General features: G+C 35.3%; 60 protein-coding genes, 1 pseudogene, 1 riboswitch and 1 other annotated feature (1 of these 63 cut by a window edge). Of the genes and pseudogenes, 50 read left to right on the top strand and 11 right to left on the bottom strand.

What is annotated here, in order from left to right; translation table 11 throughout:
* The 5 genes from MKY60_RS19645 to MKY60_RS19625 all read left to right on the top strand — a co-directional run.
* Nucleotides 1–433 carry the 3' end of a TnsD family Tn7-like transposition protein gene (locus tag MKY60_RS19645; protein WP_340930963.1) on the top strand. 1,406 nt of this gene lie to the left of the window's left edge, so only the last 433 of its 1,839 coding nucleotides appear in the window; the start codon falls outside the window, past its left edge; it ends in the stop codon at nt 431–433.
* 33 nt (nt 434–466) lie between these two features.
* On the top strand, nt 467–1,303 hold the full coding sequence (locus tag MKY60_RS19640) for a TnsA endonuclease N-terminal domain-containing protein (protein WP_340930961.1): 837 nt from the start codon (nt 467–469) through the stop codon (nt 1,301–1,303).
* Complete coding sequence (locus MKY60_RS19635; RefSeq protein ID WP_340930960.1) at nt 1,284–3,332, top strand: Mu transposase C-terminal domain-containing protein; 2,049 nt, start codon at nt 1,284–1,286, stop codon at nt 3,330–3,332. Before MKY60_RS19640 ends, MKY60_RS19635 begins: the two co-directional genes overlap by 20 nt.
* A gap of 87 nt (nt 3,333–3,419) precedes the next feature.
* A complete protein-coding gene (locus MKY60_RS19630; RefSeq protein ID WP_340930959.1) occupies nt 3,420–5,060 on the top strand; it encodes an ATP-binding protein in 1,641 nt (546 codons plus the stop codon).
* Nucleotides 5,061–5,063: 3 nt separating this feature from the next.
* Nucleotides 5,064–6,896 (top strand): TnsD family transposase, encoded by a 1,833-nt coding sequence (locus tag MKY60_RS19625; protein WP_340930958.1) that lies wholly within the window; start codon nt 5,064–5,066, stop codon nt 6,894–6,896.
* Between the two features lie 410 nt (nt 6,897–7,306).
* On the opposite strand, the gene MKY60_RS19620 is transcribed toward MKY60_RS19625, so the two are convergent.
* The gene (locus MKY60_RS19620) at nt 7,307–8,137 is read right to left on the bottom strand and encodes a cupin domain-containing protein (protein WP_340930957.1); all 831 of its coding nucleotides are present in this window, start codon (nt 8,135–8,137) and stop codon (nt 7,307–7,309) included.
* 661 nt (nt 8,138–8,798) lie between these two features.
* Here MKY60_RS19620 and MKY60_RS19615 point away from each other — a divergent pair.
* The 18 genes and pseudogenes from MKY60_RS19615 (at nt 8,799) to MKY60_RS19530 (ending at nt 21,127) form a co-directional block, all read left to right on the top strand.
* Nucleotides 8,799–9,059: a metal-sensitive transcriptional regulator gene (locus MKY60_RS19615; RefSeq protein ID WP_340930956.1), complete on the top strand. Its 261-nt coding sequence runs from the start codon at nt 8,799–8,801 to the stop codon at nt 9,057–9,059.
* Nucleotides 9,060–9,205: 146 nt separating this feature from the next.
* On the top strand, nt 9,206–9,685 hold the full coding sequence (locus MKY60_RS19610) for a DsrE/DsrF/DrsH-like family protein (RefSeq protein ID WP_340930955.1): 480 nt from the start codon (nt 9,206–9,208) through the stop codon (nt 9,683–9,685).
* A gap of 46 nt (nt 9,686–9,731) precedes the next feature.
* On the top strand, nt 9,732–10,094 hold the full coding sequence (locus MKY60_RS19605; RefSeq protein WP_340931121.1) for a rhodanese-like domain-containing protein: 363 nt from the start codon (nt 9,732–9,734) through the stop codon (nt 10,092–10,094).
* A 20-nt stretch (nt 10,095–10,114) separates the two neighbouring features.
* On the top strand, nt 10,115–10,411 hold the full coding sequence (locus MKY60_RS19600) for a rhodanese-like domain-containing protein (protein WP_340930954.1): 297 nt from the start codon (nt 10,115–10,117) through the stop codon (nt 10,409–10,411).
* Between the two features lie 57 nt (nt 10,412–10,468).
* Nucleotides 10,469–11,038 (top strand): sulfurtransferase TusA family protein, encoded by a 570-nt coding sequence (locus tag MKY60_RS19595; RefSeq protein WP_340930953.1) that lies wholly within the window; start codon nt 10,469–10,471, stop codon nt 11,036–11,038.
* Nucleotides 11,039–11,069: 31 nt separating this feature from the next.
* A complete protein-coding gene (locus MKY60_RS19590; RefSeq protein WP_340930952.1) occupies nt 11,070–11,468 on the top strand; it encodes a DsrE/DsrF/DrsH-like family protein in 399 nt (132 codons plus the stop codon).
* 32 nt (nt 11,469–11,500) lie between these two features.
* Nucleotides 11,501–12,628, top strand: a complete 1,128-nt coding sequence (locus tag MKY60_RS19585; protein ID WP_340930951.1) for an MBL fold metallo-hydrolase — start codon at nt 11,501–11,503, stop codon at nt 12,626–12,628.
* A gap of 45 nt (nt 12,629–12,673) precedes the next feature.
* A complete protein-coding gene (locus MKY60_RS19580) occupies nt 12,674–12,901 on the top strand; it encodes a sulfurtransferase TusA family protein (protein WP_340930950.1) in 228 nt (75 codons plus the stop codon).
* A gap of 52 nt (nt 12,902–12,953) precedes the next feature.
* A complete protein-coding gene (locus MKY60_RS19575; protein ID WP_340930948.1) occupies nt 12,954–13,733 on the top strand; it encodes a sulfite exporter TauE/SafE family protein in 780 nt (259 codons plus the stop codon).
* Between the two features lie 170 nt (nt 13,734–13,903).
* Entirely contained in the window at nt 13,904–14,617 is a 714-nt protein-coding gene (locus tag MKY60_RS19570; RefSeq protein WP_340930947.1) for a cytochrome c biogenesis CcdA family protein, read from the top strand.
* Between the two features lie 14 nt (nt 14,618–14,631).
* Nucleotides 14,632–15,330, top strand: a complete 699-nt coding sequence (locus MKY60_RS19565) for a response regulator transcription factor (RefSeq protein ID WP_340930946.1) — start codon at nt 14,632–14,634, stop codon at nt 15,328–15,330.
* Entirely contained in the window at nt 15,317–16,384 is a 1,068-nt protein-coding gene (locus MKY60_RS19560) for a sensor histidine kinase (protein ID WP_340930945.1), read from the top strand. Before MKY60_RS19565 ends, MKY60_RS19560 begins: the two co-directional genes overlap by 14 nt.
* A 75-nt stretch (nt 16,385–16,459) precedes the next feature.
* The gene (locus MKY60_RS19555) at nt 16,460–16,864 is read left to right on the top strand and encodes an OsmC family protein (RefSeq protein WP_340930944.1); all 405 of its coding nucleotides are present in this window, start codon (nt 16,460–16,462) and stop codon (nt 16,862–16,864) included.
* A complete protein-coding gene (locus MKY60_RS19550; protein ID WP_340930942.1) occupies nt 16,861–17,472 on the top strand; it encodes a hypothetical protein in 612 nt (203 codons plus the stop codon). Before MKY60_RS19555 ends, MKY60_RS19550 begins: the two co-directional genes overlap by 4 nt.
* Nucleotides 17,473–17,475: 3 nt before the next feature.
* Nucleotides 17,476–18,051, top strand: a complete 576-nt coding sequence (locus MKY60_RS19545) for a redoxin domain-containing protein (RefSeq protein ID WP_340930941.1) — start codon at nt 17,476–17,478, stop codon at nt 18,049–18,051.
* Between the two features lie 177 nt (nt 18,052–18,228).
* Nucleotides 18,229–19,212: pseudogene (locus MKY60_RS21220) on the top strand (IS3-like element ISBsp3 family transposase).
* 668 nt (nt 19,213–19,880) lie between these two features.
* Nucleotides 19,881–20,315, top strand: coding sequence for a hypothetical protein (locus MKY60_RS19535; RefSeq protein ID WP_340930939.1), 435 nt, complete (start codon nt 19,881–19,883; stop codon nt 20,313–20,315).
* Entirely contained in the window at nt 20,315–21,127 is an 813-nt protein-coding gene (locus tag MKY60_RS19530) for a hypothetical protein (protein ID WP_340930938.1), read from the top strand. Before MKY60_RS19535 ends, MKY60_RS19530 begins: the two co-directional genes overlap by 1 nt.
* 655 nt (nt 21,128–21,782) lie before the next feature.
* On the opposite strand, the gene MKY60_RS19525 is transcribed toward MKY60_RS19530, so the two are convergent.
* Entirely contained in the window at nt 21,783–23,249 is a 1,467-nt protein-coding gene (locus MKY60_RS19525) for a flavin monoamine oxidase family protein (RefSeq protein WP_420877795.1), read from the bottom strand.
* Between the two features lie 233 nt (nt 23,250–23,482).
* Between MKY60_RS19525 and MKY60_RS19520 the strand changes: the two genes are divergently transcribed.
* The 5 genes from MKY60_RS19520 to MKY60_RS19500 all read left to right on the top strand — a co-directional run bounded on the left by MKY60_RS19520 (nt 23,483) and on the right by MKY60_RS19500 (nt 26,237).
* Nucleotides 23,483–24,430, top strand: coding sequence for a cation diffusion facilitator family transporter (locus MKY60_RS19520; protein ID WP_340880673.1), 948 nt, complete (start codon nt 23,483–23,485; stop codon nt 24,428–24,430).
* Nucleotides 24,431–24,466: 36 nt separating this feature from the next.
* Nucleotides 24,467–24,781, top strand: coding sequence for an ArsR/SmtB family transcription factor (locus tag MKY60_RS19515; protein ID WP_090565780.1), 315 nt, complete (start codon nt 24,467–24,469; stop codon nt 24,779–24,781).
* Nucleotides 24,782–24,941: 160 nt separating this feature from the next.
* Nucleotides 24,942–25,268, top strand: coding sequence for a metal-sensing transcriptional repressor (locus tag MKY60_RS19510; RefSeq protein WP_093496233.1), 327 nt, complete (start codon nt 24,942–24,944; stop codon nt 25,266–25,268).
* A gap of 15 nt (nt 25,269–25,283) precedes the next feature.
* Nucleotides 25,284–25,493 (top strand): copper chaperone CopZ, encoded by a 210-nt coding sequence (gene copZ, locus MKY60_RS19505; protein ID WP_090565784.1) that lies wholly within the window; start codon nt 25,284–25,286, stop codon nt 25,491–25,493.
* A gap of 186 nt (nt 25,494–25,679) precedes the next feature.
* Nucleotides 25,680–26,237 (top strand): DUF1541 domain-containing protein, encoded by a 558-nt coding sequence (locus MKY60_RS19500; protein ID WP_093496234.1) that lies wholly within the window; start codon nt 25,680–25,682, stop codon nt 26,235–26,237.
* Nucleotides 26,238–26,298: 61 nt separating this feature from the next.
* Here MKY60_RS19500 and MKY60_RS19495 read toward each other — a convergent pair whose 3' ends face one another.
* Both MKY60_RS19495 and MKY60_RS19490 read right to left on the bottom strand, forming a co-directional pair.
* Nucleotides 26,299–27,660, bottom strand: a complete 1,362-nt coding sequence (locus MKY60_RS19495) for a sodium-dependent transporter (protein WP_093496235.1) — start codon at nt 27,658–27,660, stop codon at nt 26,299–26,301.
* An 80-nt stretch (nt 27,661–27,740) separates the two neighbouring features.
* Nucleotides 27,741–27,968, bottom strand: a binding site (T-box leader).
* Nucleotides 27,969–28,196: 228 nt separating this feature from the next.
* Nucleotides 28,197–29,150, bottom strand: a complete 954-nt coding sequence (locus MKY60_RS19490; protein ID WP_093496236.1) for a D-alanyl-D-alanine carboxypeptidase family protein — start codon at nt 29,148–29,150, stop codon at nt 28,197–28,199.
* Between the two features lie 178 nt (nt 29,151–29,328).
* Between MKY60_RS19490 and MKY60_RS19485 the strand changes: the two genes are divergently transcribed.
* Together MKY60_RS19485 and MKY60_RS19480 are read left to right on the top strand one after the other, a co-directional pair.
* Nucleotides 29,329–30,018, top strand: a complete 690-nt coding sequence (locus MKY60_RS19485) for a response regulator transcription factor (protein ID WP_093496237.1) — start codon at nt 29,329–29,331, stop codon at nt 30,016–30,018.
* Complete coding sequence (locus MKY60_RS19480; protein ID WP_139219703.1) at nt 30,008–31,177, top strand: sensor histidine kinase; 1,170 nt, start codon at nt 30,008–30,010, stop codon at nt 31,175–31,177. Before MKY60_RS19485 ends, MKY60_RS19480 begins: the two co-directional genes overlap by 11 nt.
* 183 nt (nt 31,178–31,360) lie before the next feature.
* Here MKY60_RS19480 and MKY60_RS19475 read toward each other — a convergent pair whose 3' ends face one another.
* Nucleotides 31,361–32,401: a DUF418 domain-containing protein gene (locus MKY60_RS19475; RefSeq protein ID WP_241598138.1), complete on the bottom strand. Its 1,041-nt coding sequence runs from the start codon at nt 32,399–32,401 to the stop codon at nt 31,361–31,363.
* A gap of 933 nt (nt 32,402–33,334) precedes the next feature.
* Here MKY60_RS19475 and MKY60_RS19470 point away from each other — a divergent pair.
* Genes MKY60_RS19470 through MKY60_RS19460 form a run of 3 tightly spaced genes read left to right on the top strand, consistent with a single transcriptional unit; the run spans nt 33,335 to nt 36,367 of the window.
* Nucleotides 33,335–34,102 (top strand): ABC transporter ATP-binding protein, encoded by a 768-nt coding sequence (locus MKY60_RS19470; RefSeq protein ID WP_093496240.1) that lies wholly within the window; start codon nt 33,335–33,337, stop codon nt 34,100–34,102.
* Nucleotides 34,089–36,002: an FtsX-like permease family protein gene (locus MKY60_RS19465; RefSeq protein ID WP_093496241.1), complete on the top strand. Its 1,914-nt coding sequence runs from the start codon at nt 34,089–34,091 to the stop codon at nt 36,000–36,002. The genes MKY60_RS19470 and MKY60_RS19465 overlap by 14 nt, the downstream gene beginning before the upstream one ends.
* Before the next feature lie 5 nt (nt 36,003–36,007).
* Nucleotides 36,008–36,367: a YxeA family protein gene (locus MKY60_RS19460; protein WP_093496242.1), complete on the top strand. Its 360-nt coding sequence runs from the start codon at nt 36,008–36,010 to the stop codon at nt 36,365–36,367.
* Between the two features lie 46 nt (nt 36,368–36,413).
* Here the strand turns inward: MKY60_RS19460 and MKY60_RS19455 are convergent, their stop codons facing one another.
* Nucleotides 36,414–37,853 carry a sensor histidine kinase gene (locus MKY60_RS19455; RefSeq protein WP_093496243.1) on the bottom strand — a complete coding sequence of 480 codons (1,440 nt, stop codon included), beginning with the start codon at nt 37,851–37,853 and terminating at the stop codon, nt 36,414–36,416.
* 6 nt (nt 37,854–37,859) lie between these two features.
* Entirely contained in the window at nt 37,860–38,561 is a 702-nt protein-coding gene (locus MKY60_RS19450; protein WP_093496244.1) for a response regulator transcription factor, read from the bottom strand.
* A 271-nt stretch (nt 38,562–38,832) separates the two neighbouring features.
* Here MKY60_RS19450 and MKY60_RS19445 point away from each other — a divergent pair, with 271 nt between their 5' ends.
* Together MKY60_RS19445 and MKY60_RS19440 are read left to right on the top strand one after the other, a co-directional pair.
* Nucleotides 38,833–39,441, top strand: coding sequence for a LysE/ArgO family amino acid transporter (locus MKY60_RS19445; protein WP_093496245.1), 609 nt, complete (start codon nt 38,833–38,835; stop codon nt 39,439–39,441).
* A 270-nt stretch (nt 39,442–39,711) separates the two neighbouring features.
* Nucleotides 39,712–39,858: riboswitch (cyclic di-AMP (ydaO/yuaA leader) on the top strand.
* Between the two features lie 148 nt (nt 39,859–40,006).
* Nucleotides 40,007–41,335, top strand: coding sequence for a TrkH family potassium uptake protein (locus MKY60_RS19440; RefSeq protein WP_093496246.1), 1,329 nt, complete (start codon nt 40,007–40,009; stop codon nt 41,333–41,335).
* 57 nt (nt 41,336–41,392) lie between these two features.
* Here the strand turns inward: MKY60_RS19440 and MKY60_RS19435 are convergent, their stop codons facing one another.
* A complete protein-coding gene (locus MKY60_RS19435) occupies nt 41,393–42,577 on the bottom strand; it encodes an MFS transporter (RefSeq protein ID WP_093496247.1) in 1,185 nt (394 codons plus the stop codon).
* 116 nt (nt 42,578–42,693) lie between these two features.
* Here MKY60_RS19435 and MKY60_RS19430 point away from each other — a divergent pair, with 116 nt between their 5' ends.
* From MKY60_RS19430 to MKY60_RS19385, 10 genes are all read left to right on the top strand, one after another.
* Nucleotides 42,694–43,392, top strand: coding sequence for a response regulator transcription factor (locus MKY60_RS19430; RefSeq protein WP_276517590.1), 699 nt, complete (start codon nt 42,694–42,696; stop codon nt 43,390–43,392).
* Nucleotides 43,393–44,328 (top strand): sensor histidine kinase, encoded by a 936-nt coding sequence (locus tag MKY60_RS19425; protein WP_340930937.1) that lies wholly within the window; start codon nt 43,393–43,395, stop codon nt 44,326–44,328.
* 148 nt (nt 44,329–44,476) lie between these two features.
* Nucleotides 44,477–45,400 (top strand): ABC transporter ATP-binding protein, encoded by a 924-nt coding sequence (locus MKY60_RS19420; protein ID WP_093496249.1) that lies wholly within the window; start codon nt 44,477–44,479, stop codon nt 45,398–45,400.
* Nucleotides 45,393–46,070, top strand: coding sequence for an ABC transporter permease (locus MKY60_RS19415; protein ID WP_093496250.1), 678 nt, complete (start codon nt 45,393–45,395; stop codon nt 46,068–46,070). The genes MKY60_RS19420 and MKY60_RS19415 overlap by 8 nt, the downstream gene beginning before the upstream one ends.
* A 310-nt stretch (nt 46,071–46,380) precedes the next feature.
* Nucleotides 46,381–46,965, top strand: coding sequence for a lipoprotein BA_5634 family protein (locus MKY60_RS19410; protein ID WP_340930936.1), 585 nt, complete (start codon nt 46,381–46,383; stop codon nt 46,963–46,965).
* Between the two features lie 368 nt (nt 46,966–47,333).
* Nucleotides 47,334–47,489: a hypothetical protein gene (locus MKY60_RS19405; protein ID WP_269915826.1), complete on the top strand. Its 156-nt coding sequence runs from the start codon at nt 47,334–47,336 to the stop codon at nt 47,487–47,489.
* A gap of 41 nt (nt 47,490–47,530) precedes the next feature.
* On the top strand, nt 47,531–47,986 hold the full coding sequence (locus tag MKY60_RS19400) for a GNAT family N-acetyltransferase (RefSeq protein ID WP_093496252.1): 456 nt from the start codon (nt 47,531–47,533) through the stop codon (nt 47,984–47,986).
* 32 nt (nt 47,987–48,018) lie between these two features.
* On the top strand, nt 48,019–48,687 hold the full coding sequence (locus MKY60_RS19395) for a hypothetical protein (RefSeq protein WP_093496253.1): 669 nt from the start codon (nt 48,019–48,021) through the stop codon (nt 48,685–48,687).
* Entirely contained in the window at nt 48,680–48,874 is a 195-nt protein-coding gene (locus tag MKY60_RS19390; RefSeq protein ID WP_093496254.1) for a hypothetical protein, read from the top strand. The genes MKY60_RS19395 and MKY60_RS19390 overlap by 8 nt, the downstream gene beginning before the upstream one ends.
* A 27-nt stretch (nt 48,875–48,901) precedes the next feature.
* Complete coding sequence (locus MKY60_RS19385; RefSeq protein WP_093496255.1) at nt 48,902–49,345, top strand: GNAT family N-acetyltransferase; 444 nt, start codon at nt 48,902–48,904, stop codon at nt 49,343–49,345.
* Between the two features lie 165 nt (nt 49,346–49,510).
* On the opposite strand, the gene MKY60_RS19380 is transcribed toward MKY60_RS19385, so the two are convergent.
* Nucleotides 49,511–49,849 carry a winged helix-turn-helix transcriptional regulator gene (locus MKY60_RS19380; RefSeq protein ID WP_090566533.1) on the bottom strand — a complete coding sequence of 113 codons (339 nt, stop codon included), beginning with the start codon at nt 49,847–49,849 and terminating at the stop codon, nt 49,511–49,513.
* 149 nt (nt 49,850–49,998) lie between these two features.
* On the opposite strand from MKY60_RS19380, the gene MKY60_RS19375 reads away from it, so the two are divergent.
* Both MKY60_RS19375 and MKY60_RS19370 read left to right on the top strand, forming a co-directional pair.
* A complete protein-coding gene (locus MKY60_RS19375; RefSeq protein WP_093496256.1) occupies nt 49,999–51,054 on the top strand; it encodes an LLM class flavin-dependent oxidoreductase in 1,056 nt (351 codons plus the stop codon).
* 331 nt (nt 51,055–51,385) lie between these two features.
* Nucleotides 51,386–52,636: an MFS transporter gene (locus MKY60_RS19370; protein WP_093496257.1), complete on the top strand. Its 1,251-nt coding sequence runs from the start codon at nt 51,386–51,388 to the stop codon at nt 52,634–52,636.
* 59 nt (nt 52,637–52,695) lie between these two features.
* Here the strand turns inward: MKY60_RS19370 and yeiL are convergent, their stop codons facing one another.
* The gene (gene yeiL / locus MKY60_RS19365) at nt 52,696–53,361 is read right to left on the bottom strand and encodes a transcriptional regulator YeiL (RefSeq protein ID WP_093496258.1); all 666 of its coding nucleotides are present in this window, start codon (nt 53,359–53,361) and stop codon (nt 52,696–52,698) included.
* Nucleotides 53,362–53,462: 101 nt separating this feature from the next.
* Here yeiL and MKY60_RS19360 point away from each other — a divergent pair, with 101 nt between their 5' ends.
* The 3 genes from MKY60_RS19360 to MKY60_RS19350 all read left to right on the top strand — a co-directional run bounded on the left by MKY60_RS19360 (nt 53,463) and on the right by MKY60_RS19350 (nt 57,136).
* A complete protein-coding gene (locus MKY60_RS19360) occupies nt 53,463–54,614 on the top strand; it encodes an MFS transporter (RefSeq protein ID WP_093496306.1) in 1,152 nt (383 codons plus the stop codon).
* A 129-nt stretch (nt 54,615–54,743) separates the two neighbouring features.
* Nucleotides 54,744–55,376 carry an FMN-dependent NADH-azoreductase gene (locus MKY60_RS19355; RefSeq protein ID WP_093496259.1) on the top strand — a complete coding sequence of 211 codons (633 nt, stop codon included), beginning with the start codon at nt 54,744–54,746 and terminating at the stop codon, nt 55,374–55,376.
* 152 nt (nt 55,377–55,528) lie between these two features.
* Nucleotides 55,529–57,136: a thiamine pyrophosphate-binding protein gene (locus MKY60_RS19350; protein WP_093496260.1), complete on the top strand. Its 1,608-nt coding sequence runs from the start codon at nt 55,529–55,531 to the stop codon at nt 57,134–57,136.
* A 247-nt stretch (nt 57,137–57,383) separates the two neighbouring features.
* Here the strand turns inward: MKY60_RS19350 and MKY60_RS19345 are convergent, their stop codons facing one another.
* Nucleotides 57,384–57,533 (bottom strand): hypothetical protein, encoded by a 150-nt coding sequence (locus tag MKY60_RS19345; RefSeq protein WP_241598121.1) that lies wholly within the window; start codon nt 57,531–57,533, stop codon nt 57,384–57,386.
* Nucleotides 57,534–57,671: the final 138 nt, after the last annotated feature.

The following is a 57,671-nucleotide window of genomic DNA, read 5'->3' as shown; positions in this document are numbered from 1 at the left end:
AAGAGATAAAGAGTGGTTAGAAAAGAACACCCCAGTTTCCAAAAGGGGAAGATCAAAATATAGCGACGAAATTTACCAAAAAGAAGATTTACTGAAACTTGAAGAAGCTAGACATATATTCAATAATTGGTCTACTTATGAACAACAAGCGGGAAATATAATAAAAATTACCAGAAACACTTTCTATAAAAGATTAAGAACGGATTTGCGTAATAAAGACAATTATCCACTGACAGATAGTTTTATTAGTTCAATTCTAGAAACTGTTTCCGATTATCAGATTCGGTTAATACATCAATGTATGGAAAGACACTATCAGAATGTAGAGGTGAAAAAATATGAATTAATAGCCCTAACAGGTATCAGAGCTAAAATTCTACCTGAAATACATACTTACATAGAAAAAATTATAAGGGAACACAACGAAATATAAAGTGTTCAATCAAAAAAAGGTGGTTTTCATTAAGTGTCAAAGCGTAAAAATAATTGGTCTGAAGAGAAAAAAGAACGCTACATAAAGGAAGGAAGGGGACAGGGAGAGTTAGGAGACTATATTCCTTGGTTGAAAATACAGAATGTTCCTTCAGATGGAAATGTTACACGATTAATAGGTTGGAAAACCAAAAGACAGCATGAATTTTTATCAAATTTAGAGAGAGACTATTTTCTTTTATTAGAATGGGCAGATGACGTAGTAGATATTAGGGAACAGTTTCCTTTGAAGGATACAGTAACTTTTAAAATTGCTGAAGAAAAAGGGATTGCTCATTCAATAGACAGGACCACAAAAGCCCCTATAGTAATGACAACCGACTTCTTGATTACTATCATAAAAAATCAACAAAAAGAATATCTAGCTCGTACAGTAAAGCCGAGTGGTCATCTTGAGGATAATAGGGTAATTGAAAAATTTGAAATAGAAAGAGAGTATTGGAAAAAAAACGAAATAGATTGGGGAATTGTAACCGAAAGAGAAATATCTAGTGAACTTACGGACAATATTTTATGGATTCATAAGTTTTACTATTTAGATGATCAGGAAGATATTGATAGCGCTAGTTTATTCTTAAGTATTTTACTCTCTAAAAAGGATAAGAATGAAAAAGTAATAGAAATATGTAATAAATTTGACGACGATTATTACTTAGGTGCGGGGGCATCACTGAACTATATTAAGCATTTTCTAGCCAGGAAGTATATCTTAGTGGATATGAACAAAAAAATAAACGTAAGAAGTTTATACATAAATGAATTAAATTTTAACATTAGTGAGGAGGATAAAGATGATTACATTAGCAGTTAATGAATTAATAAGTGATATAACTAGTGACAAAGTTTATCGTTTGCTCTGGATAGATGATGGAAACTTTATTACATATGTAATAGACATAGAGGAGGCAAAAGCTCTTCCATTTCTTTTAAGAATAAAAGATATAAGTCAAGGATTATTAGAAGGTACCTACGTTAAATTAAATAAATCAAACATTAAGTCAAATTCTTTTGATGATTTGTCTGAGGGGCATTTAAAAATTAGAGATAAATCTTGGGGAATTATAAAAGATTTGGTGCAGGATGAGCCGTCAATTTATAAGAAGAAAGAACGTAGTGAGCATATAAATAAACTTGTGAATTCGAAATTATGTACAAACAAAACTGCATACAGATACTTAAGAAAGTACTGGCAAAATGGTATGACTATAAATAGTTTGTTACCCGACTATGAGAATTCAGGAGCGAAAGGAAAGGATAAAAAAAGTGGTGCAATTAAAAAGGGGAGACCTAGAACAACTAATAGTGTCGGAATAAATATCACTGATGAAACGAGAGTAATCTTTAATAAAGCAATTAAAAAGCATTACTTCACGAGCAAAAAGAACTCCTTGTCTCATACATATAAGATGATGATTAAAGAATATTTCGCAGACAATATCCGTTACGAAAATGGGGTTAAGCATATTGTTATTCTTGATGAAAATAGCATTCCTACCTTACGTCAATTTAGTTATTGGTTTAAAAAAGAATATGATATTAAGCAAGTATTAATTAACCGTGAGGGAGAGAAGAAGTTTGAAAGAGATTATAGACCAGTTTTAGGTTCATCGACTTATGAAACGATGGGACCAGGCTCCCGTTATCAAATAGATGCAACGATAGGGAATGTATATCTTATTTCTAGCTATAATTCAGATTGGATAATTGGTAGACCAATAATTTACTTTGTTGTTGATGTATTTACACATATGATTACAGGAATGTATATCGGGCTTGAAGGACCTTCATGGGCGGGAATGATGATGGCAATTGCAAATGCCACAATGGATAAACAAGAGTTTTGTGAGAAGTATGGAGTTCCTATTTCAAATGAAATGTGGCCAGCTGCACATTTACCGGAAATCATTGTTGGGGATCGTGGGGAACTAGAGGGTTACAATGTGAATAGCTTGATTGAAGGATTAAATATTTCTATTGAAAATAATCCTTCATTTAGGCCGGATTGGAAAGGAATTGTTGAAAAACTCTTCGATACTTCACAAGAGAAGATAAAGCCGTTTTTACCAGGATACATACAACCTGATTTTGGTGAACGAGGTGCGGAAGACTACCGTTTAGAAGCTAAATTAACTCTTGAACAATATACGAAAATTATTATAAACTTCGTCTTACATTATAACAAAAATTACTATATGAAAAATTATTTAAGAGATCCCGATATGATAATAGATAATGTTAGACCAACTCCCAATGAGCTTTGGAAATGGGGGATAAAGAATAAGGCTGGCAAGCTACGTAAGGCTGAATTAGATACAGTTAAATTTTACTTAATGCCGAAGGCGAAGGCAACTGTAACTGCAGAAGGTATAAAATTTAAAGGAATGTTATACAGCTGTGAAATAGCGATAAAAGAACTTTGGTTTACTCATGCTAGAAAAGAAGGAAGATGGAAAGTAGATATTTCATACGATCCTCGAAACATGAGTACTATTTATCTTCATACAAAGGATAAGGAACTATTTGAAGATTGTTATCTTTTAGAGCACCAAGAACGATTCCAAAATAAAATATTTGAAGAAATTGAACAGTTATTAGGTACGGAGAGTAAGAATTTTAAAAATGAAAATCAATACCTGCTCCAGGAGGAAATTAATTTCTTTAGTAACATTGAGGCAGTTGTAAAGGAATCATTGGAAGATGCTAAACATACACAGACCAGTCAAATAAGTAAAACAAAAAAAATAAAAAATATTCAAGGGAATAGAAAGCTTGAAAAAGGGTTACAAAGAAAGAAAGAAGCATTTCAAATGGGGGAAGAAAAAGATATAAAAGAAGTATGATTATAGATTTCAATACTGAATTTAGTGAAGGGAGAGTCCAAACGCCTTCAATTAAAGATCTTTTTAACAAAAGGAGGGGGAGAAAAAATGATCAAACAACCTAAAACAATTAAATTAGAAAATGGAAGAGAGGTATTATTAGCAGAGTATCAGAAAGGGGAATTAACTGACTACAAGGGAAATCCGCTTATTGAGGTACTCCCCCCTATTTTGTCATTTGACGAGTCTTTTAATCAACTGTGTTATCTACCAGAATATCATCCAAATGAGAAAAATTTATCAATTCATCTGCGCTATCATGCACTATTACGTTTAACGCGTTTTTTTCAACCCGTAAATCAGACATTGAAATTAGAAGTACGTTTTTCACGATTTATTAGAGATGGGTATGTATATAGGAACCCACTACAAAAGCAACACGTTCAAACTCTTAATGAATTGCATAATAAATTAGTTAATAACGAAGAAATAGGATTACCACCTAATATAAGGAATTCAGCATCAAGCTTCACTTTAATTGGATTTTCAGGGATAGGGAAAACATCAGCTATTGAAAGAATATTATCTTTATATCCTCAAGTTATTTTACATCAACACCCCTTAAACTTTATTCAAGTTGTATGGATAAAGCTGAATTGTCCATTTGATGGTTCTTTGAAAACATTATGCATGGATTTCTTTCAAAAAATAGATTTACAAATTGGTACTAACTATTACGAGAAGTATGGTAAGCCCTCAAACTCAGTAAGTTCTATGGTCACAAGAATGGGACAAATTTCACGATTACATTGCGTGGGTGCTCTAATTATTGATGAAATTCAACACTTGTTATCCGCAAAAGGTGTCGCATCTGAAATGATGATGAACTTTTTTGTAACACTAGTGAATGAAATTGGGATACCTGTAATGTTTATAGGAACAATGAAGGCACGAGCACTGCTACAAAAGGATTTTAGACAGGCACGCAGAAGCAGTGGTCAAGGAGATATGGTCTGGCAACAAATGAAAAATGATGAGGATTGGGATGTACTAATCACTAGCATGTGGGATTATCAATGGACGAAAGAGTATAAGGAATTGAATAAAGAAATCATAGACACTTTTTATGAAGAAAGTCAGGGCATAATAGACATTGCAGTGAAATTATATTTTCTTGCACAGACTAGAGCAATAGAAACTGGCGTTGAAAAAGTAACTCCTCAACTCATTAGAAAAGTTTTTAAGGAAGATTTAAAACTTGTTCACCCAATGATAAATGCTCTTAAATCAGGTGATGCAGCAGCAATAGCCAAGTATGAGGATATTCTTCCCATGGATTTGGAAGAATATATTCTAAATAGAACGCCTATTATTGACATTAAAGCCCAAATGCAAGCAAAAAAAGAAAAAATTGCACAAGATCGATTAAAAACAGATATAACAAAATTAGAAAAGCTTATAATATCTTTAATAAATTTAGACGTCAATGAGAAGGTTGCTGAAAATGCAGCAAAATATATATTAAAAAAGTCACCTGATTTAACTATCACGCAATTAATGACGGAAGCACTAATATATATTGAAGAAAAGAAACAAAATGGACGGAATATAAAAAGTAACTCGAGTAAAAATAATTTGAAATTAATTATAGATACGGGAAGAAAGAACAAAAAGTCAGCCTATGAAGCTTTAAATGATGAAGGTTACATCAAAAGTGGTTTGTCAGAATTCATAATTAAAGGAGTATAATATTTGATAGCTTTTTTTCCTTCTATTTATAAAGATGAATTACTAAGTAACGTTTTAGCAAGATATCATAATCGTTCTGGAAATATAACTTTAAAAAGTACCACAGAAGAGTTATTTGGAAAAAACAAAGCACTTATTATTCCAGATTTCCCTACTGATTTACAAGAGTTGTATGATAACATTCGTTATTTTAGTGAAATGAATGTAGATGATTGGATTAATAAACATACTTTATACCACTATTACACAAATTTTAATACGAAGAAAACCAAACAAATTATTAGGGAAATAATGTTAATAAGCAAAGGGAAAAACTTATTGCATTATATAACTGGACAAATGGCGAGTACTGTAAAAGAACCTGTTTATTATCGCTTTTGCCCTAGGTGTTTGAGTAAAGACATGGAAGGCCATGGAGAAACTTATTGGCGTACTTATCAGCAACTACCAAGTGTATATGTCTGTTTAGAACATAACACGATTCTGGAAGATAGTTCAGTGTTATTTAGGCAAGAGAATTCATTTATAAAACGTCCACCTGTTCATAAAGATATGATTAGTAGAGATAATATCCAATATGATTTTTCTAAAATTAACAAACATTTATTATATATTTTTTCCAAGGAGAGTTATAAATTAACGATAACAGACTACAATTTTGACCAAATAAATCTTTTGGAGATATATCACTATTTATTACAAGAAAAAGGGTATATGAAATCTCCAAAAAGTATCGATCAGAAACGGTTAGTGGAAGATTTCATTGGGATGTTTGGGGTGGATTTTTTAAATTTAATGCAATCATTACCAAGTGAAAATAATAATGATTGCTGGCTAAAATCGATTACGAGGAAACATAGAAAAACATTTCATCCAGTAAGACATTTATTATTTATACATTTTTTAGATGAGTCTATTGATACAATTCATCAATATGCTAATAAGTCTTATAATCCCTTTGGTGAAAAACCGTATATATGTTTAAATCCGGCAGCACAACACTATCTAAAGCCCGTTATTACAAATCTAAAGATTACAAGCTGTTACGACACAAAGAGACCTGTAGGGACTTTCTATTGTTCCTGTGGGTTTGTGTATTCACGAAGGGGTCCTGATAAAAACCCAGAGGATAAAGAAAAAGTGGGGAGAATAAAGGAACTGGGAGGCATCTGGAATAATAAACTAATACATTTAGTACAAGTCGAGAAGTTAAGTTATAGAGCTTGTGCCAAAATATTGAAAGTAGATACAAAAACTATAATTAAATATGCTCTTAAGGCTCAACAAGAAAATGTAAAAGAGAATAAGGTAGATTATTCACAGCATGATTTTAAGGTTCTGTGGCTAGACTTAGTACTTCAAAATCCAACCTTCTCAAAAACTGAGCTAAGAAAGAAGAATCCTTCCCTTTATATGAAACTATACAGGGCTGATAAAGAGTGGTTAAATCAACATTCACCCATTTCTTTACGAAAAAAAAGCATAAATAAAAGAGTAGATTGGTCTGAAAGAGATGTTGAAACTTTAAAGGTTGTTAAGAATGCATGGAAGGAATTAAGTAGTCGAGATAAGCCTGTACGAATAACACTGACTAGTATTGCAAAGGCAATAAATCAGAAATCTCTTTTGGAACAGAAAGGAGATAAGTTACCATTAACAATAGACTTTATTAACACTGTTACGGAATCGGTTTTAGACTTCCAAAAGAAACGTATTAAATGGTCGGTAGATCAGTTAAAAGATGAGGAACTGGCTAATTGGAAAATAATGCGTAAGGCAGGAATTAGAGACTACTTTTATCAAGAATTAGTGGGAGATATAAATAGTTATTTATAGTTTAAGGATTCTTATTAATATAAAAAAACCATTTCATAAAATTCGAAATGGTTTTTTTATTTTTGGGCTATGTTAAAGGCTAGGGTTGATTTTTCGTGAGGTGGTTTTGTTTTGTTTGTGAAATGTTACACTTAAACTAACGAAGTGGTTTAGTTTAAGAAGGAATTCACATTTAGGGGATAAAACAGTGGAAAAAAATTGACGGTTCTATATATATTAGTGTCATTTTAAATTTAAATAATAATTACAAAAATATTGAACTGTGAAGGCATAACAAGTTGATTACCATTAACAAAACGTTTTTTTTTAATAATACTATCTTTAATGTCTATTGAAAGTTGTGGTTTGGCTGACGATGGTAAGATTTGAATATTTAAAATAATTTATCTACTTCTATTGTCTTTCCATTTTCACTGCTTATATTTACTTTGCTGAAGAAGTTTAGATACCCCTGTTTTTTCCCATTCTTCAACTGTCTCATAAGCTTTTTCTGGGGAATATCCTTTACCAACTAGAACCCCCATTAGAATGAATTCTTGCAGAATATGAGTAGCATTGATTCCTTTTTTAACATCTTCTAGTCCTTCATTTACCAAAAACTCCGTAAATCGTACCCATTCATCTGGAGTCTTACCAGAAACAATTTTATTTCCATTGCTATAACCTTTACCTTCTGTAGCTATTGCATCTGCCTTCGTAGGATGAACAGTACCAAATGGGTGGTTAGGTGGAGCATATATCGAGTAAAGCTTCAATGGAATATTACCTGTATTTGTTAGATTATGCCATATCCCAGCAGGTATAATGATTGCGGAATCATCACCTACATTTCTTGTGATGCTCAAATTCTCTTTACACATACCCATTTGAGTAATACCTTGCCCTTGCTCAATACGTATAAATTGATCAACATCAGGATGCATTTCTAGGCCTATATCTTCTCCGGGATTTAAGCTCATTAATGTTACCTGTAAATAATTCCCAGTCCATAAGGCAGTACGAAAAGTATTGTTTTGTTTTGAAGCTTCATTAATATTAATGACAAACGGGTTTGGACCGTAATCTTTTAACATCTTATTATTATATCCATTGAGATCGTGATGAAGTGCATATTGATTTGCATGTAAGTGCTCATAAGGATTTGCCCAGTAATTTGTATGTCCATTATTATAATAATTCATTGGCACATTGACATAATAATAAGGGGATAGATTTGGATAACCATCGGTAAAATAATACAATTTCTTCAATCCCTTCATAGATTAATCAGATTATCATATGCATCTATTTTGAAAACGTTCTTTTTCTTATCTCATAAATAAAAAGCTGGATACAAAAGTGCTTGCCGAATTGTTGGTTCATCTAACAAGGGCACATTTAAAAGTCTGTGAGTGCATAATGACTCGATGAATTCTATCTACAAGGAGGTGATTATTAAGTTGGGACTGAAGGGTTGGGAAAATTCATATGTCCCTTTTTATTTTAGATATTATAAAATAAGTTATATCAACCACTTGACTTTATACCCCAGTAGGTATAAAGTGGGGATTGTAAGCCAATTGGTTTTCATTAGTTTTTTCATTTAATTGCTTTCGTAGTCTTTGTTTTATGGGTATAAACGATATGTAAGGATTAGGAACATTCCTTGAAAACATAATTAGTCTAAATGAAACGAGATTTAAAATTTTGGATATTAGGACGTATAATATCTATGATGATATGATTAAAAATATTCCTTATTCGTATTTGGGACTTAATAATGATGAGATTCCATTGTCTAATATTCATGTGATTGTTCAGATAAGCTAGAATTGAGCCTTAGAATACGTTTCTCGTTGGGAAAAGGAATTAATATAAGAGTTACCAGATATTAAAATGATTGTAATGAATGGAGGGACAAAGATGGAGTACGATAAAAGTGTTATTAATCGCTTAAAAAGAATCGAAGGGCAGTTAAAAGGCGTTCTTGGGATGATGGAACAAGGTAAAGACTGCCGGGATATAGTCACTCAATTATCTGCCGCTCGCAATGCAATAGATCGGACAATGGGCGTTATCGTAAGTACAAATCTGGAACAATGTGTAAGAATAAATGTTGAAAAAGGTGAAAGCACTAACGATTTGGTTAAAGAAGCTGTTGAACTGTTGATTAAAAGCAGATAGGAGATGTTCTTGACCATCCAAATTTGGATGGTTGACGAACTTTACTTTTTAAGATATATTATACCTGCCGGGGTATTAGTTGGGTGGCAACATATTTTTTGGGTTTAATTATACCCCTACTGGTATAAAAAATAAGGAGTGAAAATATGACTGAAAAGAAAAAGACTACGATAATTTTATTTAGTGGAGATTACGATAAAGCGATGGCAGCTTATATCATTGCGAATGGGGCTGCAGCTTATGATCATGAAGTGACCGTTTTCCACACTTTCTGGGGATTGAATGCATTGCGTAAAGATGAACCGTTGACTTTGAAAAAAGGCTTCCTTGAAAAAATGTTTGGCAAATTGATGCCAAGAGGGGCAGATAATATGGGATTGTCCAATATGAATTTTGCAGGTATGGGTCCTAAAATGATCAAACATGTCATGAAAAAGCATAACGCGATGACACTACCAAGTTTAATTGAAATGGCACAGGAACAAGATGTAAAACTGATCGCATGTACCATGACGATGGATTTATTAGGATTACAAGAACAAGAGTTACTGGACGGCATTGAATACGCCGGTGTTGCAGCATATCTGGCTGACGCAGAAGATGGCAACGTTAACTTGTTTATTTAACACTAACTAAGCAATTTCAAGATAGAAAGGTGTTTTTCTGACGATGATGGGTATATTAATAAATGTCATATTAATTGGTGCTGTTGCTTTCTTTCTATATAAACGGCTAGTCCCGGCAAAAGGAATTCGTAATATTAGTACTTCAGAATTGAATACCGAGTTGAAAAACAAGGAGAAACAGTTTATTGATGTCCGAACTCCTAGTGAGTTTAAAGCGAATCACATCAAAGAGTTTAAAAATATTCCATTATATGATCTAACGAAAAAAGCAAGTGAACTATCTAAAGATAAAGAAGTGTTCTTGATTTGCCAAAGTGGAATGAGAAGTAGCAATGCCAGTAAAGTACTAAAAAAGATGGGATTCAAGAATATCACCAATGTAAAAGGTGGAATGAGCGCTTGGCGCTAATTAAAGGAGGAAGCTTAGTCATGAACCAAATTTTACCGATTGAAGTAGAGGCATTATTAAAGGAAAAGGCACCATTGAACATCATTGATGTTCGTGAAACTGATGAAGTCCAAGCAGGAAAAATCCCAACAGCTATCCATATACCTCTTGGTTTAGTGGAATTTAAAATGCAGGATTTGGATAAATCAAAAGAATACATCATGGTTTGTCGCTCAGGAGGTAGAAGCTCTAAGGCAGCTTCTCTACTTGAAGAGCATGGCTATAAAGTAACCAACATGACTGGCGGAATGCTAGAGTGGAATGGACCAACCGAATAATTTTTTTAGGTTTTTATATACCCCTAACAGTATTTTAAATAAGGAGGAATACACACAATGATCAAATCAGATTCAGTATTAGATGCAAAAGGTTTAGCTTGTCCAATGCCGATTGTGAAAACCAAAAAAGCCATAAACGGATTGGATTCTGGAGAAGTATTGGAAATTCAAGCGACGGATAAAGGCTCTACAGCCGACTTGAAAGCATGGGCACAAAGTACAGGACATCAATACCTTGGAACAGTTGAAGAAGGGACAGTCTTAAAACACTACCTTCGTAAATCAAGTGAAGAAGAAACAAACGAGAAAAAGCATCCAAACGTCATGAAAAATGAAGAGTTGCAACAAAAATTAGAAGTAAACCAAGAAACAGTGGTACTGGATGTACGTGAGTCAGCGGAATATGCATTTAGCCATATTCCAAACGCAAAATCTATTCCTCTTGGTGAATTGGATAATTACATGACTGAATTAGATAAGGATGCAGAAATCCATGTGGTTTGCCGTACGGGTAATCGAAGTGATCTTGCGGCACAAAAACTCACCGCTGCAGGTTTTAAACAAGTCATCAATGTCGTACCTGGTATGAGTGAATGGACTGGACCAACAGGGAAATCAGTAAATTAATTTAAATCAACCCGAAAATGGAGGAATAAAAATGACGAACAAAAGAGTAGCAATTATTGCAAGTAACGGTGGATTATTTGATGCATACAAAGTATTTAACATTGCCACAGCGGCAGCGGCAACAGACCAAGAAGTTGCGATTTTCTTTACATTCGAAGGGTTGAACTTGATCCATAAAGAAGCTAATCAACAACTTCAAATGCCTGAAGGAAAAGAACATTTTGCGGAAGGATTTGCGAAAGCCAACGTGCCGTCTATCCCTGAGTTGTTGGCAATGGCACAAGAAATGGATGTGAAATTCATTGGTTGTCAAATGACGATGGATGTTATGGGACTTGAAAAAGAAGATTTTGTTGACGGAATTGAAGTTGGCGGTGCTGTAACTTTCCTGGAGTTTGCAAAAGATGCAGATGTGACTCTAACATTTTAAATTAATTAATCAAACTATAGGAGGTATTAGTAATGTCAGTAAATGTAATGACAGCTAAAGAAGTTGCCAAAAAAGTAATCAATAAAGAAGAACTGTTTATTTTGGATGTTCGTAACGAAAGTGATTTTAATGATTGGAAAATAGAAGGACAGAATATTGACATCCTAAATATTCCCTACTTCGATTTACTCGAAGGTGTAGAAGAAATTCTGGACTCGATCCCTTCAAATAAAGAGGTACTGGTAGTATGTGCAAAAGAAGGTTCATCGATTTACGTGGCTGAAATGCTATCAGAGGTAGGGCTTTCTGTTTCCTATCTAAAAGGTGGAATGAAAGCATGGAGTGAACACCTGGAACCTGTAAAAATAGGTGATTTGACGAATGGAGGAGAGATTTACCAATTCGTGCGCCTTGGAAAAGGATGTTTGTCTTACATGGTTGTTTCGGATGGTGAAGCAGCTGTCATCGACTCCACAAGAAAACCGGATATCTACCTTGATTTTGCAGCAAGTCTTGATGTGAAAATCACCCATGTTTTTGATACGCACTTACACGCTGACCATATTTCAGGTGGAAGACAAATCGCAGAAAGCACAAATGCAACGTACTGGTTGCCACCAAAAGATGCTGAGGAAGTTACATTTGATTACTCACCTTTGGAAGGCGGTAATGTAGTGACCATCGGGAATACGGATATAAATATTCATGCCCTATATTCACCTGGGCACACCATTGGTTCCACTTCATTTGTGGTTGATGAAAGATACCTGCTTTCCGGGGATATTCTTTTCATTGATTCTATTGGTAGACCGGACCTTGCAGGTTTGGCTGAGGATTGGGTAGGAGATTTAAGAGAAACTCTATATAACCGATACAGAGAACTTTCAGAAGAGTTGATCGTACTGCCTGCTCATTTCATGATCATTGAGGAATTGAATGAGGACGGCAGTGTGGCAAAACCGTTAGGTACTTTATTTGCGGAAAATCATGGTTTAAACATGGAGGATGAGGCAGAATTCAGACAAATGGTTACCGGAAACTTGCCTCCACAGCCTAACTCATATCAAGAAATCCGTGAGACCAATATGGGAAAAATCACACCGGATGATGACAAGCAACGTGAGATGGAAATTGGACCAAACCGTTGTGCAGTACGATAATTAAAATACTAAATGAAAAAATAAGTATACAGGAGAGATGACAGAATGAATGCAGATAAATTATTAGATGCAAAGGGGCTAGCTTGTCCAATGCCAATCGTTAAGACAAAAAAATCGATGAATGACATGGAAACGGGGCAAGTTCTGGAAATCCATGCAACAGATAAAGGGGCACAAGCAGATTTAGCAGCTTGGTCAAGATCAGGCGGACACGAACTGGTACAATCCACTGAAGAAAACGGTGTATTTAAATTTTGGATTAAAAAAGGTTGAGAAAGAATAGGGAACCGACTGTAGGTTCCCTTCTTTTATAGGAGGTACTAAAATGGATTTAATGTTTGTCATTACCATCTTTTTGATTGGATTTATAGGTTCATACATTTCTGGAATGCTTGGAATCGGCGGATCGATCATTAAATATCCAATGCTTTTGTTCATTCCTCCACTGTTCGGGTTGGCAGCATTCAGTGCACATGAGGTGTCAGGCATAAGTGCGGTGCAAGTGCTGTTCGCATCCATAGGTGGTGTATGGGCATACCGTAAAGGCGGATATTTGAATAAGACGCTGATACTATACATGGGAGTTAGTGTATTGATCGGCAGTGTGATTGGCAGTTTCGGATCCCAGTCCATGTCGGAAAACGGCATTAATATTGTCTACGGCGTCCTGGCTTTAATAGCCGCAGTTATGATGTTCATTCCGAAGAAAGGTATAGATGAAATTCCTTTGGATCAAGTAAGATTCAATAAGTGGATTGCGGCAATTCTGGCTTTTATCGTTGGAGTTGGGTCTGGGATTGTAGGCGCAGCTGGCGGGTTCTTATTGGTGCCGATCATGTTGGTCGTCTTGAAAATCCCTACCAGAGTGACCATTGCCTCTTCACTTGCAATAACTTTCATTTCATCCATTGGTGCGACGGTCGGAAAAGTATCGACGGGACAGGTGGATTACTTCCCTGCGTTGATTATGGTAATCGCAAGTTTAATAGCTGCCCCACTTGGTGCGATAGCGGGGAAAAAAATAAATACCAAAATCCTTCAGGTCATTTTGGCATTATTGATATTAGCAACAGCAATAAAAATTTGGATGGATATCTTATTTTAAAACTTGAATATTAATTATCATAATAAAACATCCGTAACTAATTCCTAATTACGGGTGTTTTATTATAGGTCTACATATAAAACATTGGAAAATCAATGACTCGAATATGCTCTTCTTAATCAAACATTAACAAACACTATACATAATGGATGGTAAAGGAGTGTTGTTATATGAACGACATTGGGATATTATTTGCTATTGTAGGAGGGATGCTGTCTTTTTTCTCTCCATGTGTTTTTCCTCTATTACCTGCATACATCACCCATTTAACTGGTGGCAAGATAGAAAACTCTAAAATGCAAGTCAATCGTACAACTTTATACATGAGGTCCATAGGGTTTATTATTGGATTTAGCATGGTCTTTGTTGCACTTGGTGCTTCTGCTAGCTTTTTAGGGAATCTGTTGATGAATTATCGAACACTCATTATGCAGCTTGCCGGAATCCTAATTATTGTATTCGGCTTGCAGATGGCAGGATTGCTAAATTTCAAATTTTTAATGAAGGATACAAGAATTCAATCGGAACATAAGCCTAAAAGTGTCTTCAGTTCTATTTTGCTCGGAATGGCTTTCGCTACTGGTTGGTCCCCTTGTGTAGGTCTTGCTCTTTCATCCATCCTCTTACTAGCAAGCTCTTCTGACACATTATCTCAAGGGGTATTCTTGTTAGGTGCCTACTCTCTCGGAATGGCGATCCCTTTTTTCGTCATATCCATCGTAATTTCTTATTCATTAAAAACAATGAAAAAAATCAATAAATATCTATCAAAGTTAGCATTCATTAATGGGGTAATTATGATCTTTTTAGGATTTCTAGTATTAAGCGGACAAATGCAGAAAATCAGTGCATGGTTGTCGGCCTTTACTTTATTTCAATTGTAGAAAAGGTGAAAAACTTGAATCAAACTAATCTTATTGGAAAATCTGTATTGATCGTGGAAGATGATCCAAAAATCCGTAATCTCATTAAGATCTATTTAAAAAAGGAAGGTTATGAGGTCATCGAGGCTGATAATGGAGCTGAAGCAAAGGAAAAAATTCAAGAATTTGATCCATGTATTTTGATACTTGACCTAATGTTACCTCTAATCAGTGGAGAAGATATTTGTAGATGGGTACGTGAAGAGTTGAAAAATATGATGCCCATTATCATGCTTACGGCAAAAGCTACTGAAAAAAGTAAGATAGAAGGCTTCAATTTAGGGGCTGATGACTATGTTGTCAAGCCTTTCAGCCCTGCTGAATTAATGGTTAGAATTGAAGCTGTTTTAAGAAGAACGGCAAGCCGTTGTGGAAAGCTTAGTTTTACAGGGTTTACGATTAAACCGGCAAAAGGTGAAGCATGGATTAATGGTGAACAGCTTGAATTAACCCACTTCGAATTTAAGCTGTTACATACTTTTATGCAACATCCGAGTCAGGTTTTATCTAGGGAACAGATACTTAATATGATTTATGAAAATAATGAAAAAATTGTGTCTGATCGGACTATTGACGTTCATATCAAGCATTTGAGGGGAAAGATAGGTGAAAAGACAACCAAGGATTATATTCAGACTGTGAGGGGAATGGGGTATAAATTTGTGGGTATTTAGAAAATTATCCAACCTATTGTCAAAGCTGATTGCGCTCAATAGCATAGTTATCCTACTCGTCATTCTTCTTGCGGCATTATCTGTGACGGATTATGCCTGTTATTTGGTCAATTCGCAACAAGTCACTGGTAAGGAACTTGTTAAAACGCTGAATGGATTTTTGTGGAAAGTAAGCATTCTGGCATTTATTATTGCAGGGTTGTTTCATTATTTTACAGTGAAAAAAATTGTTGATCCCATTAAGCATTTAACAATCGTGGCTAAAGAAATCAAAGAAGGTAAAACACCTTCTAGAATTGAAAGTTCAGCTACAGGAGAAATAAAAGTACTGATTGAAAATTTCAATTTAATGTCAGAAACACTCTCTTCCGTTCAAGAACAAAAGGAAGAAATGCTGAAGGATATTGCACATGAACTTCGGACACCATTGACTAATATAAACGGATATCTGGAAGCACTACAAAACAAAGTAATTGATGGAAATTCTAAATTATTTGGTTCGCTTTTGGAAGAATCCCGCCGAATCACAAGAATTGTTGAGCTGATAACAGAATTGAATTCTTGGAATAACGGAATATATTTCTTGGAAAAACAGTTTGATCTAGTGAAAATAAATAAAGTATTGTCTGAGTCATTAACAGCCTTTCAATTAAAACTACAAAATCAAATTACGGACATACGCTTCCACGTTGAGGATGCTGTGGTACTTGGCAACAGAGATGGTCTTATGCAGGTTTTTACCAACATACTTCAAAACATTTTGGATTACAATACCGGAACCTTCTTGAAGATTAATGGTGAGATAAAAAACAATCTATATATTATTACTTTCACTCATAGTGGTCAATTTATTGATCCAAATAAAAAGGCCATGATCTTTGAACGTTTTTACCGTCTTGAAGAATCCAGAAGTACTAAGTCCGAGGGTGCCGGACTCGGGCTTGCCATTAGCCAAAGCATTATTACCGCACATAACGGTTCCATCGGTCTAGATACAGATGGCACTCACCATACTTTTTGGATTGACTTTCCTTTACACCCGTTGACTCAATAATATAGAAGTATGTTTGTCTTAATCAATTCTTAACAAACAGTGTTCATAATCAATTTGAAAGGGGTACATCTCAGAATGATATTTACAATTGAAAATGAAAAAATAGTCGGTGAATTAGGTTTTGGTTCACTACCAATTTCTCCTAACGAAATAATTGGTTATCGTCCGTATGAACTTTTTGCCGCTTCCTTAATCGGATGCAGTGGAACTTTGCTAAGAAATATTTTGAAAAAGAAAAGGATTGAACACAAAAGGATTGATATGGACGTTTCATCCGTCAGAAATCCGAATCATGCAAATAGAATAGAACAATTTTCCATCACTGCCTATATACAATCAGACCAACAGTTAAGCAAACAAAATGCAATAAAATTAGCTGATTTAGTCGTCAAGAATTGTGGAATGATTCAATCCGTTACTAATTCGATGGAGCTTAATTTCACTATCAAGTCGTACAAAATCAAGGGAGGTGGCCGTTGACCTATTTTCATATAGGGAGCATTAATGTACCTGCGGTCTGGCTTGCGGTCTTTGTAGCGCTGGGACTCAGCTCTATCTTGAGTAGAGGTATAGTAGGCAATAAAATCGGAGAATGGTATTGGAATGGAGCCTCTCTCTATTTTCTTGTATGGAAAATCAGTTATATCCTATTTAACTTTGAACTGTTTATGGAAACACCACTCTCCCTTATCTTTTTTAATGGAGGAACAAAAGGACATTTCCTAGCTTTGGCGATTCTTTCCGTTTATCTACTTTTTATTGCATATAAGAAACACCCCCACATTAATGAGGGGGCACCTCAAATAATTCTGCTTTACTTTTTCAACTATGAAGTCGTAATAAATCTACTAGAAAAAAATATTACTGAAACCATTGTTCATTTCATTGTGTTGGCTGGATATTTAGTCATTCTAGTTATGCTGAAAAAGAGAAGGATAGAATTTTTCAATCAAATTTTATTATTGCTGATAGTGATGGAGTTGTTGATATTGAGCATTTTTCAATCCATTTTTGAGAGGGAACCATTTACTTTCTTATGGATGGGTATTATCACACTCTTAATTTCAAGAAAAATTGAAGGAGGCTAACGATTGAATAAAAACCTTTTATCCATCGCGATCATTTTATTGGCAGTCGCCATTGTATTCGTGAATTTATGGGAATCTAAAAACAAAGATGTAGCTAGTGAAAAGGTTGTGAGTACATCATCTGAGAATGTTGAATTGTCGGATTCATCTGAAATAGAGATAGGAAAGGCTGCGCCAGACTTTGAATTAGTCTCATTAAAGGGTGAGTCAGTCAAGCTTTCCGATTATAAAGGAAAGAAAGTTATTTTAAATTTTTGGGCTACTTGGTGCCCGCCATGTAAAGCTGAGATGCCACATATGCAAAAATTTTATGAGGAAAATAAACAAGATGGTATTGAGATTTTGGCTGTGAATTTAACTGATATGGATAGTGGAATAGATTCCATTGAGTCCTTCGTTAAAGATTATGGTCTTACCTTCAAAATTCCCCTAGATCAACAAGGAGATATCGGTCGCCAATATCAAGCTTTCACCATTCCTACCAGCTATTTGATTGACTCAAATGGTATTATCTCAAATAAAATTGTCGGTCCAATGGACAATGAGATGATGAAGAGCTTAACAGAGGAAATGGAATAATTAGATTGGAAGGGACATCAAAGTTGAATAGAATAAAACGCCTCCTGGATTATAAACTGAACCCCGAATAGTGGCCACTTTAAAGAAAGTGCTCTTTCGGGGTTTTTTCTATGGAAAAAGCTCGTTATACTAAATCCTAATATATAGGAACGGGAGTTACACTTATGAGTAAAATCTATTTTAAATGAACATCAGCGACAACTGTTAGAAGCCAATCCTAATGTTGCTTCAGTATCTGATCGAGCGATTCAATATACACCTGAGTTTAAAAAGATAGCAGTAGACCAGAATTTAGCAGGTAAAGGTCCTTCTCAAATCTTTATATATAGAAAGTGGAACCGTTGGAGAAGAACCTTCAATCAATATGGTGAAGATGTTTTTTTGAGGAGCGTCGAGGTAAAGGAAATACAGGACGACCGAATAAAAAAATCTATCACCCGATAAAAAACTGGAAAAAGCAAAAGCTCGTATCCGTTATTTAGAAGCGGAAATCGAACTACTAAAAAAGCTGGAGGAACTTGAAAGGCAGGCGAAGAAACGCTAGTAGCTGCACATGAAAAATACGAAATTATCAATGAAGTAATTCGCAAATATCAACTAATAAATAGCTCTCTGAATTATGTGCAGTTGCGAATGTTAGTCGCAGCGGTTATCATGCATAGATTCAGAACACTGAAAAACATGCATTACGAGCGTATTATGAATACGAAGATTATCTCTTTTTAAAATTGCATCTACGATGCTTTCAAAGGGGAAATTGGCTACCGTGGGCTTTATATGGAGGTGTGTGCGTTACTTGAAACACCAATGAATCCAAAGAAAATCCGTCGTCTAATGCGAAAATACAATTTCTTTGCGAAAGTACATTGGCCAAACCCATATAGAAATATTGCAAAAGCTACTCAAGAACATAAGACATTACCAAATGTTTTAAATCGCGAATATACACTAGATGAGCCTGGAAAAGTATTCTTAACCGATATTACCTATTAACAAATGAATATGAAGCAATCTATGTCTCGAAGAGACAACTGTATCGATAATGCGCCAATGGAGTCCTTCTTTGGACACATGAAAGATGAGATGGAATATAAATGAAGACAATGCAATCTAAAACAGATGACTCCGGTAGAATACCGAAGCCATCTGTTAGCTGTTTAAATAGCGGGTTGCTGTTATTATACTGTCCAAAATTTAGGGCGCAGTTCATATAACTGAAACGGTGTTGTTTATATTTGGATATTTGAGATTTTTGCTCAGAGTATTCATGATAACTAAAGAGGATGTTATTTTATAAAAATTGAAAGAGGAAGAATTTCTTTATTATTTACTAATCGTTCATTATATTCAAGCCATTTTTCTTTTTCTCGCTCTAATGCTCGATTTTGCCATTCAAACCAAATATATAAACATTCACTACAATGACTTTCTACACCACTATTATTGTTCATATCTCTACAAGTAAATAAGGATCTTTTACGACAACTGTAGCAATAAATTACTTTATCATCATTTTTTTTTAGCGTAAATATCTCTCCCTCCAGTATACAACATTTATTGTCTATTTATTGTCAACTTATTCTTGAACCAGATAATTTTATTAAATAAATTGAAGTTTAATAATTATTAGAGGTAGTGGCTAATGTTCCTGTTTATTTTGTAATAAATTTCAACAGTATTTTCGAGAGAGTCCATGAAACGTTGCCTTTAGGAAGGTAATCTTTAACTTGTCAGAAAAAAGGAAAGAGTTTTTCTTTTATAAATATCTTCAGACTCCAAAATATTACAGTTTTATGTTATATTAATTCTAATTGTATGGGGGTGTAATAATGGAATTTAAAATTGATATACCTACTGATAGCGAGGGTTATTATTCTCTTCAATGTTCACATTGTAAGGAGAGATTTAAAGCTTCAGCAGGAGATATTGATGCTGAAGATACATTAGAGTTATTTTGTCCTTCTTGTGGGTTAGTTGGTGACAGTTCAAGCTTTTTACCGAAGGATGTTATTGGACACGCCGAAACACTTGCAATGAATTTTCTGGAGCAAGAAATTTATAAGTCTTTCAAAAAGACGAGTAGAAAAGTGAAAGGATCTGGAATAACTTTTAACGTTAAGAAACCAAAAGAAGAATCACCTAAATTATTAACGGAAAATGAAGATTTGGAGCAAATTGAATTACATTGTTGCGACAAAACAATTAAAGTCAATCTGGACCAAAAAGTATCAAATGTTTACTGTCCGTTTTGTGGGGTGAATTAATGAATAAAGAAGTTCAACTTTCAGAAAAAGAATACAAGAAGTTATCACTCAATTTTAGAAAAGTTGCTAGTAGATATTTGAATTCTGAAATTGATGATGCAAAAGATAATTTAAATAGATTTCTGATTTTTATAGAAGAATGTCCAACTATCAAAAAATATATTCTAGATAATAACACTGTTAAATTTGATATTGGTGATACTTTGGGGAAGAGAGGATATCATGACAATATAAAGTTACCTATACGCATATCAGAAGAAATTGCTTTCATCTTTCAATTACTTAACTATATATCAGAAAAAAATGTGAGTTACCATGGAATTACCGTAGGTTACGGTAGAAAGATTCAAGAGTCATGTGATAACTTTCATAATCAAGTTGTGAAACCCCTTGTTGACCACATAGTATCTTATTTGGGAGAGATGGCGATAGATATGGGTTTAGATAGAAAAACAAGCACTCAATTCAATATAGGAGATTTTAAAGGACAGCTCAACCATGCTGAAGGACAAGCTTCAATTAGTGCCAATCAAACTTACATTGATACAAAAGTTGAGGAATTAAAGGACATTGCACAAAAGTTCGCCCAAGCTTTAATTGATGATACATCTATTCCTGAATTATATAAAGAGGACACGGTGGAGTTAATTGAGGCTGCAGTTCAAGAAGTAGAGTCGGTAAAGCCTAAAAAAGTAATTGTTAGAACAGCAATGGATAAAGTAAGAACTGTTAATGAATTTGCAGGTGCTGGTAATACATTGTTCACTTTAGGAGGGCAATTACTCCATGCATTTCAGGGGCTAATAGTGTAGGTACCCATCTACTGATTATTTTTCTTGGAAACAAAATAAAGCTTTAAGGTATTCACGGATGAAAGGATGAAAGTATTACTATCTAAATATCTTAGTGTTGCGGAAGCAGTCGGCGTTTGAATATGTACAAGAAAAGGTGAAACAGAGTTATCTGAATACAAACAGTCATTATTAAAGCAACATAATTAGGACTTCTTAACAAATCTTTTCAATTTTACAAAATGGTAATTATTGTTTAATTAGGATACAACATTATTGTTGCAAATAAACATTTTCATAAATCAAGATATTGTTTTTTAGGATACAACTTTATTGTCCAAACTAAACTTTGACTAGCCTAATAATGACACTTAGAGCATAAGTTAGGATACAACATTATTGTATTTTCACAAATTTGTATAGAACAAATAAAGTTGGAAATGAGATTAAAAATAAAAAGATTTGGCGTAATTATGAAGTATATAACAGAAAGACGACAAACTTTAATAATATAATTTAACCCCAGGGAGAGTTATCCCTAGGGTTTTTTTATTGCGTAAATAACTGCATCAATGAAACAGGAGGAGCGCTTTTGTTTTCCTGCCTTACTCAATTATCTATATCCCTTATTAGTAAACAAACGAGGTTTCGCAATGACACAAATTAAGTGATTCTCTCAAGATAAATTATTGACTTCGAAAGCTACACGTATCCCAGATTCAATTGCACCCTGTATCCAACCGTGTGGGAGTGTAGTGTGTGCACCTGCAAAGTGAACACGACCCTCTGGTGTGGAAAGGTATGGAAAAAGTTCTGTTTCCTGTTCTGGCTTGAACATAGTGAATGCTCCCCCTGAAAATGGATTTTGCCCCCAACTATAGGATGCTCCCGTAATAAATTCATCATAAACTTGTCGACCATGGATGGTAGCCAAGTTCTGTAAGGCCTGCTGAATTCGTTTCTCTTCACTCAAACTTTCCCATGGGAGTGAATCATCTTCCCAAGTATAGCTAGCTAAAATTACTCCAGTCTCGTTTTTATCGATATCATGGCTAGGATAATAACTAAATCGAATGGGCAAATCAGTTGCGGTTTGCCCACCTTGGATTCCTTGTTTCTCCCAAAATTTACTTTTAAACTGAAGACCTATTTTTGTGGAAGTGGAATAATGGAGTTCACGAATAGCTTTCCACTTATTATGCGAGAATGAATTATGGGGGATAACTTCAACAAATTGCAGAATCGAGAATGGAATGGTCAATATGGCTATATCGCATGTTGTTTCGAACGATTGTTTCGATTCTGTATGCTCCGAATATATAGTAACTTGGTTTTGGTGCTGAATAATTTTGGTCATCTGTTGATTAAAAATGATATTTCCCTCTAATTGTGGCAGAAATGAATTTGGGAGTTGATCGTTGCCTCCGGTAATTTCATAATACCGAGTAATTGGGTTTAAAAGAATTATAAACTCACGTAATATATCTAGAAATGCAAGCTCTGCTAAGCCCTCGATAGAAAGAAGTACCTTAATCATTTCGATGGCACCAGGCGATAAAGTCACGCCATTAGGGTTATATCTTAGAAATGCATCCATTGAATATTTATCATATTCCTTTATGACCCATTTCCAATTTTCCGTTGGATCTATATTGATAAAATCAATCACAGGTTGAATGACTGATTGTATCAACTCCAAAGCTGTTTTGCCTTTTTCATTAGGTGCGACAGGGTAGTCTAGTATATCTGGGTTTTGTTCATACAAGTATTGACGTGTTATAATTCCGTTCACGTAAATCAAGTCGTTAGGTGTACTGTTTATAAATGGATTTATTGGTAAATTGAATTTTTTTATGTACGCTAACGTTAAATTGTGAGTCGATGGAATGCGCATCGCCCCAGCTTCCATATATTGACCGTTAATAAAAGGGAAGCGTTTCGTGTATATTCGTCCCCCCACTCTTTCAGAAGCTTCAATTATGGTTACACTATGTCCGGCTTCCTCTAATAGCGAGGCAGCAACTAACCCTGACATACCTGCGCCGACAATAAGTATTCTCTTTGAGTTTTGTTTTTTACTTAATCCGTGGTGAATCATTGAAACCATTTGGTCGGGGGTTACATGAGAAAACATGGGTGTCATACTCTTTCACCTTTCACCTTAGACTTAAAATAACCCTCAAATTTTTAAGTGTTACAATTTAGTCTATTCTTCCAAATAAATATCTATGAAAATAATCTTATAAATATGGAAATTATTTAACACATTCAAAATATATCAGATTTAAGTGTTGACAATAAATTAAGTAGAATATAATGTGTATATATGAACATATCATCATATATTGGTTTTATATATTAAACGGAGGGATTATAATGGCGGATAATCATGAGCATACAAACGGTGCAAATAAAAAGGTATTACTGATTTCATTTTTCATCATTACAATCTATATGATTGTAGAAGCAATAGGCGGGTATTTGACAAACAGCTTGGCCCTTCTTTCGGATGCAGGACACATGCTAAGCGATGCCGTATCACTTGGGATAGCCCTGCTAGCATTTACATTTAGTGAAAGGGCAGCAAACGCAAGTAAAACTTATGGCTATAAGCGATTCGAAATATTAGCAGCAGTCTTAAACGGTGTAACACTAATATTGATTGCACTATTTATCTTTTATGAGGCAATTGAGCGGTTCGCGAATCCCCCTGTGGTTGCCACAAGTGGAATGCTTATTATTAGTAGTATTGGGTTAGGGGTAAACATCCTTGTAGCTTGGATAATGATGCGAGGCAGTGATACGCAAGACAATCTAAATATGCGTGGGGCATTTCTTCACGTGATCAGTGATATGCTAGGCTCAGTTGGTGCAATTATTGCAGCCTTGTTAATCATATTCTTTGACTGGGGATGGGCCGATCCATTAGCTAGTGTTATTGTCGCTGTGTTAGTTTTAAGAAGTGGTTACTCTGTAACAAAAGCATCACTCCACGTCTTGATGGAGGGAACACCTCAAAATGTTAATATAGACGAAATCGTTAAAACAATAGAAATGGAAAAAGAAATTTTAAGTGTTCATGACTTACACATTTGGTCTATTACAAGTGGTTTGAACGCACTTTCCTGCCATGTGGTGGTTGAAGAACAAATGACTATTGCAGAAAGCGAAAAGCTACTTCATAAAATCGAACATAATTTAGAACATAAAAATATTCAACATGTGACCATTCAACTTGAAACTGCAGCTCATAAACACGATAACTCTATTTTATGTACGGTAAAAGCAAAGGCACCAGATGCACATGCACACCACAATCATTAACATAATACTAAAACTTAAAAGAGAGGGTGCATTAATATGGAGAAAGAAGTACAAACTAACACACATGAATTAGATGAAGAAACTCTTTTTGTCGTATCCCAGACGTTTAAAGCGTTAGGTGATCCAACACGTATCCGTATTTTAAATTTGCTATGCTGTGAGGAGTATTCTGTTAATGATATTGCAGAGGCACTAAATTTAGGTCAGTCCACAGTTTCTCACCAGCTCCGCTTTTTGAAAAACTTGCGTTTAGTTAAGTTTCGTCGTGAAGGAACAACGTTGTATTATTCAAGTGATGATGACCATATTATGAATCTGTTGCACCAGGCAATTGATCATGCAAAACATTAAACAGAAAGATAAAAGGACTTAAGATTATTAGGTCCTTTTTTGATGAATAAGGATATGCAAAATAGTGCAGTGTAGAATTTTTATAAACAATAAAGCATTATACTTTACATACCCCCTATAGGTACTGTATTATATAAATAAGAAATAGGAGGTTGATGAGTTGGACAATTTAATAGAAGAGAATGCAAATACATCTGATCAATCTTGTAGAAAAAGTCATCATCCTGAGCATGTAAAAAAGGACTTAACGAATCGCTTAAATCGTATTGAAGGTCAAATTCGTGGAATAAAAGGGATGGTAGACAAAGACGTCTATTGTGATGATATTATCACGCAACTCTCTGCAACTCAGTCAGCTCTGAATAGTGTAGCCAAAGTACTTTTACAAGGGCATTTAAAAGGCTGTGTAGTGGATAGACTAGCAGAAGGTGACGATGAAGTACTGGATGAATTGCTTATTACGATTCAAAAATTAATGAAAAAATAAGAGGAGGAATTTAAAATGGTCAACCAAGTAACATTAAACGTACAAGGAATGTCATGTGGTCATTGTGTTAGTTCTGTAGAAGGCAGTGTAGGAAAGTTAGATGGAGTAAATGAAGTGAAGGTCGATTTAGAATCAGGAAAAGTGGACGTTTCATTTGACGAGGATAAAGTATCGCTAGATGTTATTAAAGAAACAATTGATGATCAAGGATACGATGTAAACTAGTTATGGAGGAGTGCTATGTAAGGCACTCTCTATCTCTCGTGAATTTATACCCCCTGGTAGTATTTTGGGGTGGGTGAAAACAAGATGTATAGTGAAATATACCCAGTGACAGCTCTAGCGTTTAGTTCTATATCGGTTTTACTGATTGCATTACGTTTTTAAAAGAGCAGAAAAAACTTGAGGAGGATGACGATGAAGAAAATAGTAATAGGAATTGTTACCTTGGTTACAGCATTCACGTTGACGGCATGTGGTAGTGATGAAAAAGAAACTAGCACACATGAAAACATGGAAATGGATCATTCTGGCATGAATCACTCTAGCACAGGTGAAGTTCCGGAAGATTTGAAAGTAGCCGATAATCCTACTTACAAAGTCGGAAGCCAAGTTATTCTTGAAACAGACCATATGGAAGGTATGAAGGGGGCAGAGGCAACGATAACGGGTGCATATGAAACAACTGCCTATGTCATTTCCTACATGCCAACATCTGGTGGAGAAAGAGTGGAAAATCATAAATGGGTCATTCAAGAAGAAATTAAAGAAGCTGGGGATAATAGTTTAGAACCAGGAACCAAAGTTACCATTGAAGCAGATCATATGCCTGGATTGGAAGGTGCTACTGCTGAAATTGAATCGGCAGAACCTACGACGGTATATATGGTCGATTACACTCCAACCTCAGGTGGAGAAGTAGTCAAAAACCATAAATGGGTGACGGAAAGTGAACTATCTGCCAAATAAGAGATAAACCTTAAGAATTTAAAGAGCTTATTCCATAAAGGATAAGCTCTTTAAATTTATTTTAAAAAATCTCAACTATTTTATTGAGTATACCAGTAATATCGAGAAAAACGAGGATAATTACTAGTGGAATAATGTATTTCATTATAAAAAGCCAAATATTAAATGCAGTAGCACCTAAACGAGAATGCTGTAATAATTCCTCCCGTAAAGTACTTTTTTCTATCTTATGCGAAACAAAAATAGAGATTAAAAGTACGCCTAACGGCATTAGTATATTACTAACTAAATAATCGGCAGAGTCAAAGAGGCTCTTCGAGAAAATAAGAATATCAGCAAAAATACTATAGGATAATGCCGAAGGGACTCCTACTAAAAATATTAAAATTCCAATCATATAAGCATATTTTGTTCGCTTTTCTGCTTTTTCTTTGACTATAGATGCCACAATTATTTCTAACATAGAAAAGGCTGAAGTTAATGTGGCAAATAAAAATAATGCTAAAAAACCTATTAAGAAAACTTCACCAAAAACAATTTGATCAAACACAGCAGGCAATACAACAAATAGTAATCCTGGTCCTTCAGCAGGTTCTAAGCCTAGGGAAAAGACAGCAGGGAAAATTGCTAAACCTGCTAACAAAGCAATCACTAAATTCATTGAAACGATTGAAATAGCTGGTTGTATTAAACTTTCTTTTTTGGAAAGATAGGAACTGTAAGTAACCATAACGGACACACCGACACTTAAAGAGAAAAAAGCTTGGCCCATCGCAAATAGGACACTTTCAGATGTAATATTCGAGAAATCCGGTGCTAAAAAGAATTTCACACCTTCCATAGCGTTATCTAGCGTTAGGGAGCGGATAATTAGAACGATAAATAGTCCGAATAAGGCGGGCATTAGAATTTTATTTACTTTTTCAATTCCATTTTGAATCCCTTTAGCCACCACTAAAACTGTTATAGCCAAGAACACAAATTGGGCAACAAGAACCAACAGAGGATTCCCAATTGTTAGGTTAAAGACAGACCCATAATCTGCACCCTCACTAATTATTTCACCAAACAGACCCTTTGCAATATATATAACAATCCATCCACCAATTACACTGTAAAAAGATAATAAAAGAAAACAGGTGAATACCCCTAATCTCCCAATCCAATGCCAGTTACTATTAGGAGCAAGGCTACGATATGCACTAATAGCTTCTTTTTGCGTACTTCTACCAATAACAAACTCCGCTAATAATAAAGGAAAGCCCATAAACAAAGAAAATAAAATAAATAGAAGAAAGAATGCACCTCCTCCACTTATACCAGTAACGTAAGGAAGCTTCCAAATTGCTCCTACCCCGATAGCTGATCCTGCAGCAGATAAAATAAAACCAATCTTTGATGACCATTGCTCTGTTGTTTGCAAACTAACCAATCCAATCTATTTTTATTATGTCTTCTAATTAATTGTTAAAAGACAAAAAAAGCCACGTCTCTATCTTTTACGATAGGGACGTGGCTGTTCACGCGGTACCACCCTAATTGGAAACAAGTCTATGTTTCCCACTTGGTAAAATAACGGTTTAATCCGTTTTTATACTATGTTCTTTAAAATATAGTATAAAAAAAGCTCCAAGAATGAAATTCACCTAATCTTTGTATCAGTTTTCACCAACCACTGATTCTCTTCTAACAGGGAGACCGGCTTAATAATGTTCTTTTCTTCGCTTGTTTAATATAAATAATATTAAACGAAATTATAGTATGATAACACCAATAGGTCAACCTTTTATTTAGTAGTAAACTCTTTGCCAACGGATTATTACTCGGCAATCGCTTCGTACCACTACATTCAGAGTCACTTTCCAAGTTTCTAAGCTTTTCTGAAAAAAATTTAGAAATGTATCTTAACTAAGGATCACGTCCAGAAATTTTCATTTGCAACATTGAACGAAAAGCTTGTTACAAATTCTCAAATCCAAATGAGAGTAGCTTGTATGTCTCGCGAAAACGAGCGTCATCACTTTTAGTACCCATTACTACTGAAATAAGTCGGTTGTCTCCTTGCTTTGCTGTTCCTGCAAAGCAATATCCGGCAGTTTCTGTGTACCCAGTTTTTAATCCATCTACCAGATTAAAATATAGGTCTTGATTTTCAGGATATAGCATAGAATTTGAATTCTTTAAGTTTGTACTATCGTATGCTAATTCATATTCAAGCAAATTTGTTGTGTCCACTACTTCAGGGAAATCACTTAATAACTGATAGGCTAATATTGCAACGTCCTCTGCTGTCATTATGTTCTCAGAGCCGTCTGTATTTACTAATCCAGTTGAGTTTACAAAGTTAGTTTTGGAAGAAAGACCAATTTCTTTTGCCTTTTTATTCATTAGTTCTGCAAATCTTTTCTCAGTGCCTGCTATATGCTCTGCTAAAGCTCTTGTAGCATTATTTGCTGAGGAAATAACCATTGCGCTATATAAATCACGAACAGTTAGAGAGTCATTGTCTTTAACATAAATTTTCACCGCTTGTGGATCCATATTATTAGCACTGTGTGAAATTTCAACCAGATCATCCCATTTAATATTTCCATTTTGAATTTGCTCCTGAACTATATATTCTGTCATTAATTTAGACATACTTGCAACAGGGAAGGCACTGTTTGCATCTTGTTTCAGTAATATTTCTCCCGAAGAAGCATCCATTAATATTGCTGCTTGTCCTTTTATGTTAGGTGCTTTTAATGATGAATCTATGAAGGTTGTTGAGGGTCCGGAAACCTCTATTATCTCGCTCATGAAACTTTGAACTTGACTGCTCTGACTAAACTTATAAATCCCTATATAGCACACCGACAAAATGATTAAGGTAATAAAAAAATTAACTTTCCTTTTTATCTTTCTGCGTTTCATCTTCTTTCCTCCGTTTCTTCTCCTTAATATTCATTAACATAACCATATTGTAGCTATTTGATATTAAAAAAAAGGAAAGAAAAGCTAAAAAATTTCTTAAGATTAATGAGAAATTAGTTTTTAGAAAGTATCTATGTTTATAATATAAGAAGAATTTTGGAATAGGTGGTGATGTCTTGTGGCAGAGGCTATTTTAATAATAGATGACGATAAAGATATTACGAAATTGCTACGAATTTATTTAGAGGCGGAACATTACGAGGTTCATTTAGCCCATGATGGTGAAGAAGGATTAAATATGCTTAAAAGGCATTCAGTAGATTTAATAATTCTAGATGTGATGATGCCAAAAAAGGACGGTATTTTAGTTTGTCGTGAAATTCGACAAGATAACCAGACTGTTCCAATTTTAATGTTAAGCGCAAAGGCAGAGGACATGGATAAAATATATGGGCTCACTACAGGTGCGGATGATTACCTTATTAAACCTTTTAATCCTTTGGAGCTTATAGCTCGAGTGAAAGCTTTGTTAAGACGAACTGGATATTTAAAAAGCAACTCTCCTAAGGAAGGTTTGATCTATGGTCCTTTAGTAATAAATAAACAGAATCATACTGTAAATATTGATGATACCCCATTAAAATTGACCTCAATTGAATTCGATATATTATGCCTACTCTGCAGTAAGCCTGGCCGTGTTTTTAGTTCTGAAGATATCTTTCAATTGGTATGGAATGAACAGGAAATCTATTCAAGTAAAACGGTAATGGTACATATAAGTAACTTAAGAGCAAAACTAGACAGAGTGTTAAAAGGAGAAAAAATGATTGTAACTGTTTGGGGAGTTGGTTATAAAATTGACTATTAAGTCTGTGTTAAGTGAATTGGTTTTTTTCTCGAGGTGGCGCATTGTTACTGGGATTATTCTATCTGTTATTTTGTCGGCAATTTCTTTATTTATAATTAAAAATGCAGTGGTAGGCTATGTTAATACCTCAGTTGTTGGTAGCGGATTGGTTACCGAATTCGTTACTTTAGTTGGTAAGAGAAGGGTTGAAAATATTCTTTATTCACCCTGGCCTTTCCTTTTTGAACAGTTAAGTTTTTTAATAGTATTTAGTTTCTATTTTAGCTTATTTTACCTACATGAAAAAAGAAGGCAGTTTTTTATATCCTTCGATCAGCTAGTTACAGAAACCAAAAAGTATGTAAGTAGTCCAGAAATTGGGTTCAGTCCTGGCTACCGGGATGAAAGATTGTTACAACTAACAGAAAGTATAAATATGATTATAAGTAAAATGGATACACTGAGACAGGAAGAACGGAATGCTCAGAGAACAAAAAACGATCTTATTACGAATGTCTCTCACGATCTGCGTACTCCTCTGACTTCTATCATTGGTTACCTGTCACTTATTACGGAAGATAAATATAGAGATGAAGTAGAGCTAAGGTACTACATTGATATTGTCTATGAGAAGTCAACATTATTGCATAGGCTAATTCATGATTTATTTGAATATACGAGAGTGCAAAATCATCAGCTTAAAGTAAATAAGGAACCTTTAAATATAAAGGAAATGCTTGGACAACTTGTTGAACATTATCGTATTGAGTTAGAGCAGATGCAGTATGTTTGTAATGAGAAGTATAGTTCTGAACCACTTATAACCAAAGCCGATGGTAATCTTCTTATTCGTGTTTTTGAGAACCTACTATCGAACGCTTTAAAATATGGGATAAGGAAAAAACAAATTGATATATCTGCTACTCAAAGAAATAATGACATCTTAGTAGAAGTGATAAGTTACGGGAATCCGATCCCTGCTATGGACTTACCTCATATATTCGAAAGGTTTTATCAGGTAGATAAATCACGCGGCGTGCATACTGAAAGCTCAGGATTAGGACTTGCTATTGCTAAAAGTATTGTGGAATTACATGAGGGAGAAATACAGGTAAAGAGCGACGAGGAAAAAACAGTCTTTTCCGTTTATCTGAAGCAGTTTACTAGTGTGGACAAATGAAGTATCCCTTTGGTTTAATTGTTTCATCAACTTCCTTAGAGGATGGGAAAATCGGTTATAACTAGATTTTTTAAGTGAAATGAAGTTAAGGCCCATTTGTATGTACAAATACAAATGGGCCTTTTAAGTACATATTAAGTTATTACTCGCTAGACTTTGTGTTTGAGTATTTTAACGTATTCACTATCTTTTTGCATATTTCTTACCATAAGTCATATAACGCCACATTTTCTCCAATGGCCCCATAGAAAAGAATTTGAACCAGACTATACTAAAGACTATCTGAATAGCATAGATTAAGATTGCAATATAGACAATATCCTTTGGTGAAACGACATCCAGACCAATAAGTGAAATGATAATTGTTCCTATAATGCTTTGAGCAATATAATTTGTAAAAGCCATTTGGCCGACAAATGAGATTGGTTTCAGAAATTTTAAGACATGTTTTTTTTCTAACAATAAAAATAATGTTGATAAGTAAAACAAGGTCGTTGGTATTGTCCCAAAAGCAATAAGTAAATCTACATTTTTGTCTCCGCTTTGAAAAGCATTCCAAATCGACAGAGAGAAAGGAATGAACAAAAGAAAGGTTCCAGCTTGCATCCATCGAATCTGTTTGGACAAACTTTGTATCTGTACAAGCCACCCTGCTTTAGCTGTTAAAAAACCAGCCAAAAACATAATGAATATTAGTATTAAATCGTTAGAAAAGAATTCTAAGATTGGTAAGAGCAGTTTCGTAGGCAAGAAAATCATTAATACTAGAGAAACTAAGTGGATAGTTGTCATTCCAACAAGCCACTTTTTGATGGTAGAAACTCTAGCGCGATAAAAAGGGATTAAAAACAACCCAACAATCGAGTATACATGTAGAATTGTTCCCCAAAATATGATTGAATGTATGATCCCAAGAAGTAAGAGAGTTAATAAACGTCTTACCATTCGTAATCTAGGTTTGTCACCCCGTTTTTCCGCTCTTGAAGCAAAAATAAATAGACCTGCACCAAATAGGAAAGAAAAAATGGAAAAGAATTTCTTCTCCACTATGATTGCAATTAGTTGGTGGATAACTCCATTAACACCACTATAATCTGGTAGTGGTTGTCCTTCTATAATAATTTTATATGCTGCAACATTTATCAGTAGTATACCAAATAGGGCAATTCCACGAATAATGTCTAATGAAATAATTCTTTCTTTTTTTGAAATGGACGGATTCATTATAATTCTCCTTTAAGTTTTATATTACTTTGCTTAAAGGTTAGTATAATTATCGAACCTTACGTTATATTAATAGCAACCTTACAGCAACCTTAAAACTTTTAGGGCTGTGGTAGTGCTGATGAACACCACTTATTATAAGCCATCCGTATTTTTATCAATGGGTGCTTGGGTCATCTATTTTAAAGAATAAGAAAGTATATAAAATGTACCATGAACTCTGGGTTCTTGGTACATTTTAAGAATGAATAATCCTGTGATTTTCTTACATGTGGACGCTTTACGCGGGCGTTGCCTAAGGCTGATCCCGCTGGAGTCGCCACATTCCACGATTAATCAATTATAGCGTAGTACAACAATTTAAATTTTGACAAAGTATATCGCTTAGATGATAAAATTGATCCAATTTTAGAAAGTGATTATATTCTTAGTAATCGCCTATGAATTAGAAGTGCTATTATTTAAAGATAGATGAAGGAAGTGAATTTTATTTGTGCTAGTCCATTTCAACACGACTTATCCAAATATACTCTAAATTATTTAGCGTGAATTCAACTATCTGTTTACTATAAGTGGACTTAGTTGATTGGAGCGCAGAGCGGCGACTCCAGTGGGAACAGCGCGAGCCTGGACTGAGCGTGCGAAGGAAGCGGCTGAAGCCGTGCCCACGGAAAGCGTCAGCCCGGAGCAGAAATCAATGGCATATCTAAGTCTCTGTTTTTAAAGGACCGGGATTGGGTAAAGGAAAACTTCGTTTCTATTTCGATGAAGCATATGATTAATACTCAACCAGAAAAAATAATGTAAAACCCGATTTCTAGTTAATAGAAGTCGGGTTTTTTCGGATTTAAGCTTGCTGTAAGGTTGGCATAAATTTGCTGTAAGGATGAGCATTTATAGTATACATATCGACAAAATTGAAGAGGTGAAAAAATGGAATCGTTATTAAAAGTAGAAAATGTGAAAAAAATATATGGTAAATCCAATGCAGCATACACCGCATTAGAAAATATATCATTCGATATTCAAGAGGGAGAGTTTGTAGGGATTATGGGTCCTTCTGGAGCGGGGAAGTCAACTCTGCTGAATATGTTGGCAACAATTGATTCTCCGACTGAAGGAAAGATATATATGAACAATACGAGTATCCACGATATGAAAGAAGATGCGTTAGCTGATTTCAGACGTGATAATCTCGGTTTTATATTCCAGGATTACAATTTGTTAGACTCTCTTACTGTGAAGGAAAATATATTATTGCCTCTGGCAATTGCGAAAGTTCCAGCAAAAAAAATTAATAGCTTAGTGACTAGTATTGCTAAAGTTTTTGGTATTGAAGACTTACTAGATAAATATCCATACCAAATTTCTGGAGGTCAAAAACAAAGAACTGCAGCTGCAAGAGCACTTGTGACGGAGCCTGTAATGATTTTAGCAGACGAGCCAACAGGTGCACTGGATTCAAAATCAGCGACAGATCTATTAGAAAGCTTAAGTAAACTAAATGAAAATAATAATTCTACTATCATGATGGTGACACATGATGCATATGCAGCAAGCTTCTGTCGTCGTATTATTTTCATCAAGGATGGTACGCTTTCAACAGAAATTTACCGTCGAGATAAAACACGGAAAGCATTCTTCCAAGAAATTTTGGATGTCCTTGCAACAATTGGGGGTGGGGTAGATGACGTTATTTAGTCTAGCGAGAAAAAACATTGCACGAAACTTTTCCCAATATTTTTTATATATCGCATCTATGGTTTTCAGTATTGTTATCTACTTTACATTTGTGACATTAAAATATAGCGATACGATTGCAGAAAAAACAGCTTCCTCGCAAAAATTGGATTCACTGATGAGCGGTGCAGCAGTCATTCTCCTACTCTTCGTTGCCGTATTTATAGCCTATTCGAACTCGTTCTTTATGAAGAAACGAAAAAAAGAAGTGGCATTGTATGCATTGCTAGGCGTTCGTAATCGTCAGATTGGCTTTATGCTCTTTTTTGAAAATTTATTATTAGGCTTGGTTTCATTAGTAGTTGGTGTTGTACTTGGGTTTCTTTGTTCAAAAGGATTTATGACGATTTTGATCCATTTAATGGGTTATGATGTCATCGCACCATTTACATTTTCGGAACAGGCAGCTTTGAATACCACTGTTGTGTTTCTAGCAGTTTTCTTTGTAACATCATTCCAAGGCTATCGTTTAATCTATCAGTTTAAACTCATCGATTTATTCCATGCATCGAAAAAAGGAGAAGTGGCTCGGAAGCCTTCTATGACTATAGCTATTCTTGGAGTTTTATTAATTTCGATTGGTTATTGGTTGGCACTACAAGATATGTTTACTTCAAAAGTCTGGGAAGCAGTTGGCTTTTTAATGATAGCATTAATCATTTTAATGACAGTTATTGTCGGTACTTTTCTATTGTTCCATAGCGTGACTGGTTTTGTATTAACGATGATAAAGAAAAATGAAAAATGGTTGTGGAAAGGACTTCATTTAATGACGATTTCCCAACTGTTATATCGTATCCGAGGAAATGCTCGTACACTGACGATTATTGCGGTGCTCAGTGCTACAACTGTAACAGCTGGTGGAGCAGTATATGGTCTATACTACAACATAAACGATCAGGTTATAACCTCTGATCCAAATACTTTTATGTATGAGCAAACAGATGAAAAACTCGATCAACAAGTCAGCAATGTGTTGCTAGATGTAAACTACGATGAAAATATCGAAGCGTTGTCTGTAGCCTTTCATACTGAACAATTAAACTCAGCATTCAATAACGCAGATAAGAGGATCTATACGATTATCAATGAAAAAACATATAACAAATTAGCAGCGATTCAAAAAAGGGAAAAACTACATGTTAATAACGAAAATGCCGTTATTTTAGACATTGGATACGACGAAAGGTTCTCACCTAAATACGAAGGAAAAACTGTCTCAACTGAGAACAACACTATTCTCACATTCCAAAGCTTTAAAACACAATCAGTATTAAACTCTGGTACGGCAGGGATTACAGTGGTAGTTTCAAATGATCAATTTAAAGCGTTACAAAAAGAAGGAGAAGCACTAAAATACCGAGTCATCGGTATTGATCAAGCTTCTATAGATTTATCTAAAAAGATTGCAAAATATTTACCTGAAGAAGCACAATTTTCAAGTGCCCCTCAGGACTTCCAAACAGGTATTGAAAGTGTAGGTTCCTTGCTCTTTATCGGGAGTTTCCTTGGTCTAGTATTTTTAGCGGCAACAGGAAGTATCATTTACTTTAAAGTTTTAACAGAAGCTGGGGAAGATAAGTCCCAATACAATATGCTTCATAAAATGGGAGTAAGTCCAAAGGAAATGCGTAAATCCATTGCATCTCAAGTGTTTGTCATCTTCTTTGTGCCACTAGCAGTAGGATTATTGCACAGTGCAATTGCTTTAAAAGCTTTCTCTAGTCTACTAATGATGGATTTAGTAAAACCGGTAGTAATCTGGATGATTGCTTATACAGTTATCTATGGACTGTATTATATCTTAACAGTAGCTTCTTACAATCGAATTATCACACAAAATAATAGAACAGAAGGATGATAGAGATGAAAAGATTTCTAATAGTAGTGGGTATTTTGTTTGCACTAGGAATAGTAGGGGTTTTTGCTATTACAAAAATAGATTTTAACCGTATAAATGCAAGCAATTATTATTTGCAAATTACAGAAGATGGCATACCACATGAGAACAAACTGGATGATGGTTCTGTTATGACTTCCTATTCTTATAAACTAGACGCTACAAATGAGGATGGTAAAACAATTTCGCTTGAATTCACGGCACATAAAAGTCTTCGCAAAGATGCCTACCTAAAAATGTACGTAAAAAAGGATGATCAAGTATCGTCATATGATGAAGTGAAACTGGAAGAAATACCGAAAAAAGCACAAAAACAATTAGAATAGAAAAAAGGGCTGTCTCCGATAACAAAGTGGAGAACAGTCCTTTTTTCTATAAAAGTATTGTTATAGTTGTTCCTTTGTTTTCTGAGCTTTTCAAGTCTACTGTTCCGTTATGGGCTAAGATGATATCTCGTGCAATCGCCATTCCTAATCCAGTTCCATGTGTACTAGTAGTATTTGTACCTCGATAGTAGCGTTCGAAAACTTGATCCATATCTTTAGAAGAGATTCCTCTACCATTATCAGCGATGGTAATTTGTGTATGGAATGCTGAGGCTGTGGATATGTTATTAGATTTTTGCTCTTGTCCACAATGTGGATAAACTTTATCAATTTGGATTCTTACAAAGACTTTTTCATTGTTATGCACAAGTGCATTGTTGATAAAGTTAACTATTGCTCGTTTCAGTAGTTTTTTATCCACTTTATGCACTGCTTTGTCCACATTAGCAACAAATTCTACATTTCGATTTCCGAACTGGGGATCATTTAACAGATTGATTGTCATTTCACGTATCAATCCAATAATATCCACGTCTTCCAGTAACAATGGTAGTTTTTTATTGCGCAAGCGCATCGTTAAGTTTAAATCATCTATTAGATCACTCATGTATTTGGACTGTCTATTTATAATAGATGTATATTCATGCAATTCTTCTTCTGTTAAATCCTTGGCACTATCTTGCATCAATTCTGCATATCCATGAATAGAGGCGAGTGGTGTCTTCATATCGTGCGAAACATTGCTGATCCATTCTTCACGCATTTGGTCAAGTTGATTACGTTCTTTCTCATATTGATCAAGCTTTAACGAGAGTTCATTCATATTGCGAAAAACATCTTCATACACACCATGTGGTATAGGCATTTTTTTAAAGCGTCTTTCACGTAGCTGGTGGATTCCATCTATTAAAATGTGAAGGGGACCTGTTAATCTTTTTCCGAATATAAATCCAACTATTAATGCAATGAAAATATCGACTGTTAGAATTAGTAAGAGTACGATATTAATGTTTTTAAGAACTTGTCCGTAATCATAGGTAAATACATATCGGTCAATTTTTTGATTTTTAATTCCTATTAAATAAGTAAAGTGATGGGCCTCTCCTATAAAAACTGTAGTCTTTCCATCTACTTCTTGATATTTATACGTTTGAACAACTTCAATTGGAGAATACTCTTTTTGTAAATTCTCAGGAGTATAAAAAGCTGCTACTTGGTCACCATTATTATTCAAAAATTGTATCCAAGCATTCAGTTCTCTTAGTTTTTCTAAACCTTTTTCATTGACCGTTGGTTTGTCGTGTTGCAGTGCTATATATTGTGAAAAATTTCTGCTAAAGTTTTCAGCAGACCCTTCGTCTGTTTCAAAATTACTCATTGATTTATAGATGAGTAAGGATAAAAGTATAATTGTATTCACAACCCCTACAATCACAACAATTGTAACAACGGATCCCAAAAAGCGCCGTGTCAATTTCCACTTCATTTTCCTTCACCTCTTGGTATGTAATTTATAGCCAAGCCCTTTAACGGTTAATATAAAGGAAGGATTGGAAGGCTCTACTTCAATTTTTTCGCGTAATCGACGAATATGTACCATTACCGTATTATCAGAACCAAAAAAGTTATCATCCCACACATGTTCAAATAAGGTTTCCTTACTTAGAATCTGATTCGGATGATGCATAAAACAGCTCATAAGTCCGATTTCTTTTGCAGTTAGCTCAATTGTTTTTCCATCTTTCTGCAATTCTGTTTCACTTGCACTGAGCTCAAAAGGCCCAACTTGCAAACTTTTCGGAGTCACATTTTCCTCTGAAAAACCAGCCCGCCTTAGCTGAGCCTTCACCCGATATGCCACTTCTTTGGGACTAAATGGCTTGGTAATATAATCATCACCACCAATCGCTAGCCCTAAAAGCTTATCAATTTCCTCATCCCTCGCAGACATAAATAAAATCGGTACATTGGAAACTTCACGAATTTGCTTGCATAAGTCGTAGCCTTCTCCATCTGGTAGCATAATATCTAACAATACAAGTGCTGGATTAAACTTCTGAAACTTTTCCCATCCATCTGCAACCGATCCTGCTGTTACAACATTCGTAATGCTTTCTTTGTATAAAACTTTCTCAAGGAGACGTGCCAAGTCTTCCTCATCGTCAATGATTAAAATCCACTGCTTACTATCCACGTTTTCACCTCCGAAACAATAATCTTTATCTACAGTATAACAATGTTCCTTATATTCGAAACCGTTTTGAATAGCTTGGCCACTCACCACCTTGAATTTGTTTTATCATCCACTTACTTATTTGTTAAGATAAACTGATTGATAATGGCCGATTTGGTTGCCAATTCATTTCAATTCCCCTCATTAAAATTTGGATAGATATTTGACCATCGAATTGGACCTTTTCATTATTTATATCATAGGTATGATAGAGAAGAAAGGAGTTGAAATGATGGAACCGATCATTCATGGTGTCCTGTTGGCATTTGGGCTTATACTTCCTCTAGGTGTACAAAATGTATTTGTCTTTACGCAAGGTGTCACTCAGCCAAGTTTGTTTAGAGCGCTTCCTGCAGTGGTAACCGCAGCAATTTGTGACACAGTGCTAATCGTACTCGCCATTTTAGGATTATCAATAATCGTTTTACAATTTGCGTGGTTAAGGATTATTTTGTTAGTTGCAGGAATACTATTTCTTTTATATATGGGAAAAGTGATTTGGTCTTCGAAATCAATGAACACATTAGGAAAAGAAGCATTACCTCTGAAGAAGCAAATTGTATTTGCACTTTCCGTGTCCATCCTAAATCCACATGCATTATTAGATACAATCGGTGTAATTGGGACAAGTGCTGTAAAGTATAGTGGACAACAACTACTTTTCTTCACAATTGCTTGTGTCTTTATATCTTGGATTTGGTTTTTGGGCTTGGCAGTTTTGGGTGCAACATTGAAAAAAATAAACATACGCAGCCAACTATTCGTTTTATTTAATAAATGTTCTGCAATTTTTATATGGGGAACAGCTATTTATTTACTGATAAGCCTGTTACCGGCGTAACTTTCCGATTATTGATTATGATATGAAAGAGTTCTAGCGTTAAAAGAAATATATGACAAGCGTTTATCGGAATATAAACTGGTGCAAATGAATTCTTTCTATGAAAATATAAATACAAAACACAAAAAAGTTTTCGAGTATAATATTCGAAAGCCTTTTCCTATATTATTGATTTTAACTTATGTCTAATCCTGATTCTCTACTATTAAAGCCTCTAAAATATTTGTTTACAAGACTAAGAGTTGGGAGTATTATTACTTTCAGTTTCATATTTCAAAATCGCTTAATCCATCTGGAACGGGGGAACCATTATTCGTGGCTACTTAAGCCGCGTGGGGTGAATCCTACGATTGTAGGGGGGGCTACTCTTTGCCCTAATCCGACAGCTAACTCCGTAAGCGTTGTGAGAGAGGAATTGGAGCTAGTGAGAATGATTCTATGCCCACTAGGCTATTACCTATGCCTTGTGGGTTTTTTGTTGTTTCATTGAAATGACTAGCTAATTTTGATTTTCAGCTTTTTAAAGAAATAGTTTTTTTCAAATTTAGTGCTAGGAGGTGTTCATATGCGAATAAGCAATAAGAAAAGAAGAACCGTTTCTCCACCTATTGTTATTGCTGGCAGTTTTTTATCTCTAATATTTGTGGGAACCATTTTGTTGAAATTACCTGTAGCGACCACAACCCACATATCTTGGATTGATGCATTATTTGTGGTTACCTCAGCAACCACGGTGACAGGACTTAGTGTATTTGACCCTGGTACAACATTGACTGTATTTGGGGAAGTTGTATTAATGATTCTTATTCAATGTGGTGGCATTGGTTTAATGACATTTGCTGTGGCTATTCTTATACTCTTAAAGAAGAAGATAGGTATTCAAAGCCGTATTTATATACAAGAGTCATTCAATCAAAACTCAGTAGGCGGTATTATAAAGCTAGTAAAGCTAATCTTATCATTTGTTTTATCGGTTCAACTTTTTGCAGCAACAGTTTTGACCATACACTGGATACCGACTTTTGGTTTTAACGATGCACTATATTTAAGTGTCTTTCATGTAATTTCTGCATTTAATAATGCTGGTTTTGCTTTATTCCCTGATAACCTGATTGGTTTTGCAAATGACCCTATTGTGAATATCGTATTATCGTTACTATTTATAATAGGTGGAATCGGATTTACCGTAGTAGTTGATATTCAACAAACAAAGTCATTTAGGCAATGGTCCCTTCACACGAAAATGATGGTTGTCGGAACTATACTTATCAATGTTATAGCTATCGCTTTCGTTTTCGTGTTGGAATATAATAATCAAGCAACAATTGGGGCTATGCCATTACAAGATAAATTAATGGTGTCCTACTTTCAAGGAGTGACCCCTCGTACTGCTGGATTCAATACATTAAATTATGGTGATATGGAGGATCCCACAATCCTTTTAACGATGGTTCTAATGTTTATAGGTGCGGGTAGTGCATCGACAGCATCTGGGATTAAGCTAACTACATTTATTGTAATAGTTTTAGCTACAGTATCTTTTTTGCGCAAACGTAGTGAACCAGAGTTATTTGGAAGATCTATCCGTCTGGAGACAGTAATAAGGTCTCTAGCAATATCAACGATTGGTTTATTCATAGTCTTTTTCTTTATATTTCTATTAACTATTACGGAAAAGATACCTTTTTTACCTTTGGCATTTGAAGTTGTATCAGCTTTTGGGACTGTTGGATTATCAATGGGTATAACTGCACAAATTAGTGACATAGGTGAAGTGCTATTGTGTATGGTAATGTTTATCGGACGAATTGGTCCTTTAACTTTGTTTTTCATACTTATGAAGCCGAAGAATGTTCATTATCGTTACCCGTATGATCAAGTATTTACAGGATAGTATCGAATAAATATCTGAAAAGAACCTTCAGCTTAGAGGGCTCTTTTCAGGGGATTATTATTTAATCTCTTCTTTACTTTTCAAGAAAGCATAGCCAGTTATAGAAGTAATGCAGATGATTGCTCCAATGACAAAGTACATAGTACGAATAGCTAAAAACTGAACACTGATTGTGGCAAATAGAATTCCAAGTGGAAGCATAAGACGCATAATTAATAGACGTACCGATGTAACTTTACCCATGAATTGATTTGGAATTCGTTGCTGAATTAGTGTAATGTTATAAATATTAAAAATAGCAATAACAATGCCTGCAATGGCCTCTGTCACAAGGGCTAGGAGATACCATGGAGTAAAAGCTAGCGATAAATAAGTACAGCCACCGATAAAAAGGGTGCTAAATAAAACTCCGAGTCCATTTAACGGCTTCAGTCTAGAGCTTAGTAAAGCCCCAATTGTATAACCAATTGGAAAGCCTGCCATAAAGAATCCATAAGATACAATAGGTTGGTCTAACACCGTTGTAATATAAGGCAGTGTTGTCACAATCGTTACCCCGACACCAAATTGAACAAAGCCGAAGAAAACACCCAACCAAACAATTAATGGCTGCTCAAAATAGGAATTCAATCCTTCCTTAAACTCCTCAATCCAAGGTTTTCGTAACTCATGCTTTAAATTCTTTTCATGTAGCTGTGCCAAGTTATATGTACTTAATAAAAATGCTATTGATATAATCACTAACATCCAGGTTACTGTTATAAAGTCTACTAAGACACCTGCACTGATTGGTCCCATTACTGCCATCACTTGACGAACGCTTTCAAGAGATGCATTTGCTTTTCCTAGAAATTCTTTCTCGACAATCGTCGGTAGAATGGATTGGTTGGCAGGGGTGAATATAGGCATTACTAGCCCAACAATAACTTGAACCAAATAAATGAGTGAAACAGAGAACCAATCGGAGAACAAAGTAATCGCTAACAGAAAAGCAAGGATAGCTCGGATTAATTGGCACCAAATCATCGTATACTTACGACTCCATCGATCAATATATGGTCCGATAAACAGCTGCATAAAAAAAGATGGTATGTAATAGATTAACCACACTAGTCCGAGTGCAGTTGCAGAGCCAGTATGTTCATAGATCAGTATAGAATTGCAAAAGGTAAAAAACGCACCACCAAGTTCAGAGGTGGCACTACTGAACCAAATAGAACGAAAGCTTTTGTTTAACTTCACATAATCACATCCTTATCTCTTGCTATCTTCTACAACGACTGTCTTTTTTCCTTTCCACGTTGGGTTATAAATGATATATAATGGCGGTATTGGCACAGTGAAATGGATGTGGAAAAATGCAAAAGAATATTCTGCTCGTAGAAGATGACAAAGAAATTAGTGAACTAGTAGCTAGTCATTTAAAACAGGAAAATTTTAGAGTACTGACTGCATTTAATGGGGAGGAAGCTTTAGTTATATTTAGAAACAAAGAGCCTGATTTAATTTTGCTAGATTTGATGCTACCAAGATTAAGTGGGATGGAGGTATTAAAGGAAGTAAGAGCAACAAGTATGATTCCTATATTAATCATTTCGGCAAAAGGTAACGAAATGGACAAAGCATTAGGCCTTGGATTTGGAGCAGATGATTATATTAGCAAGCCTTTTTCTATGATTGAACTAACTGCTAGGGTGCAAGCTGCTATTCGTAGGGCTACACAATACACTTCAGGAAATAATCAGACCACTTCACAAACATTAAACTACCTAGAGCTTACGCTGGACTTAAATACTTTTTCTGCAGAGGTTAAAGGGCGGCATATTCAACTAACATCCAAAGAGTTCCATATATTGAAGCTATTTATGAGTAATCCAAGTAGAGTGTTCACGAAGGAGCAGATTTACCATTTAATTTGGGAGGATGATTATTATGGTAATGAAAACGTCATTAATGTTCATATTAGGCGACTTCGAGAAAAGGTTGAAGAAAATCCTTCTACTCCGAAATATATCCAAACGATATGGGGTATTGGATACAAACTGGGAGAGAAATAGATGATTCCTATTTTAATTTTTATTATTATTTTTCTTCTAATACTAAATGGTCTTCAATACTTTTTAAGAGTTAAGATGAATAAAAACCTTAAGGAAATACACACAAGGTTATCAGATATTATCATAAATGAGTCAGCAGAAAAGGTGTTATTACAAACTGACCAAGAGGCTGTTCAGCTTGTACTTAACCAGATTAATCGTTTCTTAAGTTATAACCAAAAAGTAAAAGCCGATTATGTAAAAGCAAAAGACAGCTCCAGTAAAATGCTATCAAATATGTCTCATGATCTGAAGACACCGCTCACGGTAATTTTGGGCTACGTAGAAAAATTAAACTTGAATGATAATATGACTGAAGATGAACGAAAAGAGGTAAGCGACCGACTCTACCAAAAAACAAAAGATGTCATTAATTTGCTGAACCAATTTTTCGACCTTGTAAAAATAGATGCAGATGATTATGCAATTCCATTAAAGCAGGTGGCAATCAATGAAGTCTGTCGGAAAACAGTGTTGGAGTTTTACGAATTATTAAAATCCAAAGGTATTCAAGTAGAGATAGTTATTCCTGAACAACCACTTTATATTCTTGGAAACGAAGAGGCTCTGAGTCGAATATTTAACAATCTCATTTCGAACTCAATTCGATATGGAAGTGATGGCGGTATGTTCGGCGTGACGGTTCGTGAGGAAGAAGAGTTTGTTGCCGTTGACATTTGGGATAATGGTAAAGGAATTGAAACGATACATCAAGATCGTATATTTGAAAGGTTATATACATTAGATGATGCTAGAAACCCTGAATTTCAAGGGAGTGGTTTAGGCTTAAGTATTACAAAACGGTTAACCGAGTCGATGAAAGGATCGATTCATTTAAGCAGTAAGCCATACGAAAAAACAGTATTTAGCTGCATTTTCAAACGATTAATATATTAAAGCTTGGAAGGGATGTCCTACTGGAACGACCTTCTTTTTTTGCATACTTATAGAACTATATAAATTCTTAAGAAATTTGTAAGGAATAATACAGAAAAAAGATACCTTTGCCGATTATGATAAATATATAAGAACGGGAGGGATTAAGGTGGATTACGTAATTCAGACTAGTGGATTAACGAAAAAGCTAAAAGGAAAAACAATAATTTCTGATATAAATTTGCATGTAAAAAAGGGGGAAATTTATGGGTTTTTAGGGCGAAATGGAACAGGTAAAACAACGATTATGAAAATGTTGACTGGAATAACAACTCCTACTAGTGGGGAAGTATTATTGTTTAATCAAAAGTTGACAGAAGAAACGAAAACAGTTTTAAAGCGTGTGGGGAGCGTTATAGAATATCCAATCTTCTATGAGCATTTAACAGCGATAGAAAATATGAAATTGCATGGAGAATACTTAGGGTTTTATGATGAGAAAGAGATTAATGACGCTTTAGATATGGTACAGCTGAAAGATACCGAAGACAAAACCGTCAAGGACTTTTCACTGGGGATGAAGCAACGATTAGGAATTGCGAGAGCTATCGTCATGAAACCAGAACTAATTATTCTCGATGAGCCGACAAATGGTCTAGATCCAATCGGTATTAAGGATATACGAAACTTAATCTTAATGTTAAATAGAGAGTATGGAATAACTTTTTTACTTTCCAGTCATATTCTTGGAGAAATGGAACAGGTTGTCGATAGGGTAGGAGTCATTAATAATGGTAAATTGTTGAACGAAGTTACTTTAGCAGATATTCGTAAGAAACGAACGGAGTATATAGAACTGATGACCCCGAATATGGAAAAAGCACTCTATTTACTCGAAAGTAATTTCCAAATTTCCAATTTCAAAATGGTTACTAATAATCGAATTCGTATATATGACTTAACCCATTCACAAAAGACTATTTCCAAAATGTTAATACTTCATGATGTGGAAATTGAAGAAATACAAAAACACACGAGTTCTTTGGAAGACTACTTTTACGAGCAGGTAAATGGGGGTGGCAAACTTGATTAAACTTATTCTCTTAGAAGGAAAAAAGTTGAAGCGACATATAATAATTGGAGAAGTGATAATCTACTGGATTGCCCTCATGTTTTTACCGTTACTCTTTATAAAACAAGTTAGTGCAGATTTTGGTAATAGCTTTACAACAGTAATGGAGCTTAATAAGGCAATTCAAACAGGGCTAATTCTCTTCGGGGCTTCTCTTATAAATCAGGTGTTTATTGATGAATATAAAAATAAAACCATCTCTCTTGCATACAGTTATCCTATCAATAGAAAACAACTCTTTACAGCAAAAATTCTCTTTATAGCTCTTCTTGTTTTCCTCGTTACAATTATTTCCTATACACTGACAGCGGTTTCTACTTATTTAATTGACCAAGTACACCCTTTTATTATGGGAGAATTTAATCCAGATGATATACTTCTCTATTTCAAGGACATGATAATTCGATCTTTTCAGATTACAGTTATTAGTTTTATACCTCTCTATTTCCTAGGTATATGGAAAAGACTCACTATTCCAACTGTACTTTGTGCAATATTAATCATGCAATTACTTAACTTCGCTCCGATGCTTAATCTGAATCTCGACCTTTTAATAGTATTACTTTTCTTATTAGGAGGACTTAGCATAATTCTCTCGATTTTCAAGGTGAAGAAGGTAGGGGAAATTTAAGTGCGTCGAAGTATGGGAAAAGAATAATACAATATGGAAAAGTGGCTTTCTACTTTGAAAATAGTAGGAAGTCTCTTTTCATATAGCAGCAGGTCTATCCAAAGCTTACTGAAATCGATTGAAACAGGTTTCGTTTAAAGAACCGGGTATTATTTTACTTACCTGGTTTTTCTTATTTTTAATTTGGGAAATCGTTAAGTTGCAAAATTGTAATGTAAACGTCATCTAAAGAGAAGGCTAAAGATAAGGTTACCTCCTATAATAAAGTCAATAGCAAGGAAGAGTAAAAATGAAAAGGAGCTAATCAAAAATGAAAAAATTACTAATTATATTTCTAACTACTCTTATAGCTGCGTCAATATTAACGGGGTGTAATATGTTTGCAAAAGCAAATGGAGTAATTCTCTATGGGGAAGAACAACAAATCATCGATTCTTTGGAGCGAGAGAAGGATGATTTAGCAAAGGAAGATCAGTACAAGATTAAGGTTATGGAAAATGATGGGCAACAAATCATCGTCCTAACAGATGAAACAGTACAAGCCCTTGTAAAGAAAAAGTTAATAAAAGAAATAACAAATCAAGAGAAAGGGAAAACAAAAGCAATTTCATCTCTTCCGAAAGTAGCTGAAGGCGAGGGAATACTTTTTGCAAAGAAAGAGCCAGCAGCACTTAACTTAGAAGGCAAGGATTTAAATGTAGAATATGAGGGGAATTTGATTATTGGAGAGGGAAGAGCCTATGGCGACATGTTTCTAATCGTAAATGATGCTGATTTCGATTCGATAAAAGGAACAGAAAAATTGATGGCTTTACTTGAGTATGATAAAGATCCAAGTGCAGACGGATTAGATTATGATGTAGAAAAGACACAACTTGTCAGAATTCAAGAATAAGTTAAGTAGGGACTGTCCATATACATGGGCAGTCCTTTTTTAAAAAGATAAGAAATTGTATAAAAATGTTCTGTGAACACTGGATTCGTAGGGCTTTAAAGAACGAATATTCTTGTGATTTACGCTTATGTGGACGCTTTCCGTGGGCGAGCCGAGCCCGAGCCTTCTCGTATGCTACGCTACCTGTGGGATCTTGACTTTTTCGCTTCTCCAGCTTGAGTCGCAGAAAGTAAAATTTCGTTGTACTAGCGTCCAGTTCAATATTACTGATTTCAAGTACACGATAAAATAGTAAGTACTATTGACTTCAATTATATCCGTTTACTTCAAGCGTACATGGTTGATTGGAGCGTATGTAGGAGACTCCAGTGAGAACAGCGCGAGCAAAAGACCCAGGATGGATCGAAGCGAAGGAAGCGTCCGCCCTTCGCTACAATCAACAGTATATCTATGTTTCTGTTGAGAGAGGACTGAGCATCTTTTCTTATTGGATATTTGCGATAAAAAAGGAAATACCTACCTAAATGTAGTATATATACTAATAACCATGAAGGGGGAGTTACAGATGTATCATTATTTTGAAGGGCTCGTTATTAGGGAAGGAACCATGGGTATTCCTGCTGAAAGCGTAGAAGAACTTTTTAAAGATGCCGGATGGAGTAATCATACGCCAGATTGGCAGAAAGAAAAATTTACGCTTATATTTGAAAACTCCACATGGGCATATACTGTTTGGGATGATGAAAAAATGATTGGGATGGTAAGAGTCATTTCCGATCAGATAATGGCAGCAAACATTATGGACTTAGTAGTGCATTCAGATTATCAAGGGAAAGGTATTGGCCGAAAGCTTGTGGAATTATGTGTTCAAAAGTTGCCTCATGGAGATTGGTTTGCCCATACATCAGCAAATAATTTTAGTTTTTATGAGAAATGTGGCTTTGAGGTAAAGGATTTAAGCCAACAAGGAACCTGTAGTTATTATGGGTATATACAGGCTAGAAAAGATGGACATAGATAATATAAGGAGTATAGACGAAGGAGTTTTTCTATATGAAGTATATAAATTCAAGTGTTACTGGATTCAAAGGTATGAAGATACCATATACGATGCATGGGAGAACGGACTGCGCAAAGGATTTAGTAATCTTTTTTCCAGGTTCAAATTATACGGTAAATAGCCCTATATTTCACTTTTTAGGTGAAATGATATTTAAACAGTCTGTACATATTTTAGAAGTCAATTTTCCATACAAGGATGAATTTTATGATGATTTAAGTCAGGAAGATTTATACAAAGCGGTCATAACGGATGCAAAAACGGTGATAGATAAGGTTCTTGAATCTCACTCCTATGAAAACTATATATTTATCGGCAAATCAATTGGAACAATAGCAATGAGCTCTGAGTTAAATCGAAAAATTTTTAAACGTGCGAAGGGAGTATGGTTAACGCCACTAATAAATAGAACCGAAATATTAAATGTGATAAGTGAAACCTCAAATAAAGGATTATGCATACTTGGAGATAAAGATAAAATTTATTCTGAGAAAAGATGGGGCATAATAGAGAAGAATCAGCATATTACAGCGAGACTAATACCAAATGCAAATCACAGACTAGAAGATGATGAAGATTTTTATAAATCCTTTGATATATTAAAAAGTATCATAACTGATATAGAAGACTTTTTATTAAGGGAAGTGATAAGTAATGAGTGAACGGTGGGAAACTAAAAAGAAAATTAGGAAGAACCGTAGAAAATATAGTGATCGATACACATTTGGTGACTTTATGTTTGAGGTTTTCTTTTGGATACCAGAATTGCTTTTCCTTCCTTTCCGTATGATTTTCTGGTTAGTTAGAGGAGTAGGAAGATTGATATGGAATCTGTTTGATGGTATATAATAGGGTTTAAAGTAAGGAGTGATGTATATGTGGAATTATATGGCCTTTGAAGAGTTAAGTCCTTTGGAGTTACAACGTATTTATAAAGAGAGAGTGGCTGTTTTTGTAGTGGAGCAGAATTGCCCATATCCAGAAGTAGACGATTTGGACCTAATAAGCGCACATATTTTTAAAGAGGAAAATAATGAATTATGTGCATACATGCGTGTGTTTCCAGAAGAGGATAATATCCATATTGGGAGAGTACTAGTGGCCGGGAATTATCGTAAATCTGGATTAGGGAGAGAGCTTGTAGCGAGGGGACTGGAATATATAGAAACAATTTATCCAGGAATGCCTATCTATGCACAGGCTCAAGCGCATTTGGAAGAATTTTATCGATCCTTTGGTTTTGAAACAGTGTCGGAAGTATATTTAGAAGATAATATTCCGCATATTGATATGATAATCCCGGCTAGAGAAATAGAATAGCAATTCTACATAAGTAAAACGGCTCCTTTCTAATTAGGGGCCGTTTTTATAAGGAAAATCTCAAATCGCAATTTGCAGTTCGAGAATCGCAACTCCACAACCCTAAATCGCAACATCGCACCCTCAAATAGCAAGTTCCGAGTCGAGAATCGCAAGCTAACCTGCTTATAGTTGTCCTTTTTTCGTTTTATGAAGAGTATGTGCTGTACCCCATTCGTGCATGGCTACCAAAATGGGTTCTAAGCTTTCTCCATACTCACTAATGGAATATTCTACTTTCGGCGGAACCTGAGCATAGACATTACGCGTAATGATATCTTCTTCCTCTAACTCTCGCAGCTGTTTTGTTAGCATTTTTTGAGTGATGCCAGGTACTCTACGTTTTAAATCACTGAATCTTTTTGTACCTTCTTGTAAAAGGATTAATAAAATAATTGGTTTCCATTTTCCGACTAGAATACCTAAAGCATCGTCCACTTTGCAAAGCTCTGGTTGCATATCCATATCCACAGTATAGTCTCCTCACAGTTAGTATCATTATGTATACTATACCACTTTTTTGTGCGTACTTACGGAAAGAGAATTTCAATACTATACTGCTATATGAGAAGTAATGATTTTATAGAATCTATTTATACAGAAGGGTGAGGTTAATGGAAAAATACCGTATTGATCAAAGAAAAGGTTTAGAATTTGGGTTATATACATTAGGAGATCATATGCCGAATCCTCATACAGGAGAACGTATTACTGCAACGCAGCGCCTACATGAAATTATTGAATTGGCAAAGCTAGCAGAACAGGCTGGAATAGATTTCTTCAGTGTTGGGGAAAGTCATCAGGAATATTTTGCAACACAAGCCCACACAGTTGTTTTAGCTGCAATTGCACAAGCAACTAGTACAATAAAAATTGCGAGTTCATCATCAATTATAAGTACGTCAGATCCAGTGCGAGTCTATGAAGACTTTGCAACAATAGATTTGCTGTCCAAGGGACGAGCAGAGATCGTAGCTGGACGTGCATCTAGAATAGGGCTTTTTGAGTTGTTAGGATACGATGTTCGATATTACGAGGAGCTATACGAAGAAAAGTTCGATTTATTACTAATGATTAACCAAGAAAATGTCGTCAATTGGAATGGACAATTCCGTGCACCACTAAAAGATGCAAGCGTCATACCACGTCCGCAGGGAGGCTCTTTACCTATTTGGCGTGCAGTAGGTGGGCATCCTGCAAGTGCGATTAAGGCAGGGAATGCTGGTGTACCAATGTTCTTAGCTACTTTAGGGGGACCTGTCTCCTCTTTTAAACGCTCCATTGAAGCATATAGAGATGCGGCTAAAAGGAGTGGCTTTGATCCTTCTAAACTTCCAGTTGCTACAGCGGGTTTCTTTTACGCAGCGGAAACGACGCAACAGGCACAAAACGAATACTATCCTTATATCAATGAAGGAATGAAATTATCGAATGGCAGTGGTTATCCAAAAGATGCATTTGCTTTAGGGGCAGATCCGCACAATGTCATGAATATCGGAAGTCCACAGCAAATTATCGAAAAAATTCTATATCAGCATGAAGTATTTGGTCATCAAAGATATATTGGACAAATGGATTTTGGAGGCGTACCTTTCGATAAACTTATGAAGAATATTGAACTCATCGGCAATGAAATTTTACCTGCTATTAAAAAATATACAGCTAAATAGTATTTATTGAATAGTAAAAAAATATATGGTAAAATGAAATTCACTTTAAAGAACGGGAGGTTTTCCTTTTGACAGCATCTATGAGACTTAGAATCCAAGCTTTGAACCGTTAATTGAATAGGATCAAGGGCTCTGCACTAGTGTGGAGTAAATGGGATTAGTCTGTCTTTTTGGGAAAACTTTATTTTACGTTTATCAAAAAAGAGGGGAAATCTGCCCTCTTTTTTGTTGTCTAAAAATAGTTATATACTTAATCTTTTTCGACTCGAGCAAAAAAGACCTTACCATTTACTTTTCAAGCAGAAATATTTAAGAAAAGGTCGTGAAGAAGATGAATACAGAGTTTGAAAATTGGAAAAGGAATATTATTATCTTTTTAAGCAGTCAAACGATATCGCTATTTGGTTCGTCGTTGGTCCAATACGCGATTATGTGGCATGTAACACTTACTACTAAATCTGGAATGATGATGACACTGTTTATATTATGTGGATTCATTCCTACCTTTATTTTATCTCCATTTGCTGGAGTTTGGGCAGATCGCTACAATCGAAAGATGCTCATAATTTTATCTGATGGCCTAATTGCTACAGCAACTCTCGTAATGGCAATTGTCTTTTTAATGGGATACGATGCTATTTGGCTCCTGTTTGCTATGGCGGCTGTTCGAGCTATAGGAACCGGTATTCAAGGACCAGCCGTGGGGGCTATTTTGCCACAAATTGTTCCAGAGGATAAACTTACGAAGGTAAGCGGAACTAACGGAAGTATACAGGCGATTATAATGTTTGTGTCGCCTATGGTGAGTGCAGCATTGCTGACGATGACTACGTTAGAAATAATTTTCTTTGTAGATGTTGTCACTGCAGCTATAGCAATCGCAACTTTGCTCGTGTTTTTGAAAATTCCAGCACATGCGAAGGCATCTATGCAACAAACGACTAGCTATCTTGCTGATTTTAAAGAAGGTTTATCATATATAAATAACCATGCATTTTTAAAGAAATTCTTTTTGTTTTTTGCGTTATTTTTCATTCTGATGGCACCAGCTGCATTTTTAACTCCACTACAAGTGACACGTAGCTTTGGGGATGATGTATGGCGATTAACTGCCATTGAAATTGCCTTTTCTATTGGTATGATGGCAGGGGGAGCTATTATTGCATCTTGGGGTGGCTTTGCCAACAAAGTGCATACGATGACACTCGCCAGTGTTGTCATGGGAGTTTGTACGATTGCCTTAGGTGTGATGCCGATCTTTTGGGCTTACTTACTTTTCATGGGGCTATTCGGAGTATCCATGCCAGTGTTCAATACACCAACTACAGTACTAATTCAGGAACGTGTTGAAGGTGATTACCTTGGGAGAATATTTGGTGTGTTTGGGATGATAGCTACTTCTATGATGCCGATTGGGATGCTCATCTTCGGACCCATGGCAGATATCGTGAGAGTAGAATGGATATTACTAGGCACAGGAATACTTATGTTGATACTGGGACTGTTATTAGGGAGAAATAAAGTACTATTAAAGGCAGGAGAACCTGTTGTGGTCCAAGAGTCAGTCGATTTAAATAATTAAAAATTATAAACACCTTGAGACGGTTAGTAAATCTTTTCAAGGTGTTTTAATGATGGATATTATTTAATTTCGTCGGCTAATGCTTGAAGCTTTTCTTTACTTTTTATTTTGTAGCCCATTTTTGTTTTTTCTATAATTCCTGCGTCGGCTAATTGGGCGAATGTATGAAGTAAATGGCGGTATGATACACCAAAATAATCGCTAATTTCCGTATGCTTTTCCTTATAGATGTCGTGGTGTGAGGACAAAAGTATAAATTCTGCTAGTTTGTTTTCAAGTGGATATGCTTGATGTTTAGTATATTTGGCAGAGTGTACCGTTGATTTATTGCTCAAAAATATACATAAATACTTTAGGAAGTGTGCATCTGCTAATAACTTTTCTTTACATTTTTCTATAGCAATACCAATACAAATGGACCTTGAGCTAGTTTGAATGCTTTTGGAATATTTTTCTTCATTTAACAGTTCAATTTCTCCCATAAATATAGGTGGAGTTAAAAAGTTTATCAACGAGACCTTTCCGTTTTTGTGGGTTACATAGAGTTTTGCTTTGCCTTCCACCATATAAAAGAGATATTCAGGTTCTGCTCCTTCTTGAATGATAAAATCACCTTTATCGAATTCAAAAACTTCTATGTAGGGAGAAATATCAAAGGAGAAAAATGATTGAATGGTATTGTGTTCAATATAATATAATTGCTGTTGTCCTTCTATTCTTTTCAAAATTACTCATCCTCCTTTGATAAATAATATGAGATATCTCCTATTATTATAATTTGACTCATGCTATCATTCAATCTAGCAATTGGAGGGATCAGAAGATGATAAATAATCAACGATGGCTTTCACAGAGCTTCTTTGTCTTCTTTTTTACATGGGGAATCTTTTTACCATACTGGACTGGCTGGTTAGTGCAAGCTAAGAATTTAACTGTAGCTGATGCAAGTATGATTATGGCATTTGGATTAGTAGCACGTGCGGTAGCGACAATGTTTGTATTTCCACTTATGTCAAAATATATGAGCAATAAAAAAATAATTATTACTTTTACTATGTTAGCCTTATGTGCAGCTGTTTTCTATATACCAGCTACTTCTAGAGTTTCTTTATTACTAATCACGATATTATTTAGTTTAGTGTATCCGACATTGATGCCAGCAATCGAAAGTGGAGCTTCATCACTTGTCCAACAAGGAAAGGTACATTACGGTAAAAGTCGTTCTTATGGATCGATTGGGTTTGTTATTGCGGTTCTTATAATAAGTATGTTAACGGGCTTTTGGGGAGAGCAGGCGATTCTATGGAGTATGATTATAGGCTTAATATTACTATTGATCAAACAGTTCATGCCGACTCCAGGACCATTGCTTACAAAGCCCTCTATAGAAGATAGAAGGCAAAAACTATCTATGAAGGAATTGTGGAAAGTAAAAACATTTCCGGTTGTTCTCATTGTAGTATTTTTACTTCAAGGTGCGCACGCGGCTTACTATAATTATGGATATATATATTTGCAGGAGTTAGATGTTAATGCTTTCTATATTGGTATGATTATTAATATAGCAGTTATTTTTGAGATTTTGTATTTCATGAAGGCAGATAACTTTTTGACTAAATGGCGTCCATCCTCCTTATTTTTATTGGCGGGAGCTGGGTCTACACTTCGTTGGGTATTAATCTTTTTATTTCCTAATGTAGGTATATTTATTATTTCACAAGCGTTGCATGCCTTGTCTTTCGGGATGGCTCATATTGCTTTTATTCGTTATTTAACGATTTCTTTGCCAAAAGAGCAAATTCCAAATGCACAGGGTATATATTCGGGATTGGCATTAAGCTTAAGCACAGCAATATTAACTTTTGTTGGGGGCTATCTATATGAAATTCAGCCAGGATTAGCTTTTCTTGGGATGATTATTTGTACTGTTCCAGCAATTATTCTTATACTAATATCACGTAAAAATTTAAGATATTAAGCGTAATGAATTGTGAAAAGTTCGTGACAATCATGGAATAATTATTCGCTTCGAATTCAAAATAATTGAAAGTAGCATAATATATCTGTTATCATAACCAATGTAATAACAACATTGGAGGAATTAATCGTGAATATTTTAGTAGTTAAAGCAAATAACCGTCCTTCTGCAGAAGGTATTTCTAGCAGAATGTATGATACATTTATGGGAAATTTAGAAGGTGCAAACGTAACAACTTATGATGTGTTTGCAGAAGACATGCCTTTTATCGGACAAGATCTTTTTAATGCATTTGGTAAATTATCAGAGGGTTTAGAGTTAACAGATTTAGAAGCTCGTTTAATCGCTGCTAAACAAAAAGCAATGGACGCGGTAACTGCTGCTGACGTAGTAGTATTTGCATTCCCGTTATGGAATTTAACAATTCCAGCACCGTTGCAAGTGTTTATCGACTATATTTATCAAGCTGGCTTCTCTTTCAAATATGACGAGAATGGTCAAGCAGTTCAATTATTGACTGACAAAAAAGCAGTTATCTTAAATGCTCGTGGCGGTATTTATTCTTCACCAGAAGCAGCACCAATGGAAATGGCGGTAAACTACATGAAAAATGTATTAGGTGGCGTTTTTGGTATGCAAATCGTGGATGAAGTAGTAATCGAAGGGCATAATGCTATGCCCGCACAAGCAGATGCAATCGTAGCAGAAGGCTTAGAAAAAGTTAAAGCCGCTGCTGCCAAACTATCTAAACAACTAGTATAACTATTATTAATAGACGTTCATGGAGTCTTTTACGAGACTTTATGAACGTTTTTTTTTTGCCCTAAGAATCTAGCTACTCTATGTTACGTTTATATTATTTGAATCAAGGGAATCACTTTGTTAAACAATACATAAAGGAGAGGTTAGTTTTTATGGGAAAAACAGTTGCTGAAGTAATATTGGATCAGTTGTCTTACTATGGAGTTAAGCGTATTTATGGTGTCACGGGAGATACAATCATTGGATTATTAGATGCATTAGCTAAGCAGGATAAGATTCAATTTATTGCAGTGAAACATGAATCAGTTGCAGCCTTTATGGCTTCTGCAGAGGCAAAGCTGACAGGAAAGCTTGCTGTTTGTACATCAACAATGGGACCGGGAGCAACAAACCTTCTTAATGGCTTAGGGGATGCCTATGCAGATAAGGCCCCAGTACTAGCGTTAACAGGTCAAGCGCCTTTAAATAAAATTGGAACCGACTTCCAACAATATGTAGATCAGCAAGAACTCTTCAAACCATTTGCTACTTATTCGGCTAATTTAGCAAGTGAAGATGCAATTGTAGAATTACTACAAAAAGCTACTCAAATTTCTTTGCAACAACGAGCGGTTACTCATTTGTCTATACCTAAGGATTTATTTGAAAAAGAAACGCAGGTGGAGGCTCGACCACTTCCAAAAGTAATTGAGGGAGCAGAGACATTCCAAAGTGAGGATTTGACAGAAGTGGCATCCCTGATGAAAACGGCAAAGTCCCCAATGATTTTAGCTGGCGCAGGTGCTTGGAAAGCCAATGAGGCAGTAATTAGCTTATCCAAGTTATGGGGAGCAGGCATTATTACAAGCTTCGGTGGGAAAGGACTTTTTGAGGAAACAACTCCGTATCTTCTCCAAGGAATTGGTGAAGGAGGAAATCCTCATGCCTCAGAAGCTTTTAAAGAGGCAGATGTTGTACTTCTTGCAGGTGTCTCCTGGTGGCCAGAAGGCTATGTTCCAGAGAAAGCTAGGATTATTCAGATTGATACACATATAGAAAGTGCTTCAAGTGGTATTCCTGTAGAAATAGCTATTAAAGGTAAAACAGAGCAAGTTATTCCACTTCTTCAAAAAGCTATTACTGGATATGAACCGAATACCGAATGGCTTAATCGTATCGAACAAATAAAAACAAAATGGGCAAATGAAAACGAACAAGAAGGGGAAATCACCGACTATCCTCTACATCCTTCGCGTATTGTTCGAGCTATAGAGCGGTCAGTTGCAGAAGACGCCATACTAACAATAGACACTGGAGATGTGACAGTCTGGATGAATCGTAATTTCCGCCAAAGCAAGCAAACTATCCTGTTTTCTGGTTATTGGCGTTCAATGGGCTTTGGATTACCTGCAGCAATCGCAGCGAAAATGGAGAAGCCAGATAAACAGGTCGTTGCTATCGTAGGAGACGGTGGTCTCGAAATGACACTTGCAGACTTGTTAACGGCGACGCGTTACAACTTAGATATTACAGTTATTGTGTTTAATAATGGTGCTTTGCAGATGGAAAGCGATAAAATACAAGCAGCAGGATTAAAGGAAGAAGGGACCGACCTAACGAATCCTGACTTTGTAAAAGTAGCAGAAGCTTGCAGTTGGACAGCTTTTGGAGTCAAAGAAGAGGGAGAGTTAGAATCTGCTATCCAGAACGCAATTAGAACAGCAGGACCAAGTTTAGTGAATGTATTAACTGCGCAAGCATTCTTTCCGGAAACGGAATAAAAAGTATTGGATTAGATTGATATGCATACAGATTAATAAATATTTTCCATATAAAAAGCGATATCTCCATTAAACATTTAATGGAGATATCGCTTTATCCCTCGAGTTACTTTAGGTTTTCGGGCCACGCGATGCGGGTCAGTCGATGTGACACTAAGTCACGAATTTAGACTGACTTACCCTCTGTAAGGTACGCCTTTAACTGAACCTTTCCATTGTATATCGATCGGTACTTCTAATTTTTGAATTAAAACATTGGAAATACATATGAGATTAAGAACCAAAGGACACCAAAGAATATTATTAAGTATGCGGCATATTTGATGAAAGTGGCACCAACCATTCCAGAATCTGTTCTTTCTTCGCGGCGCACTTCTACGCGTTTCTCTTCTTCCATTTTAGTTCACTCCTGCCGTTATAGTCTTATAGTTTAGGTACCCATAGGAAGAATATAGTAAACATCTAGACACCTACTAGGGCCAGTAAGTGGTTGAATGGAGGCAAGCAATGCATTAGAATGGAGATTAATAGTGAA

The organism is Psychrobacillus sp. FSL K6-1415 (genome assembly GCF_038003185.1).
Taxonomy (GTDB): Bacteria; Bacillota; Bacilli; order Bacillales_A; family Planococcaceae; genus Psychrobacillus; species Psychrobacillus psychrodurans.
The sequence above is the reverse complement of the archived record's forward strand: the minus strand, read 5'-3'. Positions and strand labels throughout refer to the sequence as shown.

Excerpts from the sequence above, each read along its gene's own strand:
- MKY60_RS19380 (WP_090566533.1), bottom strand. The coding sequence starts at position 49,849 with ATGGATATGCAACCAGAGCTTTGCAAAGTGGACGATGCTTTAGGTATT.
- MKY60_RS19440 (WP_093496246.1), top strand. The coding sequence starts at position 40,007 with ATGCGAATAAGCAATAAGAAAAGAAGAACCGTTTCTCCACCTATTGTT.
- MKY60_RS19575 (WP_340930948.1), top strand. The coding sequence starts at position 12,954 with ATGGATTTAATGTTTGTCATTACCATCTTTTTGATTGGATTTATAGGT.
- MKY60_RS19345 (WP_241598121.1), bottom strand. The coding sequence starts at position 57,533 with ATGGAAGAAGAGAAACGCGTAGAAGTGCGCCGCGAAGAAAGAACAGAT.
- MKY60_RS19385 (WP_093496255.1), top strand. The coding sequence starts at position 48,902 with ATGTGGAATTATATGGCCTTTGAAGAGTTAAGTCCTTTGGAGTTACAA.
- MKY60_RS19515 (WP_090565780.1), top strand. The coding sequence starts at position 24,467 with ATGGAGAAAGAAGTACAAACTAACACACATGAATTAGATGAAGAAACT.
- MKY60_RS19580 (WP_340930950.1), top strand. The coding sequence starts at position 12,674 with ATGAATGCAGATAAATTATTAGATGCAAAGGGGCTAGCTTGTCCAATG.
- MKY60_RS19475 (WP_241598138.1), bottom strand. The coding sequence starts at position 32,401 with ATGAATCCGTCCATTTCAAAAAAAGAAAGAATTATTTCATTAGACATT.
- MKY60_RS19535 (WP_340930939.1), top strand. The coding sequence starts at position 19,881 with ATGGAATTTAAAATTGATATACCTACTGATAGCGAGGGTTATTATTCT.
- MKY60_RS19395 (WP_093496253.1), top strand. The coding sequence starts at position 48,019 with ATGAAGTATATAAATTCAAGTGTTACTGGATTCAAAGGTATGAAGATA.
- MKY60_RS19590 (WP_340930952.1), top strand. The coding sequence starts at position 11,070 with ATGACGAACAAAAGAGTAGCAATTATTGCAAGTAACGGTGGATTATTT.
- MKY60_RS19520 (WP_340880673.1), top strand. The coding sequence starts at position 23,483 with ATGGCGGATAATCATGAGCATACAAACGGTGCAAATAAAAAGGTATTA.
- MKY60_RS19615 (WP_340930956.1), top strand. The coding sequence starts at position 8,799 with ATGGAGTACGATAAAAGTGTTATTAATCGCTTAAAAAGAATCGAAGGG.
- MKY60_RS19630 (WP_340930959.1), top strand. The coding sequence starts at position 3,420 with ATGATCAAACAACCTAAAACAATTAAATTAGAAAATGGAAGAGAGGTA.
- copZ (WP_090565784.1), top strand. The coding sequence starts at position 25,284 with ATGGTCAACCAAGTAACATTAAACGTACAAGGAATGTCATGTGGTCAT.
- MKY60_RS19445 (WP_093496245.1), top strand. The coding sequence starts at position 38,833 with ATGGAACCGATCATTCATGGTGTCCTGTTGGCATTTGGGCTTATACTT.
- MKY60_RS19410 (WP_340930936.1), top strand. The coding sequence starts at position 46,381 with ATGAAAAAATTACTAATTATATTTCTAACTACTCTTATAGCTGCGTCA.
- MKY60_RS19530 (WP_340930938.1), top strand. The coding sequence starts at position 20,315 with ATGAATAAAGAAGTTCAACTTTCAGAAAAAGAATACAAGAAGTTATCA.
- MKY60_RS19430 (WP_276517590.1), top strand. The coding sequence starts at position 42,694 with ATGCAAAAGAATATTCTGCTCGTAGAAGATGACAAAGAAATTAGTGAA.
- MKY60_RS19350 (WP_093496260.1), top strand. The coding sequence starts at position 55,529 with ATGGGAAAAACAGTTGCTGAAGTAATATTGGATCAGTTGTCTTACTAT.
- MKY60_RS19400 (WP_093496252.1), top strand. The coding sequence starts at position 47,531 with ATGTATCATTATTTTGAAGGGCTCGTTATTAGGGAAGGAACCATGGGT.
- MKY60_RS19500 (WP_093496234.1), top strand. The coding sequence starts at position 25,680 with ATGACGATGAAGAAAATAGTAATAGGAATTGTTACCTTGGTTACAGCA.
- MKY60_RS19460 (WP_093496242.1), top strand. The coding sequence starts at position 36,008 with ATGAAAAGATTTCTAATAGTAGTGGGTATTTTGTTTGCACTAGGAATA.
- MKY60_RS19555 (WP_340930944.1), top strand. The coding sequence starts at position 16,460 with ATGATATTTACAATTGAAAATGAAAAAATAGTCGGTGAATTAGGTTTT.
- MKY60_RS19490 (WP_093496236.1), bottom strand. The coding sequence starts at position 29,150 with ATGAAACGCAGAAAGATAAAAAGGAAAGTTAATTTTTTTATTACCTTA.
- MKY60_RS19595 (WP_340930953.1), top strand. The coding sequence starts at position 10,469 with ATGATCAAATCAGATTCAGTATTAGATGCAAAAGGTTTAGCTTGTCCA.
- MKY60_RS19390 (WP_093496254.1), top strand. The coding sequence starts at position 48,680 with ATGAGTGAACGGTGGGAAACTAAAAAGAAAATTAGGAAGAACCGTAGA.
- MKY60_RS19610 (WP_340930955.1), top strand. The coding sequence starts at position 9,206 with ATGACTGAAAAGAAAAAGACTACGATAATTTTATTTAGTGGAGATTAC.
- MKY60_RS19470 (WP_093496240.1), top strand. The coding sequence starts at position 33,335 with ATGGAATCGTTATTAAAAGTAGAAAATGTGAAAAAAATATATGGTAAA.
- MKY60_RS19375 (WP_093496256.1), top strand. The coding sequence starts at position 49,999 with ATGGAAAAATACCGTATTGATCAAAGAAAAGGTTTAGAATTTGGGTTA.
- MKY60_RS19370 (WP_093496257.1), top strand. The coding sequence starts at position 51,386 with ATGAATACAGAGTTTGAAAATTGGAAAAGGAATATTATTATCTTTTTA.
- MKY60_RS19570 (WP_340930947.1), top strand. The coding sequence starts at position 13,904 with ATGAACGACATTGGGATATTATTTGCTATTGTAGGAGGGATGCTGTCT.
- MKY60_RS19455 (WP_093496243.1), bottom strand. The coding sequence starts at position 37,853 with ATGAAGTGGAAATTGACACGGCGCTTTTTGGGATCCGTTGTTACAATT.
- MKY60_RS19600 (WP_340930954.1), top strand. The coding sequence starts at position 10,115 with ATGAACCAAATTTTACCGATTGAAGTAGAGGCATTATTAAAGGAAAAG.
- MKY60_RS19635 (WP_340930960.1), top strand. The coding sequence starts at position 1,284 with ATGATTACATTAGCAGTTAATGAATTAATAAGTGATATAACTAGTGAC.
- MKY60_RS19425 (WP_340930937.1), top strand. The coding sequence starts at position 43,393 with ATGATTCCTATTTTAATTTTTATTATTATTTTTCTTCTAATACTAAAT.
- MKY60_RS19465 (WP_093496241.1), top strand. The coding sequence starts at position 34,089 with ATGACGTTATTTAGTCTAGCGAGAAAAAACATTGCACGAAACTTTTCC.
- MKY60_RS19525 (WP_420877795.1), bottom strand. The coding sequence starts at position 23,249 with ATGACACCCATGTTTTCTCATGTAACCCCCGACCAAATGGTTTCAATG.
- MKY60_RS19605 (WP_340931121.1), top strand. The coding sequence starts at position 9,732 with ATGGGTATATTAATAAATGTCATATTAATTGGTGCTGTTGCTTTCTTT.
- MKY60_RS19585 (WP_340930951.1), top strand. The coding sequence starts at position 11,501 with ATGTCAGTAAATGTAATGACAGCTAAAGAAGTTGCCAAAAAAGTAATC.